Origin of the sequence: Solibacillus silvestris, assembly GCF_051967575.1 — a bacterium.
Classification (GTDB): Bacteria; Bacillota; Bacilli; order Bacillales_A; family Planococcaceae; genus Solibacillus; species Solibacillus silvestris_B.
Window position 1 is genome coordinate 1 of the sequence record NZ_JBQCJW010000012.1, and the last position, 57,671, is coordinate 57,671.

Annotated in this window: 57 protein-coding genes (1 of these 57 running past the window's edge); 11 read left to right on the forward strand and 46 right to left on the reverse strand. The window is 40.6% G+C overall.

Features of this window, described 5'->3' with window-relative positions:
• Window positions 1-61: 61 nt before the first annotated feature.
• The 4 genes from ACTHOQ_RS09650 to ACTHOQ_RS09665 form a co-directional block, all read right to left on the reverse strand.
• The gene (locus ACTHOQ_RS09650) at window positions 62-2,812 is read right to left on the reverse strand and encodes an S-layer homology domain-containing protein (protein ID WP_440495786.1); all 2,751 of its coding nucleotides are present in this window, start codon (window positions 2,810-2,812) and stop codon (window positions 62-64) included.
• 802 nt (window positions 2,813-3,614) lie between these two features.
• Entirely contained in the window at window positions 3,615-4,337 is a 723-nt protein-coding gene (locus ACTHOQ_RS09655; RefSeq protein ID WP_440495787.1) for a WecB/TagA/CpsF family glycosyltransferase, read from the reverse strand.
• A 90-nt stretch (window positions 4,338-4,427) separates the two neighbouring features.
• Window positions 4,428-5,696 (reverse strand): nucleotide sugar dehydrogenase, encoded by a 1,269-nt coding sequence (locus ACTHOQ_RS09660; protein ID WP_440495788.1) that lies wholly within the window; start codon window positions 5,694-5,696, stop codon window positions 4,428-4,430.
• Window positions 5,697-6,362: 666 nt separating this feature from the next.
• Window positions 6,363-6,842, reverse strand: coding sequence for an IDEAL domain-containing protein (locus ACTHOQ_RS09665; RefSeq protein WP_440495789.1), 480 nt, complete (start codon window positions 6,840-6,842; stop codon window positions 6,363-6,365).
• 366 nt (window positions 6,843-7,208) lie between these two features.
• Here ACTHOQ_RS09665 and ACTHOQ_RS09670 point away from each other — a divergent pair, with 366 nt between their 5' ends.
• Window positions 7,209-8,783, forward strand: a complete 1,575-nt coding sequence (locus ACTHOQ_RS09670; RefSeq protein ID WP_440495790.1) for an SWIM zinc finger family protein — start codon at window positions 7,209-7,211, stop codon at window positions 8,781-8,783.
• A gap of 120 nt (window positions 8,784-8,903) precedes the next feature.
• Entirely contained in the window at window positions 8,904-11,657 is a 2,754-nt protein-coding gene (locus ACTHOQ_RS09675; RefSeq protein ID WP_440495922.1) for a DEAD/DEAH box helicase, read from the forward strand.
• 170 nt (window positions 11,658-11,827) lie between these two features.
• On the opposite strand, the gene ACTHOQ_RS09680 is transcribed toward ACTHOQ_RS09675, so the two are convergent.
• The gene (locus ACTHOQ_RS09680) at window positions 11,828-12,238 is read right to left on the reverse strand and encodes a single-stranded DNA-binding protein (protein ID WP_440495791.1); all 411 of its coding nucleotides are present in this window, start codon (window positions 12,236-12,238) and stop codon (window positions 11,828-11,830) included.
• Between the two features lie 258 nt (window positions 12,239-12,496).
• Here ACTHOQ_RS09680 and ACTHOQ_RS09685 point away from each other — a divergent pair, with 258 nt between their 5' ends.
• Window positions 12,497-12,925: a YwpF family protein gene (locus ACTHOQ_RS09685; protein WP_440495793.1), complete on the forward strand. Its 429-nt coding sequence runs from the start codon at window positions 12,497-12,499 to the stop codon at window positions 12,923-12,925.
• A 1,000-nt stretch (window positions 12,926-13,925) separates the two neighbouring features.
• Here the strand turns inward: ACTHOQ_RS09685 and ACTHOQ_RS09690 are convergent.
• From ACTHOQ_RS09690 to glsA, 32 genes are all read right to left on the reverse strand, one after another.
• Complete coding sequence (locus tag ACTHOQ_RS09690) at window positions 13,926-14,303, reverse strand: hypothetical protein (protein WP_440495794.1); 378 nt, start codon at window positions 14,301-14,303, stop codon at window positions 13,926-13,928.
• Between the two features lie 103 nt (window positions 14,304-14,406).
• The gene (locus ACTHOQ_RS09695; RefSeq protein ID WP_440495796.1) at window positions 14,407-14,790 is read right to left on the reverse strand and encodes a hypothetical protein; all 384 of its coding nucleotides are present in this window, start codon (window positions 14,788-14,790) and stop codon (window positions 14,407-14,409) included.
• A gap of 241 nt (window positions 14,791-15,031) precedes the next feature.
• Complete coding sequence (gene fabZ / locus ACTHOQ_RS09700; RefSeq protein ID WP_440495797.1) at window positions 15,032-15,469, reverse strand: 3-hydroxyacyl-ACP dehydratase FabZ; 438 nt, start codon at window positions 15,467-15,469, stop codon at window positions 15,032-15,034.
• A 199-nt stretch (window positions 15,470-15,668) separates the two neighbouring features.
• Window positions 15,669-15,959: a DNA-directed RNA polymerase subunit beta gene (locus ACTHOQ_RS09705; RefSeq protein ID WP_440495798.1), complete on the reverse strand. Its 291-nt coding sequence runs from the start codon at window positions 15,957-15,959 to the stop codon at window positions 15,669-15,671.
• A gap of 25 nt (window positions 15,960-15,984) precedes the next feature.
• Window positions 15,985-16,824: a flagellar hook-basal body protein gene (locus ACTHOQ_RS09710; RefSeq protein ID WP_440495799.1), complete on the reverse strand. Its 840-nt coding sequence runs from the start codon at window positions 16,822-16,824 to the stop codon at window positions 15,985-15,987.
• A 64-nt stretch (window positions 16,825-16,888) separates the two neighbouring features.
• Complete coding sequence (locus ACTHOQ_RS09715) at window positions 16,889-17,731, reverse strand: flagellar hook-basal body protein (RefSeq protein ID WP_440495800.1); 843 nt, start codon at window positions 17,729-17,731, stop codon at window positions 16,889-16,891.
• 70 nt (window positions 17,732-17,801) lie between these two features.
• Window positions 17,802-18,794: a rod shape-determining protein gene (locus tag ACTHOQ_RS09720; RefSeq protein WP_440495801.1), complete on the reverse strand. Its 993-nt coding sequence runs from the start codon at window positions 18,792-18,794 to the stop codon at window positions 17,802-17,804.
• Window positions 18,795-18,986: 192 nt separating this feature from the next.
• Window positions 18,987-19,253 (reverse strand): sporulation transcriptional regulator SpoIIID, encoded by a 267-nt coding sequence (locus ACTHOQ_RS09725; RefSeq protein ID WP_440495802.1) that lies wholly within the window; start codon window positions 19,251-19,253, stop codon window positions 18,987-18,989.
• 283 nt (window positions 19,254-19,536) lie between these two features.
• Window positions 19,537-20,187: a peptidoglycan DD-metalloendopeptidase family protein gene (locus ACTHOQ_RS09730; protein WP_440495803.1), complete on the reverse strand. Its 651-nt coding sequence runs from the start codon at window positions 20,185-20,187 to the stop codon at window positions 19,537-19,539.
• 49 nt (window positions 20,188-20,236) lie between these two features.
• Window positions 20,237-21,082, reverse strand: a complete 846-nt coding sequence (gene spoIID, locus ACTHOQ_RS09735) for a stage II sporulation protein D (protein ID WP_440495804.1) — start codon at window positions 21,080-21,082, stop codon at window positions 20,237-20,239.
• An 828-nt stretch (window positions 21,083-21,910) separates the two neighbouring features.
• A complete protein-coding gene (locus ACTHOQ_RS09740) occupies window positions 21,911-22,054 on the reverse strand; it encodes a hypothetical protein (protein ID WP_440495805.1) in 144 nt (47 codons plus the stop codon).
• Between the two features lie 76 nt (window positions 22,055-22,130).
• A complete protein-coding gene (gene murA, locus ACTHOQ_RS09745; protein ID WP_440495806.1) occupies window positions 22,131-23,432 on the reverse strand; it encodes a UDP-N-acetylglucosamine 1-carboxyvinyltransferase in 1,302 nt (433 codons plus the stop codon).
• A 520-nt stretch (window positions 23,433-23,952) separates the two neighbouring features.
• The gene (locus ACTHOQ_RS09750) at window positions 23,953-24,195 is read right to left on the reverse strand and encodes a DUF1146 family protein (protein WP_440495807.1); all 243 of its coding nucleotides are present in this window, start codon (window positions 24,193-24,195) and stop codon (window positions 23,953-23,955) included.
• A 143-nt stretch (window positions 24,196-24,338) separates the two neighbouring features.
• Window positions 24,339-24,746, reverse strand: coding sequence for a F0F1 ATP synthase subunit epsilon (locus ACTHOQ_RS09755; RefSeq protein WP_440495808.1), 408 nt, complete (start codon window positions 24,744-24,746; stop codon window positions 24,339-24,341).
• Between the two features lie 23 nt (window positions 24,747-24,769).
• A complete protein-coding gene (gene atpD / locus ACTHOQ_RS09760; protein ID WP_440495809.1) occupies window positions 24,770-26,185 on the reverse strand; it encodes a F0F1 ATP synthase subunit beta in 1,416 nt (471 codons plus the stop codon).
• A gap of 49 nt (window positions 26,186-26,234) precedes the next feature.
• Complete coding sequence (gene atpG, locus ACTHOQ_RS09765) at window positions 26,235-27,092, reverse strand: ATP synthase F1 subunit gamma (RefSeq protein WP_440495811.1); 858 nt, start codon at window positions 27,090-27,092, stop codon at window positions 26,235-26,237.
• A gap of 103 nt (window positions 27,093-27,195) precedes the next feature.
• Window positions 27,196-28,704 (reverse strand): F0F1 ATP synthase subunit alpha, encoded by a 1,509-nt coding sequence (gene atpA / locus ACTHOQ_RS09770; protein ID WP_440495812.1) that lies wholly within the window; start codon window positions 28,702-28,704, stop codon window positions 27,196-27,198.
• A gap of 29 nt (window positions 28,705-28,733) precedes the next feature.
• Window positions 28,734-29,270, reverse strand: coding sequence for a F0F1 ATP synthase subunit delta (locus ACTHOQ_RS09775; RefSeq protein WP_440495813.1), 537 nt, complete (start codon window positions 29,268-29,270; stop codon window positions 28,734-28,736).
• Window positions 29,267-29,788: a F0F1 ATP synthase subunit B gene (gene atpF, locus ACTHOQ_RS09780; protein WP_440495815.1), complete on the reverse strand. Its 522-nt coding sequence runs from the start codon at window positions 29,786-29,788 to the stop codon at window positions 29,267-29,269. Before atpF ends, ACTHOQ_RS09775 begins: the two co-directional genes overlap by 4 nt.
• Before the next feature lie 167 nt (window positions 29,789-29,955).
• Window positions 29,956-30,180: a F0F1 ATP synthase subunit C gene (gene atpE, locus ACTHOQ_RS09785; RefSeq protein WP_440495816.1), complete on the reverse strand. Its 225-nt coding sequence runs from the start codon at window positions 30,178-30,180 to the stop codon at window positions 29,956-29,958.
• 78 nt (window positions 30,181-30,258) lie between these two features.
• Window positions 30,259-30,999: a F0F1 ATP synthase subunit A gene (gene atpB, locus ACTHOQ_RS09790; RefSeq protein ID WP_440495817.1), complete on the reverse strand. Its 741-nt coding sequence runs from the start codon at window positions 30,997-30,999 to the stop codon at window positions 30,259-30,261.
• A 37-nt stretch (window positions 31,000-31,036) separates the two neighbouring features.
• Window positions 31,037-31,402 carry an ATP synthase subunit I gene (locus ACTHOQ_RS09795; RefSeq protein ID WP_440495819.1) on the reverse strand — a complete coding sequence of 122 codons (366 nt, stop codon included), beginning with the start codon at window positions 31,400-31,402 and terminating at the stop codon, window positions 31,037-31,039.
• Between the two features lie 702 nt (window positions 31,403-32,104).
• On the reverse strand, window positions 32,105-33,259 hold the full coding sequence (gene wecB, locus ACTHOQ_RS09800) for a non-hydrolyzing UDP-N-acetylglucosamine 2-epimerase (RefSeq protein ID WP_440495820.1): 1,155 nt from the start codon (window positions 33,257-33,259) through the stop codon (window positions 32,105-32,107).
• A gap of 99 nt (window positions 33,260-33,358) precedes the next feature.
• Window positions 33,359-33,988: a uracil phosphoribosyltransferase gene (upp, locus tag ACTHOQ_RS09805; protein ID WP_440495822.1), complete on the reverse strand. Its 630-nt coding sequence runs from the start codon at window positions 33,986-33,988 to the stop codon at window positions 33,359-33,361.
• 157 nt (window positions 33,989-34,145) lie between these two features.
• Window positions 34,146-35,969 (reverse strand): putative bifunctional diguanylate cyclase/phosphodiesterase, encoded by a 1,824-nt coding sequence (locus tag ACTHOQ_RS09810; protein WP_440495824.1) that lies wholly within the window; start codon window positions 35,967-35,969, stop codon window positions 34,146-34,148.
• Window positions 35,970-36,145: 176 nt separating this feature from the next.
• Window positions 36,146-37,390 carry a serine hydroxymethyltransferase gene (glyA, locus tag ACTHOQ_RS09815; RefSeq protein ID WP_440495825.1) on the reverse strand — a complete coding sequence of 415 codons (1,245 nt, stop codon included), beginning with the start codon at window positions 37,388-37,390 and terminating at the stop codon, window positions 36,146-36,148.
• Window positions 37,391-37,460: 70 nt separating this feature from the next.
• Complete coding sequence (locus ACTHOQ_RS09820) at window positions 37,461-38,015, reverse strand: TIGR01440 family protein (RefSeq protein WP_440495827.1); 555 nt, start codon at window positions 38,013-38,015, stop codon at window positions 37,461-37,463.
• A gap of 14 nt (window positions 38,016-38,029) precedes the next feature.
• Window positions 38,030-38,470: a ribose 5-phosphate isomerase B gene (gene rpiB / locus ACTHOQ_RS09825; protein WP_440495828.1), complete on the reverse strand. Its 441-nt coding sequence runs from the start codon at window positions 38,468-38,470 to the stop codon at window positions 38,030-38,032.
• A gap of 321 nt (window positions 38,471-38,791) precedes the next feature.
• Window positions 38,792-39,130, reverse strand: coding sequence for a c-type cytochrome (locus tag ACTHOQ_RS09830; RefSeq protein WP_440495830.1), 339 nt, complete (start codon window positions 39,128-39,130; stop codon window positions 38,792-38,794).
• Window positions 39,131-39,358: 228 nt separating this feature from the next.
• Window positions 39,359-40,210, reverse strand: coding sequence for an alpha/beta fold hydrolase (locus tag ACTHOQ_RS09835; protein WP_440495832.1), 852 nt, complete (start codon window positions 40,208-40,210; stop codon window positions 39,359-39,361).
• Between the two features lie 41 nt (window positions 40,211-40,251).
• Complete coding sequence (locus tag ACTHOQ_RS09840; RefSeq protein WP_440495833.1) at window positions 40,252-40,773, reverse strand: GNAT family N-acetyltransferase; 522 nt, start codon at window positions 40,771-40,773, stop codon at window positions 40,252-40,254.
• Between the two features lie 561 nt (window positions 40,774-41,334).
• Window positions 41,335-42,255 (reverse strand): glutaminase A, encoded by a 921-nt coding sequence (gene glsA, locus ACTHOQ_RS09845; protein ID WP_440495835.1) that lies wholly within the window; start codon window positions 42,253-42,255, stop codon window positions 41,335-41,337.
• 217 nt (window positions 42,256-42,472) lie between these two features.
• On the opposite strand from glsA, the gene ACTHOQ_RS09850 reads away from it, so the two are divergent.
• The 4 genes from ACTHOQ_RS09850 (at window position 42,473) to ACTHOQ_RS09865 (ending at window position 45,744) form a co-directional block, all read left to right on the forward strand.
• Window positions 42,473-42,940 (forward strand): NUDIX domain-containing protein, encoded by a 468-nt coding sequence (locus ACTHOQ_RS09850; RefSeq protein WP_440495836.1) that lies wholly within the window; start codon window positions 42,473-42,475, stop codon window positions 42,938-42,940.
• 276 nt (window positions 42,941-43,216) lie between these two features.
• Window positions 43,217-44,206 (forward strand): S66 family peptidase, encoded by a 990-nt coding sequence (locus ACTHOQ_RS09855; protein ID WP_440495838.1) that lies wholly within the window; start codon window positions 43,217-43,219, stop codon window positions 44,204-44,206.
• Window positions 44,207-44,278: 72 nt separating this feature from the next.
• A complete protein-coding gene (locus ACTHOQ_RS09860; protein WP_440495839.1) occupies window positions 44,279-44,731 on the forward strand; it encodes an NUDIX hydrolase in 453 nt (150 codons plus the stop codon).
• Window positions 44,732-45,057: 326 nt separating this feature from the next.
• Complete coding sequence (locus ACTHOQ_RS09865) at window positions 45,058-45,744, forward strand: response regulator transcription factor (protein ID WP_440495840.1); 687 nt, start codon at window positions 45,058-45,060, stop codon at window positions 45,742-45,744.
• 44 nt (window positions 45,745-45,788) lie between these two features.
• Here the strand turns inward: ACTHOQ_RS09865 and ACTHOQ_RS09870 are convergent, their stop codons facing one another.
• Window positions 45,789-46,733, reverse strand: a complete 945-nt coding sequence (locus tag ACTHOQ_RS09870) for a c-type cytochrome (RefSeq protein WP_440495842.1) — start codon at window positions 46,731-46,733, stop codon at window positions 45,789-45,791.
• A gap of 268 nt (window positions 46,734-47,001) precedes the next feature.
• On the opposite strand from ACTHOQ_RS09870, the gene ACTHOQ_RS09875 reads away from it, so the two are divergent.
• The 3 genes from ACTHOQ_RS09875 to ACTHOQ_RS09885 are packed head-to-tail and all read left to right on the forward strand — an operon-like array spanning window position 47,002 to window position 48,477.
• Entirely contained in the window at window positions 47,002-47,499 is a 498-nt protein-coding gene (locus ACTHOQ_RS09875; protein WP_440495844.1) for an RNA polymerase sigma factor, read from the forward strand.
• Window positions 47,500-47,513: 14 nt separating this feature from the next.
• Complete coding sequence (locus ACTHOQ_RS09880) at window positions 47,514-48,200, forward strand: hypothetical protein (protein ID WP_440495845.1); 687 nt, start codon at window positions 47,514-47,516, stop codon at window positions 48,198-48,200.
• Complete coding sequence (locus ACTHOQ_RS09885; RefSeq protein WP_440495847.1) at window positions 48,190-48,477, forward strand: hypothetical protein; 288 nt, start codon at window positions 48,190-48,192, stop codon at window positions 48,475-48,477. Before ACTHOQ_RS09880 ends, ACTHOQ_RS09885 begins: the two co-directional genes overlap by 11 nt.
• Before the next feature lie 123 nt (window positions 48,478-48,600).
• On the opposite strand, the gene ACTHOQ_RS09890 is transcribed toward ACTHOQ_RS09885, so the two are convergent.
• Both ACTHOQ_RS09890 and ACTHOQ_RS09895 read right to left on the reverse strand, forming a co-directional pair.
• Complete coding sequence (locus tag ACTHOQ_RS09890) at window positions 48,601-49,575, reverse strand: GAF domain-containing protein (protein ID WP_440495924.1); 975 nt, start codon at window positions 49,573-49,575, stop codon at window positions 48,601-48,603.
• A gap of 667 nt (window positions 49,576-50,242) precedes the next feature.
• Window positions 50,243-50,908, reverse strand: a complete 666-nt coding sequence (locus ACTHOQ_RS09895; protein WP_440495848.1) for a DNA-binding response regulator — start codon at window positions 50,906-50,908, stop codon at window positions 50,243-50,245.
• Window positions 50,909-51,588: 680 nt separating this feature from the next.
• On the opposite strand from ACTHOQ_RS09895, the gene ACTHOQ_RS09900 reads away from it, so the two are divergent.
• On the forward strand, window positions 51,589-51,939 hold the full coding sequence (locus ACTHOQ_RS09900) for a VOC family protein (protein ID WP_440495850.1): 351 nt from the start codon (window positions 51,589-51,591) through the stop codon (window positions 51,937-51,939).
• 281 nt (window positions 51,940-52,220) lie between these two features.
• Here the strand turns inward: ACTHOQ_RS09900 and ACTHOQ_RS09905 are convergent, their stop codons facing one another.
• The 6 genes from ACTHOQ_RS09905 to ACTHOQ_RS09930 all read right to left on the reverse strand — a co-directional run.
• Window positions 52,221-52,877, reverse strand: a complete 657-nt coding sequence (locus tag ACTHOQ_RS09905; RefSeq protein WP_440495852.1) for an SMI1/KNR4 family protein — start codon at window positions 52,875-52,877, stop codon at window positions 52,221-52,223.
• Between the two features lie 227 nt (window positions 52,878-53,104).
• Window positions 53,105-53,320 carry a DUF402 domain-containing protein gene (locus tag ACTHOQ_RS09910; protein ID WP_440495853.1) on the reverse strand — a complete coding sequence of 72 codons (216 nt, stop codon included), beginning with the start codon at window positions 53,318-53,320 and terminating at the stop codon, window positions 53,105-53,107.
• A gap of 79 nt (window positions 53,321-53,399) precedes the next feature.
• Entirely contained in the window at window positions 53,400-54,557 is a 1,158-nt protein-coding gene (locus ACTHOQ_RS09915) for an ROK family transcriptional regulator (protein WP_440495855.1), read from the reverse strand.
• Window positions 54,558-54,733: 176 nt separating this feature from the next.
• Complete coding sequence (locus ACTHOQ_RS09920) at window positions 54,734-55,810, reverse strand: Gfo/Idh/MocA family protein (RefSeq protein ID WP_440495857.1); 1,077 nt, start codon at window positions 55,808-55,810, stop codon at window positions 54,734-54,736.
• Window positions 55,807-56,703 (reverse strand): sugar phosphate isomerase/epimerase family protein, encoded by an 897-nt coding sequence (locus ACTHOQ_RS09925; protein WP_440495858.1) that lies wholly within the window; start codon window positions 56,701-56,703, stop codon window positions 55,807-55,809. The genes ACTHOQ_RS09920 and ACTHOQ_RS09925 overlap by 4 nt, the downstream gene beginning before the upstream one ends.
• Before the next feature lie 26 nt (window positions 56,704-56,729).
• Window positions 56,730-57,671, reverse strand: partial view of an ABC transporter ATP-binding protein gene (locus ACTHOQ_RS09930; protein WP_440495860.1) — the 3' portion only. The gene runs 51 nt beyond the window's last position; only the last 942 of its 993 coding nucleotides appear in the window; its start codon lies beyond the right edge, outside the window; the stop codon is at window positions 56,730-56,732.

Here is a 57,671-nt window from a genome sequence, read left to right on the forward strand (position 1 = left end):
TCGTCTCGACCTCCGTGTATTTTACTTAATCATATCACGTTAGCTCGGTACGACATCTATCCTAACAGAGGGGGTTAACAACGTTAGTGAAACGTTCTTGAACTACTACACGACCATAGTACGTTGCAGGTGATGACAATTTGAATTTGTTAGCTGTAGCAGTTTTATCTACTACTTCATAACCAATCACTTCACCAGTTACAGTTCCTGTAGCTAATGTTGAAGCAATATATTGTGCTTCTTTTGCATCGTTTGTATAAGTGTTGTTGTTATTACGAGTATCTTGAGTAACTGTTTTACGTACAGTTGTTGTATATGAAGATACTGAAATTTTACCAGCTTGATTTGGCGCTACAACTTCTAATAACGCATCGTTTGTATTTGAGTATTCAGCCACAGTTGAAGTTGCTGCTACTAAACCAGGTGCATTACCGTGAATTGTTACAGTTGTGCCTGGCTCTAATCGTACTGATGAACCATTTACAAAACCTTGAGTTTGAGTTTGACCAGCATACGTGATTGTTAAACCAGTATAGTTAGTTCCTGCTGCATCCACTAAACGCGGGTTAATTGTTTGAATTGAGTTAGATGTATTCGTAATTGTGTACGTCGCATTTTTGATACCGGCTGTTTCAGAAGCATTACCACTTTGGTTTGTTAATGTTGCGTTCCAAACCATTGTGTCGCCTTGAATAAATGATCCAGCAGTTGGTGTGTTTAATTTGTAATTAGGACCTACTACTACTGATTTTAAGAATGTTACTGTTGGTGCTACTGCATTTGGTTCGCCATCTTCTAGCTTGTCATTACCAACTGCTGCATTGTTACCAGCTGTGTTTAAATCAATCCATGCTACAGGAGTAGCTTTAGTATTGTCTACAGCTGATTTTAAATAAACAGTTGCTTCACCATTAGCATTAGTTACTAATGAAACTACACCATTTGTAGTGTATGAACCGTCTGAAGAAGTAGCGATTTGTGCAGGTGTATTATTAGATAAAGAAGCATCTTGGTTTTGTTGAATTGCTACTTTAATAGTTGCACCAGCATATGGAATTGGTTCACCCTTGTCATTTTTCTTATCAGTTACAACTTTTACTTTGTAAGCGATTGGGTTTTGTTGACCATATTCTTCACTCATAGCAGCTACGAAGTCCGCTGTACGATCAAATGTAATAGTGTAAGGAGATTGTACCCCTTGGAATTTAGCTGCACCAGCAACTGCTTGTAATTCTGTTGCACCGTAACGGTTGTTTGCATCTGCATCAGCGAATACGATTGGTGTAGCAGTTGTGTTTTTACCAGTTACTACGAATGTAGCTTGACCTACAGAATTTGTAACTACTGTGAATGTTTCTTCACGGTGTGAACCTGCTGTAGCAGCTGAATCTTGGTATGGTGTTACATATAAACCGTCGATTTTACGAATAGAAGCTGTAGTATCGTTAGTTTTTGATCCATCAATATCATTTAAGTTTTCTTTAAAAGTAACATTTAAAGTTTTGCCTGATAATGGTTGACCAGAAGTTGGATCTTTGTAAGTTACTGTATAAGTACGGTTAGCTCCATTGTCAATTGTTTTCTCATCTGTATCTACAGTTAAGATAGTATCTTGACCCCAGTAAACTTTAGCATAACCTAATAAGCTTGGAGCACCTGTTGGATATACTGTTACATTATCTACACCAGCAACACCGTATTGAGTGTAAGTGTAAGTAGCAACACCATCAGTACCAGCAGTTACTTCATATTTTTTATTTTCATTTAAGCTGTTACCAGTAGCTTGTACGTTGAAAGTCACTGCAGCACCTGGAGTTGTAGTAGCTTTTAAAGTTACTTGTTGACCAACTTTAGATTGGATAGAAGTAGTTTCAACTTTGATTTCAGTTGGAATTACAGCTGCGATACCAGTGAATTTACCGATTTCAGTGCCATCAACTGATACAGTGTACTCTTTACCGCCTTCTTGTGCTTCAGTAGTTAATACTGCAACATTTTTAGCAGTTTGTTTAACGATAGCATTAGTTACTTTTAAGCCATCAATAGTGAACGTCAAGTCTTTAATGTCTTCGATATCAGAAGCGAAAGCAACTTCAACAGTTGTATTGTTAATTGCTTTAACAGCGCCTGATGAAGCAGAAGCACCAGTGAAGTCAGCATTGATTACGTTGTTTAAGAATGTAGCGAATTGACCACGAGTTACTGTGTTCTTTGGTAAGAAGTTAGTCACAGTAGTGATATCGTAGAAGTCTAATACATCGATTGCTGTGCGAGCTTCTGCTTTAGCAGCGTTGATGTCTTTTACTTCACGAGTGAAGTCTTGAGAAGCAATATACTCTTCAAGGCTTACATCTTTTAATGTGTTTACCATACGTACAAGTACGATAGCCATGTTTTCACGAGTGATCGCGTCGCCAGCTAATAATTTGCCGTTTGAACCAGCGAAAACGCCGGCGTCAGCAACTACTGCTGCATACTCTAATAACTCTTTGTTAGATTTAGAAGATAAATCTGAGAAACGTGGATTTGAAGTCGCATCAGCTGGTACTGAGTGACCTTGAGACACTAAGTATTTACCTAATAATTTAACTACGTCAGAACGAGTTAATTCTTTGTTAGGTTTGAAAGTGCCATCTGGATATCCAGAGATTACTTTTGCATCAACTAAAGCGTTGATTGCGCCCTCGTGTGTGTTACCAGAGATGTCAGATAATGATGCAGCAGATGCAACTGGTACGATTGCAGATGCTACTAATGTAGCTGTCGCAGCTGTTGCTACGAACTTTTTGTATTTCTTTGGTTGGTTAGCCATTGAAAAATTTCCTCCTCATAAGTCAAAATAATATTTTTAGTTACCCACACGAAAAATGTGCAGAAAAACTAACTACACATAAATTCTAGTAGTATACATTTACTATGTCAATCTTTTTTTCCCAACAAAACCACAATTAACCTGTTTTATTGATTTGAAGATATGATCCGGCAAATATATTCAGATAACTTAAAATTTCTTTAATTATGCCATACATCCACTACCAAAAACAACATTTTCTTTACCACATTATCTCAAATTTTATATTAATATAACATTTTACCATGGTAATAATCATATTATATTTCATAATGATGGATATTTACTGGTTATATAATGCAACAGTACCAATGCTTTTAGCCGTTTTATAAATATTACTAATATTACTATCATATTACTTTTATAAAATAATAATTATTTATGTGAACATATTTTTTACTACTTTGCTATTGTATTAATGCTGCTGATTTATAGAACTGATTCGCTAAAATTCGACAAAATAAAAGATTAAAAGGTTGTCTATTTTAGTCACATATATCGTTGCGAAGATATATATATAATTTGTGACCGGGTTTTGAAAAGCGCACCAGAAAGATTATTTAGGCACAAAAAAAAAAGAAAAAGGCCTTAGCATATAGATGCTAAAGCCTTTTTCTCGGGCTACCAACCGATTTTCCTTGCAGGGAAAAGTTTAAAATTCTATTGTATATCGTAGAGGAAATCTTACTACTGACTACAGTGTAACACTATCGTTACAAATAAACAACCAAATATTACAAAGATTACATTATTTTTTTTGAAATTATTTATCGACTTTCGATTTGCGCGCTACTTCCAATAAGAATAAAGGCAAGGCGATTTGGCGTTTAATGCGGTGCGGTTCCTTCATTAAACGGTAAAACCATTCCATCCCCACTTTTTGGAAAGCTTCTGGAGCACGCTTCACATTTCCTGCGAGCACATCAAACGAGCCTCCCACTCCTTGGTAAATGGTCGGGTGCAGCTGGTCGCGGTTTGAGTTGATCCAGTTTTCCTGCTTTGGCGAGCCCATCGCCACGAATAATAGATCGGGCTTTGCTTCATTGATCTTATCAAGCACTTTTTGGTTGTCCTTCTCATAGCCGTCTTGCGTGCCTGCGATTTCGATGGCCGGGTAAAGCTCCTTCAATTTTTCGGCTGCTTTGTCGGCAATGCCGGGCTTCCCGCCATATAAAAAGATCGCCTTCTTGCGTTTTGCCGCTTCTTCACAAAGGCGGAGCATCATATCGACACCTGTTACGCGTGATGTAATTTGGCCTTTTTGAATTTTCGAAGCTAAAATGACGCCGATGCCATCCGGAATTTGAAACTCTGCATTATTCAGCAATGTCCTCAAAGCCGGGTCTTCTTTTGCCTTAATGATTTTTTCAGGATTGATGGCGACAATTAAAGACTTCTGCTGCTTTTCGATTTGGTCGAATACTAATGGCAGCAGCTCATCATAGCTTTCGGTATTTACTTGTATGCCGAGCACCGTTTCCTTCATATACGCTCTTCCCTTCTGAATATTGCTCCATATATTGCTTCATAAAAAGAACAGGCAGTACGCATCATACGCACTGCCCACATTGCATTATTAGTTCTTCGCGTCTCCAAGCAAGTGGAACTGGAAGCCTGCTTTTTCCCATGCTTCGCGGTTCAGGCAATTTTTCGTATCAAACACGATTTTGCTTTTCGCGTTCAATGTTGCCGGGTCAAGCTCTCTGAATTCTTTATGGTCTGTCAAGAATACTAAAATATCCGCTTGTTCCAATGCTTCTTGCATGCTCTGTGTTTGTGTCTCGTGTTTATTTTGCTTAATATGCGGGTCATGCGATACAACCGTCAAGCCCAGTTTTTGCAATTCATCGATTACGATTGTCGATGGGCTTTCGCGCATATCATCTACATTTCCTTTGAATGCTAAACCTAGAGCGGCAACTGTTGCACCGGCAATCCCGTTTTTATTTAAAATGGCTTGTGTTTTTTGCGCTGTAAAGCTTGGCATTGAATCATTCGTATTACGGGACAGGTGAATGATCTGTGCCTGCTCGCCGCCCAGCTCCACTAAAAACCATGGATCTACCGCGATACAATGGCCGCCTACACCTGGACCAGGGAAATGCACATTTACACGTGGGTGATAGTTCGCAAATTTAATCGCTTCCCAAATGTTCACATCCAATTTCTCCGCCATTTTCGCAAGCTCGTTTGCAAAGGCAATGTTCACATCACGATAAGTGTTTTCCATTACTTTTACAAGTTCAGCCGTCGTCGCATCTGTTAAATGGATTGCACCTTTTACAAATGTTTCGTACAGTTCTTTTGTAAGCTCGGCCGATTTTCGGGAAATCCCCCCTACAATGCGGTCATTGTTTACAAGCTCCTCGAAAATGCGTCCCGGAATAACACGCTCTGGAGAATGGGCTACAAATAGCTCTGTGCCAATTTCAAGACCCGACTTCACTAATTCTGGCAGCATCACATTTTCCACAGTTTTTGGTGGAACTGTTGATTCTAAAATAACTAAATCGCCCTTTTTCACGAAAGGCACGATTGAAGCCGTTGCTTGACGCACATATTCTAAATTCGCTGTATTGTCCGGATTGATCGGTGACGGCACTGCAACAATGAACACATCCGAAGCGACCGGTGTTGTGGATGCTGTTAAAAAGCCTTCATCCACCGCTTTATCCAAACGTTCCTGCAAGCCATTTTCCTCGATATGTAATTGTTTTTCCTGAATACTTTTCACAGCTGCCGGGTTCACATCAACACCGTGCACCTTTACACCGTGATTTGCAAACATTACCGCCGTTGGTAAACCGATATACCCTAACCCAACGACACAGATTGATTTTGTCATGATCCTTTCTCCCTTTCACTTTCAAAAACGCCTATATCTCATTGTTTTATTATAATATAATTTATTCCGCATCTAATTGCCGAAATGATCGGGATCACTTCATACGGTTCCAAAATCCCGCTCTTCTATGTAACGAAAGATCGGGACGAATGGTTGCACAATAAATGCTTGAAAAAAATAGTCCTGCAGTACAGTATACAACTTTCTAATCGCTGTGTGAAATAGTTTTTCTTTTTTGCAGTGCAATGAAGAGCGAATATGCTGAATTTGTGAAAAGAGTGCTGCGTCTCTTTTTACGAATTTGCGGCTTGTTTTAGACGCTTCAGATTGATAGTTACCCTTCAATTAAGTTTTTCCCTTTGTCGGGGTTGTTATACTTATTAATGGTGAAAGTGTTCGGTTAGTGGGGTAAAAGGAAAGTTTTCTCGGTTGATGATGGGTGCTATCGATAAGTTGAGGGGAGCGATTGCGTGGAAGAATGGGGATGTCTTCATTAATTTAGTCCTCAAATTCCGAAAAATATCCCCCCTTCATATTTAGTTGCACAATAAATTGTTCACGAATGGATATGACTTTTCACTTTTATGCATTTCCATATACATAATCAACAGAAAAAACCCCGTCAGCCATCATTCGCTAACAGGGTTTAATGTGGGTTTTGGACTATCACGATGCGTAGCCTCCAGTTAATTTCGCCTTTTCTGCCATCAAGTCGTGGAATAATGCTTCGTCGCGGGATTCGAGCGCATCGTCGATCAGGCGGGATAAATTGTTTTCCTCTAGAGTACGCACAATACTTTCAACTTCCTCGGTGAACTTATACAGTTTTTCGTTTTTGGCCGGCTTTACCTGAGTGGATACGCTTTCGATAATCGGCATTAAATATTCGTGTACATTGGAGACGAGCAATAGCTGATAAAGCGGAAGACGCACAAAGCGGTTGCCGCGCTGGAAAACGAATACTTCGGATAAATTTTCCACCTGCATTGAATTTAAATCGACGATCATTTCTTTTCCTTCAATCGGGATGAAGTGAAAAATTTCCTCATCTTTTGTGATTGAAAAATATTGATATGCAAAGACTAAGCGTAATTTTGTGCCCGTCATTTTTGTATAGAATGGCTTCATGAACTGTACCTGAATCATTTGAATTCCTCCTTCACTAAATTTCTTTTCAATCCTCTGTTCATTTATTCGAGTCAAAAGGCCTACTGTTTTTTTATGATATGGATTGGATCACTAAAAAGTTCGCGATAATTTAATCGATTTCTATTTGCTTATAGTTTCCCCATACTTTTAACGTTTCAAACTTCCAAAACGTTCCACCCTTCATGAAAAAGCGGATTTTCCGTCAAAACGAATCCAAAGTACCATTCCAATAAGTGGATATTTAAAAAAACTATACTTCCCTATCCATAAAGTATTTATTCGCATCTTTCTCATTACCGCTTTGCTGCGATTCGTATTATAATGGAAGGAACGACTTTTTTTGATTAGGAGGGGAAATCCGTTTTGAGTTTATCATTTTCTGAAATTGCTCATGCCCATAAAGACTTTATCGAACATACATTGCAATCCTATGAAGAGGAACTCCACCCTTCCGCCAATGAAGATGCAGAGCTGGTGACGCGCGCGATGTTCTCCGTGCGCAATCAGGCGATACGACCGCCGCATTATTCTCCATACAGCCAAATTTTGTCTTGCCAGCTCCAAGATGTAAGCACAGCGGAAGTGACGATTAATTTCGCGGAAAAGCGCATTACATGCAGCTGTCCTAAAAAGCAAGTATGCCGACATAAGCTTGCCGTTATTTTAAAGCTATCTCAGTATTTTATTTCACTGCAGCAATGGCTTTCAATATGGCGCTCCAAAAGAACGATTCCGCTAAAATCGCTGGCCGCCGAGCGCAGTCCTGAAAACTGGCAGCAAATGGCCGACGACGTGCTCAATTACACGCTTAAAGATTCGCAGCCGATTGACCCTTATATGATTTCCAATTTTCATGAAAGCATCCGCTCCAAAATCCATCGCCACCGCCCATATGAGCAAGAGTGGCAGGAGCTTTTTCACTTATTTATGGAAGTCGCCATTATGAAACATTTTCTTTTGCATGCAGTCAGGACGAAAATGGATATGGGGCACCATTACTTCCAATTCTTTTTGGAAAATACATTAAGCCACATTCAACGCTCGATCGATGCATTGAGCAAGACGACGCAATTATTTGCGACCGAGCCGTTTTTCGATTCGCTGCAGCAAAATGTCCGCGATATATTATTTATCGAAAAAGGGGCTTCGTCGTTCCGCTTAACCCTTTATTTGCAATTTTGGACGAAGCTATTTACCGAGAAAAAACGTTTCACTTATGAATTATCGATTCTCGAACAAAGCGGGGGCGTTCAAACGGATATTGATCTGGATGTGGTGAAGTCGATTTTTTATATTTTACTGGACACGACATCACCGTTAGAGCGTGCAGTGGAAACGATGCATGAGAAAAATGTGGAAAGTTTTATCGAAGTTGCGCATTATGCACTTCGAAAAGGCTTTGTTGATGAGGCGACACTTATTTTAAAAAAGGCGCTTCCCTTTTTACAGACATATGTGCAAGAAGATTTGCTTCCGATCAGGCGCCAAAAATTTACGCGCAAGCTTGATTATTTGTATGAACAAATTGCATTGTCGGAAGAGGAAGAGCTTGCGTTATATGCTTCATTCGGGCGTTACGGCATTGAATCATTTTCCAATTATTTATTGCGCCATAGCCGATTTGATCAATGGATCGCGCTGCATCAGCTCTATCCATCATCGATTCCTTATTTGGATCAATGCGGTCTAAAGGAAGTGGTTGCACAAGCTCCCGAAACCGCGCTCCCACTTTATCATTACTATGCGATGGAGGAAATTCAGCAAAAATCGCGCCAAAATTATAAGCAGGCAGTCCGAATCTGGCGGGCGATGAAAAATGCCTCGAAAAAGGCCGGCAAACTCGATTATTTCACGTCATATATCGAGGCCATACAGCAACAATACAAGCGTTTGCGTGCTCTGCAGGAAGAGATAAACAAAAGCAACTTGCTCGTATAAATCAGCTTGTGGCTGCACTCCCGCTTCTACCGCGGAGTGCCGATTGCCTCAATGGAATGAGGTTTCACATATATATTCAGCCATTAGGAGGTGACATTGCGTTTTAAGCGCAACAATACAATGCATTATTTATTCAATACAAAGCTTCCCTTTCTGAAAGTTATTCGCATTCAGCTTTCTGAGTTGCGTCCCGGTTATTTCCGCGCTACTGCGTACAATAAAAACGATTTGATTTTACCGACAGCAAACTGGGTCCCGACGTTATTTTTCAAGTTCGAGCAAAATTTTTTCGGTTTGAACACATCATTGGAAGAACGCGATTTAATCATATCCGCTTCCAATTTGCTTGATATTTTATCACCTGCATATCGTCACCCTTTTTTGGATTTTGAGGCATATGACAATCACACTGCCGAGGTCTTTCAGGCAGTGCAGGCAACATTGCCGCTTTGGACCGATTCGGCGCTTTGGCAGCAGGCGACCGTAACCGAAGAAGGCTTTGCATTCGAAAACAGCTTACTGCAGTATGCAGTCGAACAAAAGCTGATGGATGCCGGGCTAACAAAGGAAGATACGCTGGCGCTTATACCGTTTTTCCAAAATGGCGGCTGGCCGATGCAAACTTCCCATATTTTTGATGGTGTGAAAATGGCTTTGCGTCTGAGCGAGCCCGAAGAGAACGAGGAAAACTGGCTTTTGGAAACAGTGCTCATTAGTCCTAACTCCGCAAAACATTGGACGCCTGCCTCTTCAAAACGAAAGCTTCCGATTATTGAAGCATTGCCGAAAAAATGGAGTACGATCGCAAATAATGTTGAGGAGCTGCAAAAGCAAATAGTTGAGTTAATTCAATTAAATGCGGAAAGCTCGAACTTTATTCATGCACAATTAAATGATCAGGAAGTTCGCGATTTTTTGCGGCATGAGCTCACTAAATTACAGGCATTGGGCTTTGAGGTGATTCTTCCCGCATGGCTTAAGGAACTAAGACAATCAAAAATGCGTGTACGAGTTAGTGCAAACAGCCAATCTGTCCGCAGTGTCGCAGGACTTGACGATATTTTAACGTTCAAATGGCAGTTTTCGATGAATGGCGAGGAAATCTCGGCAGAAGCATTCAAAAAGCTCGTCGATGAGAAACGTGAATTTGTTCGTGTCGGCACAGAATGGTTCCGCATCGATGCCGAGTGGCTTAACGAAATGCGCGAGCTAATGGAACAGGCAAAAGAGGAAAATTGGACGGTGCGCGATTTACTATTCCGCGAGCTGCCCGAAAGCTTAACCGCGCCATTGGAAGATGATTCGGAGGAGGATGCCGAGCGCGATGATCCGCTTTTTGCTTTTGAAATGCAGCAATCGCTCCAGGCGTATATTGAGCAGCTCCAAAATAAAAAGGGCTTGCCTAAAGTCGATGTGCCAGCAAAGCTCCATGCCGAGTTGCGCCCATACCAGCAGGAAGGCTTTGAATGGCTTGTCTTTATGCGCGACCAAAAATTCGGCGCCTGTTTAGCGGACGATATGGGGCTCGGTAAAACAGTGCAGCTCATTACGTACATGCTGCATACCGTATCCGTACTGCAAGTTGACAAGCCTACATTAATCGTCTGTCCAACTTCGGTTGTGGGCAACTGGCAAAAGGAGCTGACGCGTTTTGCGCCTGATTTGGACGTGTATACACATTATGGTCCCCGCCGTTTAAAAGGGGAAGACTTAACAAGCTATGTGGCGACACAGCGTCCGCACGTCATTCTTTCCACATATGGCACGGTTACCCAGGATGCGGATGACCTGCAGCTGATTGACTGGTCGGCTGTCGCTTTGGATGAGGCGCAAAACATCAAAAATATGCAAACATTGCAATCCCGCGCCATCCGTAAATTAAAGGGCGACCATCATATTGCATTGACAGGGACACCCGTTGAAAACCGGCTTTCAGAGCTATGGGCCATTTTTGATTTTATCCATAAAGGGTATTTAGGCAGCTACACGAAGTTTGCGGAGAGCTTTATAACACCGATCGAACGCGATGTATCGGAATCGCATAAGCGTGTATTGCGCATGAAAATCCGCCCGTTTTTGCTGCGGCGCTCGAAACGCGATCCAGAGCTTCAGCTGAATTTGCCGGACAAGCAGGAATCTCTTGAATTTTGTGCGCTTACACCCGAGCAGGCAGCGCTTTATGAAGGCTATATTCAAGATACGCTCGCAACGCTCGAACAGCTGACAGGGTTTGAGAAAAAAGGGCGTATTTTGAAAATGCTGAATAAATTGAAGCAGCTATGTAATCACCCTGCCCTTTATTTAAAGGAACCATTTGAGGAAGCGCGCATCATGGTCAATCGATCAGTGAAGCTGAAGCGGATTATTGAAATGACGAAAGAAATTATCGATAATGGCGAGCAATGTTTAATCTTTACACAATATATCGGGATGGGCAATTTAATCCAGCATTGTTTGACAGAGCTTTATAATGTCGATGTGCCGTTTTTGACGGGGAGCATGCCGAAACAGCAGCGTGACCGTTTAGTCGAGCAATTCCAGGCGGGCGAGTTCCCTATCTTTCTGCTATCGCTCAAAGCCGGTGGTACGGGGCTTAACTTAACAGCCGCGACACATGTGCTGCATGCCGATCGCTGGTGGAATCCTGCAGTGGAAAATCAGGCGACCGACCGGGCATATCGAATCGGGCAAACCCGTTTTGTGCAAGTGCATAAATTTGTGACGATAGGAACGATTGAGGAAAAAATCGATAAAATGATTGCGATGAAATCTGCTCTATCCGAGGAATTGATTCAATCGAGCAAATGGCTGACCGAGCTTGATGATTCCGAATTAATGGATCTGCTCGTCCTTGATACGAGCAATTTGAAATAATGGGAAGAGTCTACTTTTACGCCATGAAGTAGACTCTTTTTATGCTTACTTCACTACTTTATTTAGTTGTTATAGGATTGTGAGAAAGAATGGTACTACTGCGCGGTCAAACAATAGATTTGGGCTGTTCACCTCCTGCATGGATTTATGGTGATCGGGGAAATTAATCGTTAAGGCTGTTCCACGAGTTCGCTTTCGTGCTCGGGCAGTACGAAATCTTCGGAAATTGGAGGCGGTGCTGTCGTTGCGTCTGTTTCACCAGGGGTTTTTAAAGCATAAAATCGGACATCCTCAGCATTCACTTCCATCGTATATACTTTTTGATTTTCGCGATTCAAGTATGTCCTCGATTGCAGGCGTCCTTTTACACCGATGAGCGAGCCCTTTCCACAATATTTCACAATAGCTTCAGCCGTTTTTCCCCATGCGACACAGGATATGAAATCCGCATCCACCATCCCTTCACTATTTTTATAGGTGCGATTGATTGCCAATACAAAATTAGTTTGAACACGCCCTTCCGACAGGTGCCTGATCATTGCATCTTTCGTCGTCCGCCCTACAAGCCCAACATGATTCATTCATTAACCTCCCTTCTTTCGGAAATTAGCTTTAGCATAATCGATACAGCGCCTTTTTTGCAAAACGGAAAAATGGACATTTCTGTTGAAATGGAGCTTCAAAATTCATTTTTGCCATGTCGGGCTGCAGGGGGAATTTTGAACAAACTTTGACTTATTAACGTTGTCTGCCATATTTTCGGTTTGCTGAATTTGACAGTTTCGCAATTGATATATGTTATACTTTTACAAAAGACTATCGAGGGGAGGAATGTATATTTGAAGACTTTTAAAATGCTCGCTTTCGATTTATTGCTTGACGATGAAATTAAAAAAATCCCTTTAATTGATGGCATTATTATTAATCAGGAAAATAGCCATCAGCTTTGGATTTTAGAGCTCTTTACATCAAATACGTATCATGACTTTTTTCAACATTTCATCACATCCGGCGAAGTTTTGGATGCACGCGCCATCATTTCGCTTCCAGATAATGAACCTGCGCCTTTTTCCGTTGTTGTCCATTCCATTACGACTTTAGATGATAAAATTTCCGTGCTTATAAAAGGACGTTTGAAAGCACAGCGCAAAAAATATGCCGAGCAATTATTGGGACAGCTGCTCGAAGAAGGCTTGCGCAATGATGAGCTTCTTGCCGCATTTGAACAAGGTATGCGCAACCGTCCGTCATTGAAGCAACAAAAATAAAAAGCATGGCGCTCGATCTTGAATTTCGAATGCCATGTTTTTTTATGAAATTAGTTTTATTCCATATTGAATGAAATGAAATCGGCATTTTGCTTAAATGAATTGTGTGAAACCGCAATTTCGGCAGCATTTGCCAAGTTTCCCTGCACATTGTATAGTCAAGGCGAAGGTGAAGTTAGTGCAAAAATCAAGGCATTATCTTTATACAGAAGTGTTGTCTGAAAGAATTTTGCTCCAGGATATGGAAGCAAGCGCAATCCAGCAAGCGTTTCACCGATTGGAGGGTGGGCTATCAGGAGAAGTGAAGCTAAAGCAAACCCCTTCCGATTACTTTTTTAACACAAATCATCGACTACTCTGCAATTTTGAATGTGTAAATGAAAATGGCTTTTCTCATCAGATGGACGCTATATTAGTAAGGACACTGAAATTCTGTCCTCTTAATTAGGAACTTCAATTTCGAATGTACAGTTTTTTTATTTGCTGGCTGAAATGAAAATCCCCGGAGAAATCCAGAAGTATTTTAAGCAAAGCGGCAAGACGGTATAAAGAGGCGGATTCCCGCAGCAGAGATGAAGTGACCCGCTATACCGGTTCGGAAATCATTTTAAGTATCCTCTCTAATAAAATAGACGGAAAAATTCCCCTTATTCAGAAAATACAATGAAAAAATGCCTCAATAGACGGAGAAATTCCGCCTATTGACCTGAAAAACATGAAAAAAGAGGATTTTTCTTTGCATAACCGGAAAATCTCCCCTTATTTCCCCTGAAACGAGCCATCTTGGGCAAATAAGCGGAAAATCTCCGCTTAATTTTATCGATTTTTAAATAAGTTGAAGATTAAACTTTTTCTTCCTCACACACAAATGAATTTTCACTGAAATTGAGGATTATGTTAACAAGTTCTACTTCTTTTTATATGTTGCACACCCCGAATAATACTCCCGCACCCAAAAAAAGAAACCAGCATCCTAAATGAACGCTGATTTCCTTTTTCTTTAATGGTTATCTACTTTGTCTTTATCATTTCGGTCTTCTTTGTCCTCGATTATATCTTCTTGGTTGACGGATGGTGCGCCTGGTGCTGTTACGCCGTTGTCACCATTAGGACCGCTTGAGCCGTCTGGTACGTTCGTGTTCGTATTATTGTCGATAGTGCTTTCATTCGTTTGGCCTTGACCATTTTGTCTGTTTGGATCGACAGTGTCTACAGTATCATCGATGGCATCACGCGTATCATCCATTACATCATTGACACCATTTTCGACATCCTGCACCGGTGTATCATCATTTCGGGCGTTGTCGTTGTCGTTTCTGTTACAGCCTACTAGAAGCAGCATCGAACAAAGCATGACAAACAGTGCTGATTTTCGCATAAAAAATCCCTCCTTTCCCATATGCAATCAATGATCAATCACATCAAGTGATCGTACATAGATTGCCCGGGAAAAGAAGGATCTATCCTACAAAAAAACACGGTTATTTTAATTTATCTTTCAAAAGCTGTTCAACATAAGCGGCTTCTGCTTTACAGTCAAATTTGTAATTCGTACCTAATTGTTTCTGTAATTGCGCAATTTCCTTCTTTTGCTTTTCTGTTGGCTCTTCATTTAAAATTTTTGAAATGACTTCATCCATTTTCTTGGCGATCTCTTCATGAAACTCCGTGCTCAGTAAAACGTCTGCCGGCACTTTTTCAATCCAAGCAGCATTTTCCTTAAAGTAGTTTTGCCAGCTCGCCATATAGTCTTCCATGGAAAATTTATCTTCATCCCAGCCAATGCTTGCTAAATATGCTTCAAACGACGTCGAAATTGATCGAGTAATACTAATCTTTACGCCTGAAGACAGTTGTTTATACATCTATTTTAAAACCTCCTACGTTTAAAGCCAAAGTTCGCTCGTTGTTTATAGTTCATATATTTCGACGAAACGAGTATCTTGATCCAGCTTTGCGCTTTCACAAAGAATTCTCTTTTCGAATTGCTTAACTTGCCAGAAGCTTCTCTCTTATAGCAAGATTAGGTGGCTTCTGATGAAAGATGTTAAAGAATTTCTTCAACCTTTATATTTTATAATCTTTGTGCTATAAATGCAAATCGCGTCATTTCGGCTGTTCTGGCCCGATTGCAAATAAAATTTCGCATTCGCATGCAAGCTCGCCGTCCACTGTTGCAATACCGCGGCCTTTCCCCATTTGACCGCGCAATTTTAAAAATTCGACTTCCAGCTTCAATTGATCGCCCGGCACAACTTGGCGCTTGAAACGGCAATTGTCAATACCTGTCAAAAATACGAGACGACCTTTAAATTGTGGTGCCTTTAAAAGGGCAACACCGCCTACTTGTGCCAATGCCTCTACGATCAATACACCCGGCATTACCGGATAGCCAGGGAAATGTCCGTTGAAAAACTCTTCATTAATCGAAACATTTTTTAAGCCAAGTGCACGCTTTCCTTCTTCAATTTCCAGAATGCGATCGACTAATAAAAATGGATAGCGGTGCGGTAATATATTTTGAATTTGCTCTGCGTTCAACAAAAAAATCCCCCTCATTCACTCTGTAATATTATGTATATAATATTTCACTTTTATGTATTAACTTATAGAACAACACAATATGGAGAAAAAGTACACTATTTTGCGGCTTTTGCTCCCTATTCATTTCAAAAGGCGAAATGAGATTTTACTTTTTTCGTTGCAAAGGGATTGCTCGGAAATGACCTTCCCGACAATCCCTCTACTCTTTCCCATTCATAATATCGAGAAGATGCTGCCATGTGTCCCATTTAAGAACATCGGACGCTGCACCGTCTCCAATAATACTATAGCCGACATGGAGACCTGAATATGCCGCAGCTACAAATATAAGGAGCACAAGTATAATTCGCAGCCAAATGGGAATTAGACGAAGCTGGACCCAGCGAACAGGCTGATCCGTATTTTGCTCGGAAACTTCCCTTAAGCTACGTCTAGTCTTTTTTGCTGTAGGCTCTTGTTGCTCAACTCGTCTATCTAACTCATTTGTCATAAAATTTCTCCCTCGGAAATACCGCTTAGCGAATACCGTTGATCAACCCAAGCATTTGGTCCGCAATCGTTATCGCACGTGTATTGAATTGATACGAGCGCTGTGCCTGAATTAAATTTGTCAGCTCTTTTGATACATCTACGTTCGACATCTCAAGCGCACCTTTTTGAATGCCCACTTGACGATTTGCGCCCTGTAAATTTGTTAAAACCTGCTGCTCTGTATAGCCTAGCTCATCCAGGTTTTCCGGTAAGCCGATATATGTGCCGCCTTGCAGCTTTTCCATTACTTGCGGCTTTTGCAAAGATGTAATTCCCAATTGGAACTTTAATGTTGTGCCATTTTCATAGCTTGCCACTAAAGAGCCGTCCGAATCCATCGTAAACCGTGATACATCGTCCGGGAATGTAATCGGCTGGCCATTTGCATCTGCCACTTGATATCCATCACCATTGACCAATGTGACGATTCCAGGTTCAGTCGGTGTTACGTAGAAGCTGCCGTTACGTGTGTAAGCTGTTTGCACTTCACCTTCATCATTTTGCATCAACACATTAAAATATTGGTTTTTCGTCGTTAAGGCAAAGTCCAGATCACGGTTTGTTGTTTGGATTGAGCCTTGAGTCTGGTTTGATTGGATGGAGCCGATTTGTGCCCCGACACCATACCGGATGCCTACAGGTGTATCGCGCACAGTGCGGTCATATTCATCGTTATTAAACTGCTGATAAAGCATTTCCGTAAAATTCGCTTGCTGTGCTTTATATCCATGTGTATTGCTGTTTGCGATATTTGTGCTTATTGTATCTAACTGATGCTGAATTTGTGACAATGTATTTGTCGCTGTATTCATTGTGCGTAACATTTGTTGTACCTCCCTATTATACGAAAATTCGACGGCTAATGAAAATAATTCACCATTTCCTTATTTAGTTAACGCGTCCAATTTCGTTTACGGCTTTATCCATGCTTTTATCGTATGCCTGCAATACTTTTTGGTTTGCTTCAAATGCGCGATATGCTGTCAAAAGGTCTGTCATTGCTTTGGATGCGTCGACATTCGAACCTTCCAAATACTGCTGCTGCATCGAGAACTGAACATTTGCCTGTCCGTAGGCTGAAGGTAAATCGGCACCGTCCAACGTATTGAATAAACCATTATCACGCTTTACAAGCACATCAGGATTTTCGGAAAATGCGACACCTAATGTTCCGACCTGCACATTGTTTTCGTCAAAAATCGCACCGTCCGAACTAATGCGAATATTGTCATTTTCAAATTGTAAACGCTCGCCGTTCGCATCTAATACGAATAGTCCTTGAGGGTTTACTAAATTGCCTTGCCCGTCCATCGTGAAATTCCCGTTGCGTGTATAGCTTTCTGTCCCTGTTTCATTTTCAAGACGGAAGAAAATTTGCCCGGAGTTGCCTGAAGCCGCGTCGATTGGCAAAGAGCTATTAATCAATGCCACATCTGTCGTCAAGCCAGTCGAATAAATCTGGCCTTGTGTTTGATTCGGCATCGTCTCCTGCAAATACACACCGGCATTAAGCGCGCCCACTGGGTTCAGCTTTTTTAATGAAAAGCCCTTTTCGGTAGGTATTGTCGTTGAACTTACAGCGGACATTAACATATCCGGGAACGAGCGAATTGTCGTTTGCTCTGATTTGAAGCCAGGCGTGTATGCATTGGCCATATTATTTGTTAAAATTTCTGTTTTGCGTTGTTGTGCCACCATTCCTGTAGCTACTGTATAAAAACCTTTAAACACCCGCTTCACCTCTAATTACGTCGTATTTATAGTTTATCGGCAAAAATAGAATAATCATTAGTATTTACGCTTATTTATTAACGGCGCGGTCAATATTGTCCAGCATGATGCCTGTGCCGACCGCTACACAGTTCATCGGATTTTCCGCGATGAATACCGGCACTTTCAGCTCCTCAATCAGCAATGTGTCAATTCCATGCAATAATGCGCCGCCGCCTGTTAAAATAACGCCTCTGTCAATAATGTCGGCCGATAATTCAGGCGGCGTCTTTTCCAATACATTTTTCGCTGCCTGCACAATCATGCCTACAGACTCGCGCAATGCATGCTCTATCTCTTCTGAATGAATTTCGATTGTGCGAGGCAATCCTGTTACCATATCACGGCCGCGGATTTCCATTGAATCTTTGCGTCCGCCCGGGAATACTGTGCCGATCGTTGTTTTAATATCTTCCGCTGTACGTTCACCGATCAACAGCTTGTATTCTTTCTTTATGTATTGCAAGATGTCATTGTCGAATACATCCCCTGCGATTTTAATCGATTCGCTCGTTACGATATCCCCCATCGATAACACTGCTACATCCGTTGTACCTCCACCGATATCAACGACCATATTACCGCTTGGCTGGAAAATATCCATTCCTGCTCCGATTGCCGCCACTTTAGGCTCTTCTTCTAAATATACCTTTTTGCCGCCTGACTTTTCGGCCGCTTCACGAATTGCTTTTTGCTCTACCGATGTAATGTTTGTCGGACAGCAAATTAAAATGCGCGGCTTCGACAGAAAACCTTTTAAGTCCAATTTATTAATAAAATGCTTTAACATTGCTTCTGTTACATCAAAGTCTGCGATCACTCCATCTTTTAATGGGCGAATCGCTATAATATTCCCTGGTGTACGTCCCACCATTTGACGCGCCTCTTCACCGACTGCCAATACTTTGCTTGTCTTTTTATCAATTGCTACTACAGCTGGCTCATTTAATACGATTCCTTTGCCTTTTAAATGAATGAGCACATTTGCAGTGCCTAAATCAATCCCAATATCTTTAGAAAACATGTTTCTTAATTCTCCTTCCACCGATTCCAACATGTATACGATTCTTTTATATCTCTATCTTAGTTATTTTATCATATACAGTACTGAATTACATCTATATTATGGGAAGGATTTTCCTTTCTTTTGGGTTTTTATGGCAGTTATTTTTATTTCCATTCACTCGAAAAAGCATTTAGTTGCTATAAAAACAAACTAAATGCTTTTTTCATATTGCCTTGTCATCCACTTTTTACGTGTTGCTTCACCACCGCGTAAATGGCGAATCGATTTGTTGTAAGATAATACCTGTTGTACTTGTAGCGCAAGTGGTTCATTCACTTGTTTTAGCCGCTCTGTCAAATCTTTGTGTACAGTACTTTTTGAAAATCCCGTCATTTTCGCGAGGGCACGCACGGTTTCCCCTGTCTCTATCAACAGTTCACCTAATCGAACGCAGCGTTGCCGAATATGTTCGTGCACGTCCTCTCCCTCTCTACCTCGAATATCAATTACGCCTCTGCGTAATTGTGTCCAGATTTTTTTTAGTCCACTCAAAAAGTTTCCTTTGAAAAATCCGTGACAACTGCCAGAGGCCTATCTTCATCCATCAGGCGTCACAGACAACTGTTGGATGAAGATTAAGAGCCTTGCTTTCTTAATATTTCACCTTATGTGAGTAGGCTCATATTTATTCGAGTTAGAATGGAAGAATCGATCATATCCTGCTAAAAAGTGTATCCGAATTTCTCCTAACCGCTATGGATTAAAAGGCTAAGTATTTTGTCGGATTCACTAATACGCCATCTTCCAGTACTTCAAAGTGTAAATGGATGCCTACAGTTGGATTCCATTCGTTTTCCTGTGATGTAGCAATTTGTTCACCTTGGGAAACCTGATCCCCTTGTTTAACAAGAATGTCCGCTACTGAGCTATAACGTGTTTGCATGCCGTTTGGATGCGTGAGCGTAATTGTATTGCCCGTAAATGTGTCCATTTTCACTTCTGTTACTTCCCCGCTCATCGCTGCTACTACTTCAAAGGGTTCGCTATTAATCCCGATAGATAGCCCTGTAGATGCCGTATAAATTTGGTTGAATACGAGCAGCGCATTTTCGCGTGTTGCTTCATCTTTCGTGACATCATAAAACTCCTGCAATATCGACACTTCATTTAAGTATTGTTCTTTGAATGGATACTTCAATGTTTCCAGAGTGGTTGATGTCGGAACAATCGTTTGCTCTCCTGGCGCGGATACTTCCTCCAACAGCTCTTGCTCCTGCTGACTTTCGTATAATGCATTAAAACTTAAAATAACTGCTACAATCATTAAAGCCATACTGCTGTACACGACCGGCCAAAACCACGGTCTTTGCATAAATGGTTTTTGAGAAGGCTTTCGTTTAACTTCTCTCATGTTCATCACCTCAAATGAAAGTGTGTACAGGAGAACAAAAAGTTAAACATCATTTTTTACAATAATTTATTGGCTGTAATATTGTGGATGGATAATAATGCGCAAGTATTTGTTCAGCGGTCGATCCGTTTTGCGCCATCGTGTTTGCCCCGTATTGACTCATTCCTACCCCATGCCCGTATCCATAAGTCGTAATCGTAATACCGGTTGCTGTGTGCTGCCATGTAAAATACGTGGAGCGCAAGTTAAGAAGTGTGCGGAAGTCCCGTCCAGACCATCTTTTCTTATGGATGGTAATTTGCTCGACACGGCTTGAGTCGTTATGATGGAGTTTAGCATTTTGAAGTTGGGCCTTCGTGAATTTTTGCTGCAGTTTTTTATTTAGCTGCTCGTATGTATAGTGTGTTTGTTCACTATTTAACTGTTCGGGCGAAGATGTCGCGATGAGATAAGGAATCGGATTGCCGCTATAGTTTTCGGCGGATTCTGTTTGTTGAAAGGATGCCGCATGGAACATCGCAGTGATGAGCTGGTCGTTATAGGTGAGTATTTGATTTGCTGTTTGCTGGACGGCTTCTGTGAGTTTTTGTTCGTTTTCCGCAAAAGCGGTCTGCCACTTTTGTTCGCGCAAATTTTTGTCATTATATACTTGATGTGCGGTCGTTGTGAGAATCGGTTTCTTGCCGAAGTTTGTTTGCTTTAATACGTAAGTACGGGCAGCGATTGCTTGTGCTTTTAATGCTTCCACATGAAAACTTGCAGGCATCTCTCCCGCGAGCACGCCGATTAGATAGTCATCGATAGGCACAGTCGTATTGTTCGTTTTAATAAGTAATTGACACGAATTCGTTTGCGAAGGTTCTGTTAAAGTAATGACAGGTTTTTTGGATTTCAAGGTGAGCGGGACTAAAAACAATAAAACACAGATGATAAATATAATCGTGAATTTTTTCATGTGACAGTATATGAGCGACTTGATGGAATATGAGTTGGAATATTTGAATATTATAGTTATTGAATAGGGCTGCTTGCTGGTCAATGATATGTGGAGAGACTGTTTTCGGGGAAGGAGATTCTATTTTTGGCGGGGAAGAGTGGCTCTGCTTTCGACGCGTGATTGTCTGATTTAGGGGGGAGTTCTACTTTCGCGGTGGAGAGGTTCTACTTTAAGAGTGGCGTTCTACTTTTCTTGGGAGTTGTTCTACTTCCGGACGGGAAAGTTCTACTTTTGCCCGGTGATTTTCTACTTTCGCGGTGGAGTTTTCTACTTTGAGGCTGGCGTTCTACTTTCGGGCGGAGGGGTTCTACTTTCTCCGGCATTTGTTCTACTTCCGGGCTAAAACTTTCTACTTTTGCCCGGTGATTTTCTACTTTCGCGGTGGAGTTTTCTACTTTATGGCTGGCGTTCTACTTTCGGGCGGAGAAGTTCTACTTTTGCCCGGTGATGTTCTACTTTCGCGGCGGAGTTTTCTACTTTAAGGCTGGCGTTCTACTTTCGGGCGGAGAAGTTCTACTTTCCCCGGCAGTTGTTCTACTTTAGGGCCGGAACTTTCTACTTTCTCCCGGTCACCTTCTACATTCGCGGGCGAGTTTTCTACTTTACGGCCGGCGTTCTACTTTCGGGCGGAGAAGTTCTATTTTCCCCGGCAGTTGTTCTACTTTAGGGCAGGAACCTTCTACTTTCTCCTGGTGATGTTCTACATTCGCGGCAGAGTTTTCTACTTTACGGCTGGCGTTCTACTTTCGGGCGGAGAAATTCTACTTTCACCGGCATTTGTTCTACTTTCGGGTGAAAACGTTCTACTTCCGGGCGAAAACTTTCTACTTCTATCCGGTCATGTTCTACTTTAAGCCCTAAGCTTTCCACTTTACCGCGCCCAGAGACGAAAAAAGCATTCAGAAAGCCGGTTCAACCGACTCTCCAAATGCACTAGCTCTATCAATTATACTGTAACAATCGTTTCTTGCAGGATTTCCTCTTCTGTATCGATACGTTCAATATGTGCACCTAATGAAGCTAATTTTTTGTGGAAATCCACATAGCCGCGGTCTAAATGATGCAATTTTGTTACGCGTGTTACGCCTTCGGAAACTAGGCCTGTTAAAATAAGTGCTGCAGCTGCGCGTAAATCCGTAGCTGAAACTTCGGCGCCTTGGAGGTTTTTGCCACCTTCTATAAATACAGAACGCCCTTCGATCTTTGCGTCTGCATTCATACGACGGAATTCTTCAACATGCATAAAACGATTTTCGAAAACTGTTTCCGTGATGATGCTCGTTCCGTTGGCTGTCAGCATTAATGCCATCATTTGTGATTGCATATCCGTCGGGAAACCTGGGTGTGGCATTGTTTTAATATCCACCGCTTTTAGTGGATCATTGGCACGTACACGTATGCCCTCATCTTCTTCTGTCACTTCAACGCCCATTTCACGCATTTTTGCAATTAATGCCGTCATATGCTCCGGCACCGCATTTTCGATTAATACATCGCCGCGCGTAATCGCTGCTGCTACCATAAAAGTACCTGCTTCGATACGGTCTGGAATAATATAATGCTCGCAACCTTTTAATTCTTTCACACCTTCAATGCGAATCGTATCAGTTCCTGCACCTATTACACGACCGCCCATCGCATTAATGAAGTTTGCCAAATCCACTATTTCAGGCTCTTTTGCAGCATTTTCAATAATTGTCGTACCTTTTGCAAGTGCTGCCGCCGTCATTATATTTTCTGTAGCTCCGACACTTGGGAAGTCCAAATAAATTTCTGCGCCTTGCAGTTCATCCTTTACCTTGGCTTCCACAAAACCGTGGCCAAAAGAAATCTCGGCGCCCATCGCTTCAAAGCCTTTTAAATGAAGTTCGATTGGACGGGAGCCGATTGCACACCCGCCTGGCAATGCTACACGTGCATAGCCATTGCGTGCCAATAGTGAACCCATCACTAAAATGGAAGCTCGCATTTTACTTACAAACTCAAATTGCGCTTCGCTTGATAGCTTCATAGAGGCATCGATGATCATTTCATTCTTTTCGACATTGAATTCTACAATGGCATTTAAACTTTTTAAAACTTCTCCGATTGTACCTACATCCGCTAAGTTCGGTACATCTTTAATCATATTTTTATTTTTAGAAGCTAATAGAGAAGCAGCTAAAATCGGCAATACAGCATTTTTTGCGCCTTCCACGCGTACTGTACCTTTTAGCGTCTGACCCCCAGTAACAATAATTCTCTCCACAATTCGTCCCTCCGAATTCAATTCTCATATAATAAATGAATAAGTTCAATTAACTTCTTTTAGTAGAATTCCCCCATCTCTTTAGATGACGGGAAAAATGCAAGTGTTCACCTTTTTCTGTCGGTGTCCAAGCACTTATACTAAAGGAGTTAAAGCCCCGGCGGATATCCCGAATTCGGATATAATTACGCTGGGGCGCAATTAACTTCAAATTATTTTAAACTTCATTTGACTTCAATTTTACACACAAAAATATACTACATGTATTGGTGCTGCAATTCAAGCACCCAAATCACTATTTTAAGCTAATTTTCCGGAAATGGCTATTAAATTATAATACGCAGTGCCGCTATTTAATGTGAATAGACAGTTTTTCACATTAAAGATCATCTTTAAATAACTACCCAAAACATGTAATATTGCAAACGTTTACTATTTCCTAGGAAATTTTTATTTCTTGGAGCGAAAAATAAGCTGTTATTCCCCCCTACAAGAAATAAAACTGCTTTTATTTCCTGTTCTAGTTGAAAATATAGGGAATTGTTTGTGACCAATTTAAGAAATCCAGAAAAAAATCGGCAACGGTTGAGCCGATCACGATGCTCATAAATATATAAAAGAGCTGTATTTGAAAAGTCTTTCCTTTTTTAAATAATTGTTCAATCCGCAGTCCCTGCAATGCATATAATGAAATTCCTATAAATATAATATATGCCAATACATTGACAAGCGCTTGCTGACCCGCTTCTGCATATAAATCCATTTTTCCGCTCCTTTTTTAACAGATCGAACATATTTCATGCAATATGACAGTAAATTTTATGTTCTATATGTCCAGTTCCTCGGAAGCTTGCCACACCCATGAAAAAAAGCGAGCAGATATACTCTGCCCGCTCGTCATCAAATTTAGATGTTACCCTCATGAACGTTGATACGATTCACCGCACGTTTTAATGCTAAATCGGCGCGTTTGAAATCGATGTCATCTTGTTTCTTTTGAAGGCGACCTTCAGCACGAGCTAAAGCTTCTTTAGCGCGTGCAATATCGATAGAAGAAGCAACTTCTGCAGAAGGAGCTAAAATCGAAATTTTATCAGGACGAACTTCAATGAAACCACCGCTAATCGCTGCAACTTCAGTAGTGCCATCTGCTTTTTTAAGCTTCACTGCACCGATTGCAAGTGGAGCAACCATAGGAATATGGCCAGCTAAGACACCAATTTCACCTGAAGTCGTTTTAGCGATTACCATCGTTACTTCTGAATCGTATACTGGGCCGTCGGGAGTGACAATATTGACTGTAACTGTCTTCATATTTTTTCCTCCTCGTCAGCTAATTAAACTTGTACGCCCATTTCTTTAGCTTTCGCTACTACTTCATCAATTGAACCAACTAAACGGAATGCATCTTCTGGTAAGTGATCCCATTTGCCATCAAGAATTTCCTTGAATGAACGAACAGTTTCTTTAACCGGTACATAAGAACCTTTTTGACCAGTGAATTGCTCCGCTACGTGGAAGTTTTGAGATAAGAAGAACTGAATGCGGCGTGCGCGTTCCACTGTTTGTTTATCTTCGTCAGATAACTCATCCATACCTAAAATAGCGATGATATCTTGCAATTCACGGTAACGTTGGATTGTACGTTGAACACCAGTAGCGATTGCATAGTGTTCTGGTCCAACGATTTCTGGTGATAATGCACGAGAAGTCGAAGCTAATGGGTCTACTGCTGGGTAGATACCCATTTCAGATAATTTACGCTCAAGGTTTGTAGTTGCATCTAAGTGGGCGAAAGTTGTAGCCGGAGCCGGGTCAGTATAGTCATCGGCTGGTACGTAAATCGCTTGAATAGAAGTTACAGAACCTTTTGTAGTAGATGTGATACGTTCTTGTAATTTACCCATTTCAGTAGCAAGAGTTGGCTGGTAACCTACCGCTGATGGCATACGGCCTAATAGGGCAGAAACCTCAGAACCTGCTTGTGTGAAACGGAAAATGTTGTCGATGAATAAAAGCACGTCTGCACCTTGCTCATCACGGAAGAATTCAGCCATAGTCAAGCCAGTTAAAGCTACACGCATACGTGCACCAGGTGGCTCATTCATTTGACCGAATACCATCGCAGTTTGTTTGATTACGCCTGAATCTGTCATCTCGAAGAATAAGTCGTTCCCTTCACGAGTACGCTCACCTACACCCGCGAATACAGAAATACCTGCGTGCTCTTGTGCGATGTTGTTGATTAGTTCTTGGATTAATACTGTTTTACCTACGCCGGCACCACCGAATAGACCGATTTTACCACCTTTGATGTATGGTGCTAATAAGTCTACTACTTTGATGCCTGTTTCAAGGATTTCTACAGTAGTTGATAATTCATCGAATGTTGGTGCTTCGCGGTGAATTGAATCACGACGAACTTCAGCAGGAATCTCTTCACCTAAGTCGATTACTTCACCAAGTACGTTAAATACGCGACCTAATGTAGCTTCACCAACTGGTACTGAGATTGGTGCTCCTGAGTTTGTTACTTCTGCTCCACGTTGTAAACCGTCAGTAGATGACATGGCAATCGTACGAACAGAATCGTCACCTAAGTGAAGCGCTACTTCTAATGCAAGAGTAGTTGGAGCTTCGTTAGGACGTTCGATTGTAACTGTTAATGCGTTATAAATATCTGGTAATTGACCATTAGCAAACTTTACGTCTACTACTGGACCCATTACTTGAAGAACGTGTCCTTTGTTCATTACTTTGTACCCTCCTATCGTATTCTTATACGACATTGGGGAGTGCGCCCTATTCTAAGGCAGCAGCTCCACCAACGATTTCTGTAATTTCTTGTGTAATCGCCGCTTGACGTGCACGGTTATATTGCAGAGAAAGGTCTGCGATAAGATCGTTTGCGTTGTCTGTAGCGTTTTTCATTGCTGTCATACGCGCTGAATGTTCACTCGCTTTTCCGTCTAATAAAGCGCCGTAAATTAAGCTTTCCGCATATTGTGGAAGTAATACTTCTAAAATCGCTTCGCCTGATGGCTCAAATTCATAAGAAGCATTGCTTGATGAAGGTGCAATATCAGTTAAAGGAAGAACTTTTTTCACAGTCACTTCGTTTTGAATTGCAGATACGAAGTGATTGTAGTACATATAAAGTTCATCATATGTACCGTCAATGAACATACCAACAGCATTACGAGCGATTTCTTTAATATCGGCAAATGATGGTTGGTCTGGTAGAGCAACTACATCTGCGATAACATTGTGTCCACGCTTTACAAAGTAATCACGAACAACACGACCTACTGCCAATACTACGTACTCATCTTTAGATTTGTGACGTTCATTGATTGTGCTTTGAATTTCACGTAGGATGCTTGAGTTGTAAGCACCCGCTAAACCACGGTCAGAACCGATGACTAAGTAAGCTGTTTTCTTAACAGGACGAGAAGTTAACATTGGATGCCCGCTGTCTTTTGTACCTGATGCGATTGCGCCTACTACGTCCTGGATTTTTTCCATGTATGGAACGTAAGACTTGGCATTTTGCTCTGCACGACGTAACTTGGAAGAAGAAACCATCTGCATCGCTTTTGTAATTTGTTTCGTTGACTTTGTAGAGTTAATACGACCTTTAATTTCGCGTAAGTTTACCACTGGTATTTCACCACCTTTTGATTTTTATCGAGTTCTTAACATAAAGCGTTGTTCAGTTATTCACGCGACGTACGAAACGTGCACGTGAAAAACCGGTCAATTCTTACTCAGATTTAGCGAAAGACTTTTTAAACTCGTTAAGAGCTTCAACGTACTCAGCATCTGGAGCAAGTTCTTTAGTTGTGCGAACATGATCTAAAACATTTGTGTGGTTTGTATCTAACCAGCTTAAGAATTCGTTTTCGAAACGAACGATATCTTGTACTGGAATATCATCTAAATGACCTTTAGTTAATGCATAAAGGATAGCAACTTGTTTTTCAACTTTAAGAGGTTTGTTTAAGTCTTGTTTTAAAACTTCAACTGTACGTTTACCGCGCTCTAATTTAGAAAGCGTGATTGCGTCCAAGTCAGATCCGAACTGAGCGAATGACTCTAACTCACGGAAAGCCGCTAAGTCAAGACGTAATGTACCCGCTACTTTTTTCATCGCTTTGATTTGAGCAGAACCACCTACACGTGATACTGATAAACCAGCGTTGATCGCAGGACGTACACCTGAGTTGAATAAATCAGATTGTAAGAAGATCTGACCATCTGTAATTGAGATTACGTTTGTTGGGATATATGCAGAGATATCGCCCGCTTGCGTTTCTACGAATGGAAGCGCTGTAATCGAACCGTTTTTGTATGTTTCATTTAACTTCGCAGCACGCTCTAAAAGGCGGCTGTGTAAGTAGAATACGTCACCAGGGTAAGCTTCACGACCTGGAGGACGGCGTAGAAGAAGTGAAAGTTCACGGTATGCTGATGCTTGTTTTGATAAGTCATCATACACGATTAATACGTGTTTGCCATCTAACATGAATTCTTCTGCCATAGATACACCTGCAAATGGAGCAAGGTATAGAAGTGGTGCTGGTTGTGATGCAGACGCTGTTACAACGATTGTGTATTCTAATGCGCCATGCTTACGGAAAGTTTCAACTACATTACGTACAGTTGATTCTTTTTGTCCGATTGCTACATAGATACAAATCATATCTTCGCCTTGTTGGTTTAAAATTGTATCGATTGCTACAGAAGTTTTACCAACTTGACGGTCACCGATGATCAGCTCACGTTGACCACGACCGATTGGCACTAAAGCGTCGATCGCTTTAATACCTGTTTGTAATGGCTCATGTACTGATTTACGTGCCATTACGCCGAAAGCCGGACTTTCGATTGGACGAGATTTTGTTGTGTTGATTGGACCTAATCCATCCACTGGCATACCAAGTGGGTTTACAACACGACCAATTAGTGCTTCACCAACTGGTACTTCCATAATACGACCTGTACGACGAACCTCATCGCCTTCTTTGATGCCTAGGTAGTCACCTAAAATTACGATACCAACGTTACCTTCTTCTAGGTTTTGTGCCATACCCATAACACCGTTTGAGAACTCTAAAAGCTCTCCAGCCATGGCGTTGTCGAGGCCATGAGCACGAGCGATACCGTCACCAACAGTGATAACTGTACCTACTTCGCTTACTTTTAATTCCGATTGATAACCTTCAATCTGCTGTTTAATCAGACTGCTGATTTCTTCAGCTTTGATGCCCATGTATGTTCACCTCTCACATTTCTTAAGATTTAGCTAACTAATACTCGTTTCAAGTCCTCTAGCTTAGACGCTACAGTGCTGTCGAAAATGTAGTTGCCGATTTGAACGCGTACGCCACCAATTAATGACGCATCGATAATGTTTGTAATATTAAGTTGCCCTTTGCCGACTAACTTGCCGAAAGCAGCAGAAATTTCCGCACGCTCCTCCGCTGTCAATTCACGCGTCGAGAAAACTTTTGCATCCGCAGAGCCTTGAGCAGCTGCCGCTAATGCTTGATACTGTTCTGCTACAGCCGGTAATTCGTTTAAACGTTTCTTTTCAATTAAGAATTGAATCATGTTTACTACAATTGGCTGTGCCCCAGTTAAAATTTGAGCGATAAGCTCTTTCTTGCGGTCTGTAGAGATTTTTGGAGCAGTAAGCAATGCCATAAACTCATCGTTTGAAGCTAATACTGTTTTGATCTCACGCAAATCCGCACCTACTTCAGCAAGTAGATTTTGCTTTAACGCTAATTCGAAAATTGCTTGTGCATAGCGATTTGCTACAGTCGATTGACTCATTTCGCCTCGCCTGCCTTCGCAATCGTTTCTTTAATTAATGCGCTATTGTCCGCTTCGGAAATTTCTTTCCCAAGAACTTTAGACGCAGCAAGCACTGATAATGAAACGACTTCTTCACGTACAGCAGCGATTGCTTTTTCTTTCTCTGCTTCGATATCGCGAACAGCAGATTCTTTTAGACGGTTTGCTTCAGCGCGTGCAGTCACAACGATTTCCTCGCGTGTTGCTTCGCCTTGCTTTTTAGCGTTCTCAATAATTGATTGCGCTTCTGTGCGAGCTTCTTTAAGAAGGCTCTTTTGTTCTTCTAATAGTGCCTGTGTTTCTTTTTTAGCTTTGTCGGCTGCATCGATTCCGCTTGCAACCAACTCTTCACGCTCACGCATGATACCCATTAAAGGACCCCAAGCGAACTTTTTAAGAAGTACCATTAATCCGATGAAGATAACTAATGTTGCTACAATATCCCCTAAGTTAATGGTATTAGCACCTGCACCTAGCACTAGATAGTCTAAAAACACGATTGTTTCACTCCCTTCAAGAGTTTGAATAGAAATCTATATTTTGTCATACTTTTTGTTCAGATTTAATATTTAATAAAAAAGGGTATACCTTTTTTATACAAAACTAATGGCGAAGGGTTTCAAAAGAATTCTACTTCGCCACTGGTAATAATCTTTTGTTCAGATTATTGATTCATTACGATGAATGCTACTACTACTGCGATGATCGGTAATGCTTCTACTAACGCAACCCCGATGAACATAACTGTTTGAAGTGCGCCGCGTGCTTCTGGTTGACGAGCGATACCTTCTACTGTTTTTGAAACGATAAGACCGTTACCAATACCTGCACCTAGTGCTGCTAAACCGATTGCGATTGCCGCTGCTAATAAACCTAATGAACCTGTCATGATTAAATATCCTCCTTGGATTATGTTGTTTTTTTTTGATTCAAATTGCCGCACTGCATTGAATGCGGAAATTTATAATTAATGGTCTGTACTCACTTTGTGAGCCATATATACCATTGTTAACATTGTGAAAATGAAAGCTTGGATAAACCCGATGAAAATCGAGAATCCCATCCAGGCCATCATCGGTACAATTGCACCTACGAAGCCAAATATAGTTGCGCCTGCTAAACCTCCTAGTAAACCTAGCAAGATTTCGCCGGCATAGATGTTACCGTAAAGACGTAGGCCAAGAGTTAGCGTATTGGCGAACTCCTCGATAACTTTTAGCGGGAACATAAATGACATTGGCTGGAAGAATGTTTTAGCATAACCGCCTGTACCTTGCATTTTCACACCATAGTACTGAGTTAAAACTAGAACCATCGACGCTAATGTCATTGTAACTACTGGATCGGCTGTTGGTGATTTCCACCATAAGTATTCATGCCCATCTCCCGAAAAGTACAGGATACCGCCCAATGGCAAGCCAAGTAAATTGGAAACCGCTATGAACATGATTAATGTAATACCTAGAATGTGGAAGCGACCGCCTGTTTTCCAGTCCATGTTGCTCTTAATAATATTTTTCACGAAATCCATAACCCATTCCATGAAGTTTTGCATGCCAGTCGGTTTTAACGCTAGTCTGCGAGTTGAAACAAAGGCGATTAAAAATACGATGGCTGCTGCTACTAAAAGAGTAAACACTGTAGATAAGTTGAAAGTAAGCGTCATAAAGCCTAAATCCACGTCTAGCTCTGGAGCTGTATGATTCATTTCTGCATTCACCTCTCTTTCAAATGCACTTTAATGGCTATTTTTTATGATGTACGAGTCTTTCTACTACTAAAAAGATGTACGGAATCATCAGCCCAATGACCGTGCTTATTAAGTGAAAATATTGTGGCAACGATATTGCGATTGCGACTGCGGCAACACCTGATCCAAAGCGAAGCGCTGTACCGATAGATGCTACTTTTGTCCCTTCACTAATGGAACGGTCAAATTTTTCCATACGTCGAACTAATATCCAAAAGTTATACGTACCAAAGAACGCACCTAGGGCTATACCAGCAAATATAGAATCATATGGCGAAAATCCCCAGCCTAACGCACAAACAGCAAGCAAAAAAAAGAACGCTTTCTTCTGCATTGCGAAAATGTGATGCAAATTTAGCATTGGCAATTAATCTCCTGAAACTTTTTTCGAGTAAAGAAAGTGTTCATCGACCATTAAATGAATTTAAAGTGTAGTGAATGCACTACAAAATCAGAGGCCGTTACAAGTAATAAATAATTTTTACTATAGACAAATTCCATAGCGTCCATTCATTTCATACTTCTAAATGTCTCTTAATTTTCATGGACTATTATCCAGACGCATAAAAACGTTGCAAATTGACGAGTTCCGTTTCAACTGTCAATCTAGTAGAAACTTGATATAACAAGTGTTTCAACGTCTTCAGACTAGACGAAACCCTTATCATTCTTACCCTTTGTAAGCATACAATAGGGGGTTTTTGATGTCAATTAGTAATGGTGAAAAACTTCACACAGTTACATTCCTTGTCAAATTGTTGACAAATTTGTGTATAGTTATGCATTATTATTTTGTGCATTTTTTCACAAAAGCTGAAATTCGCTATTTCAAGCCAATTTTCCATTGCCCTTTATATTGAATATAAAAGAAAAATTTTTTTATAGAAATTGTTGCTAATTTAGCTGTTGACAACAAAAAAGTGAGTCTATCCTCTATTACACCGTTCCAAAATTAGTGAATTTTAGTAGTTGTCCGGCATATCCCACATTATATAAAAACGCGATTGGCGGAGACTAACAATCAGCGGGGATATATAAATTCCCCACCGATTGAAGTTTCGTTTTATCTTGTTTCCGCTTTTTCGATAATTTCTTCCACTAGTTGCTTTTGGGCGAATTTCAATAATGCTTCCACAATGCGTTCCGATGCAAGTCCGTCTCCATAAGGGTTTGATGCATGGGCCATTGCTTCATAAGTCGCTTCGTTTGTTAAAAGCTCTTTCGCCATTGAATAAATTACTTCCTCATCTGTCCCTGCAAGCTTTAACGTTCCTGCTGCAATACCTTCCGGACGCTCGGTTGTATCGCGAAGTACTAATACAGGCTTCCCTAATGATGGCGCTTCTTCTTGCACGCCACCTGAGTCCGTCAAAATCATAAATGAACGGGCCGCGAAATTATGGAAATCGAACACTTCCAACGGCTCGATTAAATGGACGCGCGGATTATCACCTAAAATTTCGCTTGCGATTTCGCGAACGGCTGGATTCATATGCACCGGGTAGACAACTTGGATATCGTCATGCTCTTTTAACAGGCGCATAATCGCACGGAACATATTGCGCATCGGCTCCCCAAGGTTTTCGCGACGGTGGGCAGTCAATAATATCATGCGGTCTGTCCCCATTTTTTCGATCACCGGGTGTGTATAATGTTCAATGACCGTTGTTTTTAATGCATCGATCGCTGTATTTCCCGTTACAAAAATCGCTTCTGCCGGCTTATTTTCCTTTAATAAGTTAGCGCGGGATTGTTCTGTTGGCGCAAAATGCAAATCTGCCATTACGCCTGTTAATTGGCGGTTCATCTCTTCTGGATAAGGAGAATATTTTTGGCCTGTGCGCAATCCTGCTTCCACATGCGCAATCGCAATTTGGTTGTAAAATGCAGCCAAGCTTCCGATAAATGTTGTCGCTGTGTCTCCATGCACTAATACGATATCTGGTTTTGCCTCTTTCATTACACGATCCAGACCGATTAGCGCATTTGTTGCCACATCCACTAAAGTTTGTCGATCTTTCATAATGTTCAGGTCATAATTTGGTGTAATGTTGAATGTTTCCAATACTTGATCGAGCATTTGTCTATGCTGAGCCGTCACTGTCACAATCGATTCAATTTCTTCCGGATGCTTTTCCAGCTCCAACACAAGCGGGGCCATTTTAATTGCTTCTGGACGCGTTCCAAAAATAGTCATAACTTTAAACTTTTTCGTCATCATTCTTCTCCTTGTCTAATCTATAGTAGCGACTGTTCAATACTGCCGCTGTATAAGATAAAACGCCCGCAACTAGCGTACGGACGTCTCGTTTATTTATTATTTTGTCCCGAATAAACGATCTCCGGCATCACCTAAGCCTGGTACGATATAGCCGTGGTCATCCAATTTTTCGTCTAAAGATGCAATGTAAATATCTACATCAGGGTGCAATTTTTGAATTTCTTCCACACCTTCTGGAGCTGCGATAAGGCACATGAATTTAATGCTTTTAGCACCGCGTTTTTTCAGTGAGTTGATCGCTTCAACAGCTGAACCACCCGTTGCCAGCATCGGGTCGACAATAATGAAGTCGCGCTCTTCAACATCAGCAGGAAGTTTTGCGTAATATTCTACCGGCTTTAATGTTTCCGGGTCACGGTAAAGTCCGATATGCCCTACTTTCGCTGCTGGGATTAGTTTTAATACGCCATCGACCATTCCGATACCCGCGCGCAAAATTGGCACGATTGCAATTTTCTTGCCTGATAGCACTTTTGCCTTTGCCTTCGTAACAGGTGTTTCCACTTCGATTTCTTCCAATGGCAATTCACGTGTAATTTCAAAAGCCATTAATGTTGCGACTTCATCAACTAACTCGCGGAATTCTTTCGTCCCTGTTTCTTTATCTCGAATATAAGTTAACTTATGTTGAATTAATGGGTGGTCAAATACGTATACTTTACTCACATTGACATCTCCTAACTGTTGTTTATCTAAAATAGTATAACAGAAAATAAAGTCAACGAAAACTCTCACAGCAATGTTTTAAAAAACGTCTTATTTTAGGCAAAAAGTGAAAAAGGACATATATCTCACTAGGATTAGCGAGTATATGCCCATCTATTCATTTTGTTCTTTTATTTTCCATGCGCAGCCGATCATATAGCTCGGTCGCTTCTTTAATCGGCAATGGCTTTGAAAAATAATATCCTTGTAAAACGTCACATCGGAGCTTTTTCAATATATCGGCTTGCTCCTGTGTCTCTACCCCCTCGGCTACAACAACCATATCCAGCATATGCGCAATCCGGATAATGGATTTAACGATTGTTTGTGTAGCGAGCTCTTCAATCTTTTGTGAAAAGCTCTGGTCTATTTTCAGCTCGCAAAACGAAAACTTCTGTAAGTAGCTGAGTGACGAATAGCCTGTTCCAAAATCATCGACACTTGTGGTCATCCCCATTTCCCGAAGTTCTGTTAAAATCTTTTTAGCATAGTCAAAATCAACCAATCCCATATTTTCTGTAATCTCGATAATTAAAAAACCCGGATCCGCATAGTATTTGCTGATCAACTGCTTAAGTTCCTTTATGAATAACGGATGATAGAAATGATCAGGCGATATATTGATTGCGACTGGGACAATGCGTTTCCCTTCAAATTGTCGCTGCTGCTGCCATTGCAGCACTTGCTCAAAAATTTGAAGCTCCAGCTCGCGGATCAAACCTGAACTTTCCGCTATTGGTATAAACTCTGCAGGTGAAACGAAGCCCAACTCAGGCGAAATCCACCTTGCCAGAGCTTCCATGCTCACAATCCGTCCTCGATGCAGCTCAAACTTCGGCTGGAAATACGCCTTGATCTCGTTGCGTTGGATCGCGGTTTTTAAATAATTCAATAAATTTAGTTCCCGTTCTAAATGCTGATTTGCTTGACCGATATAATAATTTGTATATGTACCGGACACTAATTTCGATTTCGTCAAAGCACTCTCGGCAAAACGGATCACATCATGATAAGAGCTCGAATGGTCAAATGGGGCGATACCGATTTTCAATGTAATGTAAATTTGTTTCCCGTCAATATAAAATGGATCATTGACAGCTTCAATAATAGATACTTTATATTTTGTATTTAATGGGTCGAACTTATCGGGTTTAAATATAATGAGCGACGAACTCGTAAAGCGCGCGATTTCACTGTTTTTGCTTGCGGGTAAACGTTTTATGCGCGCACCCAATTCTTTTAATAATTTTTCCCCGGCTGGACGTCCATACAATTCCACGATTTTCGAAAACTCCCCAGGCTCTACAATTTTTATTATGCCTGAATCATTTCGTTTTGTGTGCTCATCTATTAGCTTCAAAAATTGTGTGTAGCTGGGCAAATTCGTATGAGGGTCAATTAATGTAAGCCGTTCAATTTGATTTTGGGAAAGCTCAAGCTTATGTATAGTTTGAATGATTTTTTCGATTCTTTGCTCGAAACCACTTATGTTTATATGTTCGACCCTGTTCGATTGATAGTATATGACCAAAAAGCCGATCGCCTCTTTTTGCATTGTGTAGACAGGGATATAATAGCAGGCATCACACCCATTTTCGATTGCTTCCATATAAAAATTTTGATGAAGCTTCAATGATTTCATTTCGCTAAAACATAGCGTTTTCTTTTGATTTAGGAGTTCTTCGTAAAAGCATCGTTCCTCATCAGATAAGAAATCTTTGTTATTAGCTGGATTATGTACGTAACTGGAAGACAAAATGAGAGGTATTTGATTTTCTTTTATATACGTAAATGTGGAATACGTCGCATAAACAATATCAATTTCCCCGCATAAGCGCTTTACTTTTTCCGCGAAATTATTGTCTTCAACTATAATTTCATTAATATTTTCAAAAAATTGAAGCATTTTCTCAATTTGCCCGCTCTTCTTCATACCCTCCATTCGCAAAACACCTTTCTACTATTACTTTTTTACCCATATATCACTAGAATTATCATAATCTACTATATCGCATAAATTCAATATATAAATATGAATATTTCGATATTTCGCCTTATAAAGTCCTAGTAAAAAGCCTTTCCATCTATAAAAATATAGACAAAAAGGCTTGAAATTGTTTAAGCGTATAAAGGATATTTTGCTGTTAAAGCTTCGACGCGTTTACGGGCTTCTTCTTTCACCGCTGTATCTTCGTGGTTTTTAAGAACAAGCGCCATGATTTTTCCTACTTCAATAACATCCTCTTCCTTGAAACCACGGGAAGTTACCGCAGCTGTACCTACACGGATTCCTGATGTTACGAATGGAGATTCTGTATCGAATGGAATTGTGTTTTTGTTCGTTGTAATCGCCACTTCATCCAGTACATGCTCAGCAACTTTCCCTGTTAAGCCTAAAGACTTTACATTTAATAGAAGTAAATGGTTGTCTGTACCGCCTGATACGATTTCAACGCCTTCCTCCATTAGCGATTTTGCTAATGCAGCAGCATTTGCTTTAATTTGTTTTGCATAGTCTTTGAACTCCGGTTGCAGAGCTTCGCCAAATGACACTGCTTTTGCAGCGATGACATGCATTAATGGCCCGCCTTGAATACCCGGGAATACAGATTTATTTAATTCTTTTTCCCATTTTTCATCATTTGTCAAAATCATGCCGCCACGAGGACCGCGCAATGTTTTATGTGTTGTTGTCGTAACAAAATCCGCATATGGCACTGGGTTTTGGTGTTCGCCAGCAGCTACAAGGCCGGCGATATGCGCCATATCCACCATAAAGTATGCCCCTACTTCATCCGCGATTTCACGGAACTTTGCGAAGTCGATCGCGCGCGGGTAGGCAGATGCGCCTGCAACGATTAATTTTGGTTTTGAATCCAATGCTTTTTGACGAACATCTTCATAGTCAATCAAATTTGTATCTTCTGTCACACCGTACTCTACAAAGTTATAAAGAATACCAGAGAAGTTAACCGGTGAACCGTGTGTTAAGTGACCGCCGTGTGATAAGTTCATGCCAAGCACTGTATCGCCCGGTTTTAAAATTGTATGGTAAACCGCCATATTTGCTTGTGCGCCTGAGTGAGGCTGTACATTGACATAAGCTGCACCGAATAACTCTTTAGCACGGTCGCGCGCGATATTTTCCACTACGTCTACATGTTCACAGCCGCCATAGTAGCGTTTGCCTGGATAACCTTCAGCATATTTATTTGTAAGGTATGAGCCTTGCGCTTCCATTACAGCTTCTGATACGAAGTTTTCCGATGCGATCAGTTCGATGTTTGTATTTTGACGTTTTTTCTCCAATAGAATTGCGTCCAGGATTGCCTTGTCTTGTCCTGCTAACTTTTCAAATGCCATTTTTATAATCCTCCTAAATTTTGTTCCGGATATTGCCGGAGTTTCCAATTCAAAATGATGTTATGTAACGTTAAGGCGTTACTATATATTGTGCACGTTCGCCGCCGATAAGCTTTGGACGTGTTGTTGCCAATGTGATGACTGCATCGCCTAAATGTTTCACAGATGTTCGAACAGGGACTGCTACAGCTTTTAAATGCATGCCGATTAACGTTTGGCCGATATCGATGCCGAAATGTGCCTGGATTGCTTCAATAACTACCGGCTCGTTCATTTGCGAAAAAGCGTATGCGGACATGGAACCGCCTGCAGTACGAACCGGAACGACCGAAACAGGTTCTAATTGGTACTTTTTAGCGGCAGCAGACTCAAGCGTTAATGCTCGATTAATATGCTCGCAACCTTGGAAAACTAAATAAATATTATGCCTTTGTGCAAATTTTGAGAATTCTTCATATAGAATTTGCGCGACATCGAGGGCCCCGGCTGTCCCGATTTTTTCGCCCATAACTTCCGACGTGGAACAGCCGACCACAAATAACTGATCTTCGCTAAACTTCACTTGCTGCTCAAATTCATATAATGCCTGTGCTAAATCATTTCGCAAATCGTGCAAGTTTGTCATCAGATCACCCTTTGTCACCCTTCTTCAATTTCGGTAATTTTTTCAACACGGCGAATATGACGTCCGCCTTCGAATTCTGTATTTAGCCAAGTTGCAACGATTTCCCGCGCTAAACCGGGTCCTATTACACGCTCACCCATCGCCAAAATATTGGAGTCATTATGGCAACGTGTCGCTTTTGCCGAAAATACATCATGTACAAGTGCACAACGAATCCCTTTAAACTTATTCGCAGCGATCGAAATCCCGATGCCTGTGCCGCAAATTAATATACCTCGATCAAATTCGCCTGCTGCCACACGTTCTGCAACGGGACGGGCATAATCTGGATAATCGACTGAATCGTCTGTTTGCGGGCCAAAATCTTCATAGCTTATCGCCAGTTCATCTAATAGTGACATAATTTCTTTACGTAAATTATTTCCGCCATGGTCGGAAGAAATCGCAATTTTCATGAAGGTCCCTCCTTGCCTTTTCTATTTTCATTTATATTCATCAACAGTGTACCATTTATTGCATCAGAATGACACGTATTTTCCGTAGAAGTTTTAAAAATTATATGTTAAACACGAATATTAAACTGGATAAGCTATATATCGTTAGTTTTTTATAGCTATTTTATTGTTTTTTAAAAGTTATTGTACGGAATTCCCCCTTTTTCTAAATCCGCCTATTTTCTGCTGTAATACTGCCTAAACAACACTTTATTAAAAAATCCGGATAACAAAAAGGGGTGTGCTAAAGATCAAAAGCCTTTAGCACACCCTCTTAAATATTTATTGTAGTGATAAAATATAGTCGGCTACTACTTCTTCTTCGCCTTTTGCAGTACCTGGTGGCATTGTACCCTTACCATTGACTAATACATCAATAATCTCTTCTCTTGATAACGAAAGTTTTGTTAAGTCAGGTCCCATTGCGCCTGTCAAATCTCCTCCATGACAATTAATACAGCTGGAATTTACTACTTTTTCCCCTTCTGAAACATCTGTCGTTCCAGCAGAGTCTGTTGATTCAGCAGGTGTTGAACTTGTTGTGCCGGTATCCGCTTCCTCAGCATCTCCACATGCTGCCAATCCTGCTACAATTACACCCATTAATAACCAATACTTCATTTTTTTCAAAATGGATCCCCCCATGATTAATTAATATACGGCAATATAGTTCCATACCCTACTAACTTCAACATGAAACGACATAAACCTTCAAATATTTGTAAATGAAGGAGTTTCCGCTTATTTAACATGTTTTCTAGTATTAAGCGACGGAATATTGACCACATCAATTAAACACGGAGTGCGATTTGGCTACTAATATGTCAAATATATATAATCCGCCCCCCATTATTTTTTAATATGCTGCCCTGCTGTCTCGTTCACAAATGCCCCAAAGTTTTCAAGCTCCTCAATATACGGATTGTGATTGGACTTTTCAAATACCGTTAAATGCGCATGAGGGATCAGTTTTGCAATTTCATATGTAAATTCAATCGGACATTGCGCATCAAAGCGTCCGCCGAATACAAAGGTCGGAATTGTAATGTTTGCCAATGCCGCACGAACATCATAGTTTTTCACTTCCACTTTTCTGAAATAATCAAGCGCTTTGCCATTTGTTTTCCCGCTATTCGGCAATGTCAGCGCAAGCTTTAATTTTTCCTCATCATAATATGACATCAATGCCCATTCATACGATAGCTTTTGGCGCTCTTCCACTGTTGTAGCTGAGTTATTCAACAATTCCATAATTTCTATGATGCGCGCAAAATTTGCATTGTCCACACAGTACATACTTTCAGGATGACTCGCATAATCCTTACTCGCCGCAGTGCAGCCCGCGATCACCTTCGTTAAGGAATGGGGCGTTAAAACAGCGTATTGCAATGCAAGCATACCACCTGTGGAATGCCCTCCAAATGCCCATTTTTCAAAGCCCAGCGCCTCTCGAATTGCCTCCAGATCTAGAATGATTTCCGAAAAGGCCATTTGTTCATCCGTTGCAACTGGCGAAGAATCCCCTGCGCCCCGCACATTGATTAAAAACACCTCATAATGCTCAGTAAACGGATTTGCGAACAGATTGCCACGCGCATCAAATTGTAAAAAATAGTGCGTGATCGCTAGCGGTGCGCCTTGCCCTTTCGAAAAGAATTCAAATGTTCCGCGCTTTGTTTCAATAATATGCTGTTTCCACATACGTTCGCCCTCTTTTCATAAAATATTATGCCACGACAATACTAAAGCTTTTCCAGTACAGCATCCACGCTGTTCCACACATATATTTCTTCATCAACCGTCACCCCATCAAACTTTATGTGAATTGTTTTAACATATTGGGCACCGTAGTATTTGTAAAATTCACGTGCTTTATTGTCTGCCAGTACATCGACATACACTTTGTGGAAGCCCTGTTCTTTAAATGTTTGCATCATTTGCTTTAACAGAAGCTTGCCAACACCTTTACCTTGCCATTGTTCCAATAAATAAATGGCCGATAAATCCGTTGCGCCCTGTTCTGTATTCGTGTCGCGTTTTTCCCCTACAACAAACCCGATTATTTTATTTTCATCTGTTTCCGCGACATAAACCGTTCCCGCCGGATTCGCCATATTATTTTCCCAAAGTGTTGTCCGCTGTTCGTAACTAAGCTTGTCCAAAAAGTTTTGCGGAATAATTCCTTTATACGTTGTCCGCCAGCTGTCGACATGGACTTTGGCGATATTTTCTGCATCTTCCATTTCCGCTTTTCGAATAATCATGTTCACATCCCTCCCCTTTCCGCTATTATCTCATTATTCTGAAACTATTGCATATAGGATTAATTCAGTTTGCGGATAAAAATTGCGCGATTTCCGTTCGATTTGAACAGTAAGTGCCTTGTTTCAATATTTTCTCAGTCAGCCGGCTTGAGAAAATATAATCCTCGATAAGAGGCAGGTAATCCTCGCTATGCACAGGATAATCGCCAATCGTGTTCTTTTAATCTTCACTTGGTAGAATATAATTCTTAGTTGCGGCCATATAATACTCAGTTTCAGATTATAATCGCCAATCAGGAAAAATTTGGATCTCTGATTTTACAGAGTATCCCATATCATATTTAGTTGCACAATCAATGACTCAGCAATGGATATGAGACTTTTCATTTTTATACAATTATAGAATGCATAAGCGGAATTTCTCCGTCTATTCATCAAATAGGGCGCTTACTATAATCTCACAACGGTAATGGGTGGAATTCTCCTAAAATGGCGTGTTTATAAATTGCTCAGCAAGCACAAAAGCCTGCTCATTCCCCTTGAGCAGGCTGAAGTTCTCTGTTATAGACAAAATAATTCGTATTGCTTTGATAACTGTGTTAAAAATTCGATGCCTGCTACACTGTTGCCGACTTTATCAATCGCCGGACCATATAAGCCGATGCCGATCGGACCTTGCAGATGCTCGATTTCACCTTGTTTAACAATGGCAATGATCGCACCAGAGACCCCGCTTTTTGCAGGTAAACCGACAAATGCAGCGAACTTGCCTGAGAAATTATACATACCGCATGTAAGCATGAGCGCTTTGGCAATGTTAATGACCTCTATGCTGCAATGTGCTTCGCTGTTTTTGCCATTTGTTGCAAAATAAAAAGCGATTTTCGCTAAATCGGATACATTCACAGAAATCGAGCAAAGCTGTAAATACACTTGCAATGCTTCTTCCACATCTGATTTCAAGAAGCCGTTCGCCTGTAAAATATACGAAATCGCACGGTTATAGTCAGCTGAATGATACTCCGAAAAATACACTTCATTATTAATGTGGACTTGCTTCCCTAAAATTTGCTCCAAAAACAATGTCACCGATTTCACTTTGTCGTACATCGTTCTTCCTGGCAATAATGAGGCAATCGTAATGGCGCCCGCATTTATCATTGGGTTGAACGGTTTATTGTTGTTGCTCTCCAAACGCACAATTGAATTAAACGAATCCCCTGTCGGCTCGACATCCACATAGTGCATAATTTCCTCAATGCCGTGATGATTCGTTGCCACCATAAAGCTAATGACTTTCACGACACTTTGCAGCGTAAACATCGTTGCGCATTCCCCTAGCTCGATACTGTCTTCGGCAGACATCATGCTCACCGCAAAAGCGTTTGGATCATTCACCGCCAGCGCCGGAATATACGTTGCTACCTGACCTTTGTATGTCATTTGTGCTGCTTGTTTATATATTTGCTGTAAATTTTCCATCTATAGCTAATCGTAAAGACTAGCTCCACACCTCTCAATTCTTACGTAATTGAAACTTCATTGTAATTGGCAATTGTCTTTTATGTCAATAAAACCATGAGTTACGTCGACTTTCTATAAATAGTGAAGATTAGGTGAAACGAGCCAGTTTATGTTTTATTGTCATTTCCCCCCTTTTCCTGATGATGTATTGTATAATTTTAGCAATTAGCTTCAGGTGAGTCAGAAAGTTGGTGAAAATATGATACAGGGCCACAACTATGTGTTTATTGAATTTCTTAAGATTACTGAGCTACAAATGAATAAATACTTTAACATCTCTGGTTCATATGCAGTCATAAAATGTAAGGGTAAATTTCTAGTTTGCTATAACAATTGGCGCAATCAATGGGAACTTCCTGCCGGTAAAAGAGAAATGAATGAATCGCCTAAACAATGCGCGATACGCGAGCTGTACGAGGAGACAGGCCAAATCGTAAATGACTTGGCGTTCAAAGGCTTGCTAATGTCAAAAAACATAGCAACTGGCACTATAAAATATAACCCTGTATATGCCACAGAAATTCAAGTATTACAGCCATTTATAGAGAATAATGAAATTTCCAAAATAAAACTTTGGGACTTAAAGAAGGATATTGGTTGTTTTGATGAGCTAGATAGAGAAATTTTCAAATACATTATTTAGAATTTGCTTAAACGGATTTCAATTTATCCTCCAGCATAAAACTATAATAAAGTAATGACCATTACCGACTCAATCGCTTTTTTTATCGAAAACTCTTTACAAAATCAATATCTTGGCTCACAAATCATACGCCTAATTGAAGTTGAATTTCTTGTTGCTCGTTCTTTGTCGCTCGATACTCCATTTAAATATGCGAAATCAATCTTTTTACGAAGAATTAGGCTATGTCAAAACAATACAATAACCAACAAACTCCAAGAAGGATAGGTGAACATTATGCTTGAACGATTACAAAGAGGCGATAAAATAGGGATTTTCTCCCCCTCGGATCCAGCAACAGCCACTGCCAAAAAGCGCTATATTCGCGGCAAGGAATTTCTGCAATCAAAGGGTTTCCTAATTGTGGAGGGGAGCCTTACCGGCAAACAGGACGGCTATCGATCCGGGACTCCGAAAGAACGTGCAGACGAGCTGAATGAATTGCTGCGCGACCCGACGATTAAAATAGTCATGTCATCAATCGGCGGAACGAATTCGAATAGCTTGCTACCTTATATTGACTATGAAGCATTTAAAAATAACCCTAAAATCGTCATTGGCTATTCCGATACAACGGCTGTTTTGCTCGCACTCTATGCAAAAACGCATATTCCTACTTTTTATGGTCCGGCACTCATCCCCTCTTTTGGTGAGTTTGAGCCGCTTGTGAACGATACATACGATTACTTTGAACGTTATTTTTGCCAATTCGAAGCGCCGTACACGATAGCAAAACCCGAAGCTTGGTCTGATGAAATGATGAACTGGCTGGATTATTCAAAACCAAAAACGCTTTTTAAAAATGAGTGGATCGGCATACAGGAGGCTGTAATTGAGGGCAGATTAATCGGCGGCAATAATAATACAATGTACGGCTTTATCGGCACACCGTATTTCCCTGAAATTAAGGATGGCGATATATTGCTTATCGAGGATTCATTGAAGGATGCTGCAACTGTGGAAAAAAATTTCGCGATGCTGAAATTACATGGGGTATTCGATAAAGCAGGAGGGATTTTACTCGGAAAACATGAACTCTTTGATGATGAGGGCACAGGGAAAAAGCCAATTGATATGCTGCTGGAGCAATTGGACGGCAAAAAAATTCCGATTCTAGCCGATATTGACTGTGCCCATACACACCCTATGTTTCCTTTAGCAATCGGGAAAAAAATTCGCATGAATACTGTGGAAAAATCGATCACATGCATTGAAAAATGGCTTTAAGCAAGGTTGGAACGGGAACCCTTTTTCATATTCAACGTTTATTGTAAAAAACAACCAAAAGGGGTTATCTCTATGAGCTATATACTGAATTTGCGCAAAAAAGTCGGCACGGAGCCTATTATTATGGTCGGAGCATGTGTCCTTATTATAAATGAACACAATCAATTGCTCATGCAGCTAAGAAGGGACAATGGCTGCTGGGGACTTGCTGGCGGCTCAATGGAATTGGGCGAGACGCTGGAAGAAGCGGCAATACGCGAGATGCACGAAGAAACCGGTCTTACGGCTAATCGACTGCAGCTGTTCGGCATTTTCTCCGGCAAGGAATTTTACTACAAATACCCACATGGCGATGAAGTGTATATCGTTGCCACAACTTATATTTGCAAAGACTACTGCGGCTCGTTACGTTTCGACCCGGATGAGGCAACAGATTTACAGTTCTTTCCTTTGAATGACCTGCCCGATAAAATAAGCCCGCCTGATCGACTGGTGATTGAAAAGTATTTAGGTAGCGAAAATTAATATCGGCGTGGACCATTTCTTGCTTCAAAAAATAATGCATATTAAAAAGAGGTGTACTGATTATGCTAGCGCTTGCTTTATTTTTACCATCGCTTTTTGGGGTGTTTTTATTCTTGTCCCTTGCAACCCTCATTCAGAAAATGCTTGATAAAAAAAATACAAGAGATCAAAAACGTCTGTGCGCTATTTTGACATTTCTATTCCTTTTTGTTTTAATGTACAGCATTTTAATAATGCACGGTTAATGCATTTTCCTAAATCGCTATTTTAGAAAATCCTCCCAAATGGTACACTATCCATAACGCACTTATTTAATGAGGGATTTTATGGAACAACAAGTTTTGATTGTCGACCCTGATATCGCTTGGGCATGCATATTAAAAGATTTTCTGAACGAACATGGATTCGTGGTTACGACGGCACTAACTGCCGAGCAAGCGATGGATATATTTCACCGAACGTATCCATGCATGGTCATTTTGGAATTGAATTTGCCGAATGGTTCCGGCGAGATGCTTTGTGAGTGGATTCGCGCAAATCAAACGGCGGATTTGTCGATTATTATGGTTACCGAAAAAAGCCATGTAGAAGATAAAATCAACGGGCTTACGATTGGCGCGGACGATTATTTAACAAAACCGGTCCATTTGGAAGAGTTGCTTGCGCATATGAATGCGGTGCTTCGCCGTACCGGATTATTTTGCCAAAAAATTATTCATAACGGTCTATGTATGAAGCCGCGCAAAGGGGAGGTGCTTTTAAATGGCTCCCCCGTTCAGTTGACAAAGCATGAATTTATGCTGCTGTATTATTTGATGGACCATCCAAATCAAATTATTTCACGCGAAGCATTAGTCGAACAACTATATCCGAATGTTGAAAAGGATATTCTCGACCGCACTATCGATGCACATATCAAAAAGCTGCGCGCAAAAATCGAATCGGACCGAAGAAATCCAAGGCGCATTGTCACTGTCCGCGGCGAAGGCTACAAATTCATTCCGGATGCATAAAAAGGACTGTACTAAACTTCAGAATTTAGTACAGTCCTTTCCTATTATTGATAATCCTTCAATACTTCTGTCCAATCAAGTGTGCCGTTTTGTGCCTGCTCACGGCGCTCTTTTGTCATAATATCGGATGGTTTGTCCCCTTTTGGCCAGTCCGTATCATGTTTTCCCCATTCAGGGCGGTCCTGCGTTAAAATATATGCCGCTAAATCCGCTGCCTCCTGATCGGATAATGTCTGCTCTTGGCCAATCGGCATATACGCCTGAATAAAGCCTGCCATTTTCGATATGCGTGCCAATCCTGCTCCATCATTAAATGATGTATCGCCCCATAACGCTGGGCCTGTGTTTGCGCCATTTCCTGAACCGTCCGCAGCATGGCAGGCAATGCAGGATTTATTGTACAACTGCTCGCCAGTCTGAACATTCGGCGTTGGCACTTGCTTCATATCAACAGATTTCGCCCATGGTCTTTCCTGGCCTTTTTCAACATCTTTCGAAATATAATCAAAGTACGCAATCATCGCATCCAATTCCTTTGAATCAGCTGCAAATGTTTCACCGTTCATACTGCGGATCATACAGCCATTAATACGCTGCTCAATCGAAACAATATCCCCCGCACGCGCGATATACTTCGGATAATCCGCCGTCACCCCTACCAATGATGCTACTGTATCCTTTAAGCCTGCTCCCGCATGACAGCTTGTGCATGAAAGATTCGCACCGACTTTATCTTCCGCATAAATATGCGTTTCATTCACTAAATTGAAGCCGTAAATGATATCTTCAAATTGTTCATGATCTTTCGGAATGTCTTCCATATTGATTTCCGGAAATTCCGGTTCCCCTGCCTGTGCAAGCTCCGTCTCGTTTTCTGTTGCCATTTCCGATTTTTCGGACGACTCCTCACTGACAAATACGTTATAAATCCCTACTCCAATACTAATTGATACAATAATTCCAATGAATGCTGCAATCGCTTTTTGCATTGTACTCACTCCTTTATCCGTAGTTTACGAAACAATGTAAAGGAATTGGGTCCATTACGAAAGACGTCAAAATGCTTTCAACAGTGTTTTACAATAAAGCATCTATTTTGAAATTTTCATCATATTTTCACATTGGACCTCTACAATGTTTAGCTTTTCGCAATGTCCTTTCTTTTTATGCATGAGCTAATAATGAACCATTTTTTTGAATAAATGTCACATTCCGCATTTCCTGATTGTCTTATATAGTTAAAGGGGGGTGAATATAATGCAGCATAAAATCATGACATTAACTGGAATGAACACACAGACAGAAGAAATTGAAACAATGATTTTAAGCCATTACGACAAATTATACAAATACTGCTATAGCATTTTGAGAAATGTGGAAGACGCAGAGGATGCGGTGCAGGATGTATTTTTAAAGGTTATTAAAAGCGGGAACCTTTCAGCGATCGACAATTTGAATGCCTGGCTTTATAAAATCGCATATTTTCACTGCATAAATAAACTGAAACGAAGAAGAATTCTGTCATTTGTCCCCTTCATTGAATCCGAAAATCCAATGGTCAAGGCAGAGAATGCGATGGACGAACAGCTACAAAATATACTAAGCCAATTAAAGCCGGAAGAACGCGCACTCATTGTATTGCGTATTATTGAAAATTATAGTTTTGAGGAAATTGCCGCCATCATGGACAAGACAGCACCAACAATTCGCAAACGCTATGAACGTTTAAAAGGGAAAATCAAAAAATTGTTCTAGAATGGAGGTTTAATATGAAAAAGATGAAGGATTTTCACGACTTTGAAGAACGTTTGAAAACTGATTATGAGGGCATGAATTTAGAAAATAAACAGCACATCATCCAAAATATCATTCGTCCAACTAAGCAGAAGCATAAAGCAAAAAAATTATCTATCGGCCTTATTGCAAGTTTATGTTTGCTGCTTGCTGTCGCAACGGCCGGCGCTATGGAATACACAAGTTTAACGTTTTTTAAAGGGAGCGGTAATACGGTAATCGAAGTGACAAATATTAAAGAGGAGGATATGGAACCACATACAAATGCCGACGAAATTAGCCGTAAAAACGAAAAATTGATGGAGGAACTAAAAAAGACGACTCCAGAGGGAAAATTTCTTTACTTTATGGATACCGAAGCCTATGAGCAAAGCGGCATATTCAACTTATTTTATCTTTCAAATCCAGATAGCACTGCCATCAAAAAAGTTGAGGAGCTACCGTCTTCCATTACCCAGTATATTCATTTGGAAAATACGCTGCTGGAAAACTATCATCTAAAAAGAGGCATGTTTTTATACGATTTACCGGATACTGATCACGACCAAATGATGAAACTAATAGAAAAGCTCCAAAGACAGGCAATGGAACAAAACCGGCATTACGGCATTATGCAAGGCGATCTGCTGGATGAAGTACGCTCTGTGACACTTGCGCTATGAAACGGATAACTTTCCGGATTGGGAAGCGTTTGATCTAGAAATTGATGCCATTAATACACGTGTAGAAACAACAGAAAATTTATCAAATTATGCACCATTAAACAACGAACTCGGGATTGAAATGTACTACAGTGAAGAAGAGCGCACATTGCGTTTTGTTATGCAGACATCTGCCCAAAATTACTTGATCACAATCCGCAATCCAATCATTTCGGATGAAAATGTTGACGTGCAGCGCTTTATTGATGTTGCGGAATCTTTGATGGTTCAGCAGTAAGGGGAACCTCTTTGTAATCCGATCCTTTAATAAAGGCGGGGGTGAAAATGGATGAATTTATTATTTTAAAAAATCAATTACGCCTCGGCGTAATTGATTAAACATTTTTATATTAATAATCGCTCAAAAAATTTCATAGGTGTTCTTTCCAGCCGCTTTTGCACGGTATAAGGCGTTGTCCGCATTTTTAAGGAGCGCATCCAGTGCTGTTTCCCCATTGGCGGCATAAGGGACGACCCCTATACTTGCCGAAAGCTGGCGTTCGGTAGCCCATTTATTCAAATCCTCAAGAAGATGATTCGCGTATTTATCTATTTCTTTTTTGGAAGACATCCGAGGAAAAATTACAATGAATTCATCTCCGCCCAACCTAACCGCAAATGCTTCCTCCTGACTTTCTACACAATGCTGAATTCTCGAAGAAACCTCCCGCAATACTAAATCCCCTGCATCATGACCATACACATCATTTATATTTTTAAACCCATCCAAATCAAGAAAGAACAGCACTCCCCCAGTTTTTGAAAAGTCTTCAAAAAACTTAAAGAGATATTGCCTGTTATAAAGTCCTGTCAGTGAATCTTTATATGCCAAATTTTCCAAAACTAAATAATACGAGAACATTTTGGCTATTTTCTGAAGCATATTTATGCTCTTCGTGTCAAAATGCGCAGCTTTATGATCGGCCACGCATAAGGTCCCGAATTTCTCGCCATTCAAAAGAGAAATAGGAATGCCTACATATGCGTTAATATTCGCTTTTTCACTTATTCTTTTTAAATCATCCATACCAGCTATATTGCTAATATCTTCAAAGATTAATGGTTGATTCTTTTCGAAATCAATCCGATTGCACGCAGTCTGATCAAGGTTTATAGCCATTCCTTCCGTCAAAAGAATATTTGTATTGGCATCTGAAAGTTTAAGGATCACTTGCTCATTATCGGTGAAGGAGCTTAAATAAATCAATTTGCCAGGCAATATTTCCTTTGCCAAATCCAATACATCCTTGGCAAGCTCGTTGAAATCCCTGTACATCCGTAATTCCTGTAATGGTATCACCATACTAGTGCCTCCTTTATCCAATATTGTCTTCATGTTTTTATATAGAGAAGCAATTGTTATTTTAAATGAAATAATGTTCAAATTGTTAAGCATATAACTTATCTGTTCCCCTTCAAGCTTAACATATCCCGCTAGGTCTTTTTCAACGATGAGCTATCGCCCGCAAGCAAAATAATGAAATAGCGGGAATTGGAACTGAGTCCGGAATGTAAAACAAGGATAACCCCGTTTTGATGATGGACGGGGTTAATAGTCATCTTGTTTAATTTAAGGTGCTTTACTAGCGGGCCTTTCATTTTTGGTGAACAAATAGTATGTGATTGTATAGCACCAATTAATAGGAGTAAATTGAACAGCTAGTATTGGAAGCGAAACCTTCTTAATGCAAATGATGAATATTGTTTTTTTACCCTTTGGAAAATAAAATACTTGCAGCTAAGCGCCAGATTGCGGAATAATTCTATCAGATTTTATTTCTTTCTCAAAAATAAATTGACGAGTGAGCATAGGTAAAATAAGCGGAGTTTTTCCGGTTATTTACGGAATTCAGCACATTTCAGGCAAAATAATGGGAGTTTTTCCGCCTATTTAAAGAAAACTCTCCTATTTTCGCACTTTTTAGGTCGATAGGCGGAATTTCTCCGTCTATTTCGGCTGTTTTTTGTTTTATTTTTTAAATAAGGGGAATTTTTCCGGCTATTTACCGGATTGAGCGCTTAACTTGATCTCCGAGCCGATAAGAGCGGACTCTTTTCATACCAGAGGCGGGAATGAGCATCTTTTTATCGACGAGTTGAGACAGTAGTTTTTTTACCGTTTTGTCGCTTAGCTTTAAATATTCCCCGATTTCTTTAGGGGAAATTGATTCTCCTTTTCGAACCGCTAGCCGAAGTATTTCCTTTTCGATCATGGACAAAGATATCTGATCCAGTTCATCTCCCAGCCATTGTCCAATTACTTGTTGAATAATTTGTTGACATCGGCGAGGCTTCTCCTTTACTTGATCATAAGAAAAGCGGATCACGGTCCATCCGTCAATCACCAACTGATTTTGACGTTCCAGATTGTCGGAAAATTGCCATCTGCTTATGTTCTTTAGATGCGGACCATACCCGTCGATCTCAAAACATATGCGGATGCCGGGACGAATATAGGCGAAATCCAAATACCTTTTGCCATCCTTAAAATCATCAATTTCATATTCCGGATGAAGATACGTGAAGTGGAAAAATAACGGCCACCATACTTGCATCAAAAACAACATTTCAGCCTGATTGTGCCCTTCTTGTAAGCGCCGCAGCCTTTCACCGGTTCTTACCTGTAGATGAGCATTCAAAAAAGATTGATATCCTTCTTCAAATCCCATAATAGGATCCCTCCTGCTATCTGATGGTTATGTCCTCAATTTCCTCTACTATCAAATTTCACATAAATTCGATGCTGCTAATAAATCTTTTCTATGCTTTATTCATTTAAACTTTGGGCAGATCTTTAAATTTAATGACGCTATTGTGAGTGAAAATGAAAGGTTGAATGTGGCTTAAATTTTAGAAAACCAAAAAGGGGATGAAACAATAATAAGAGAATTTGAGGATAGAATTACTTTTAGTTTAATAAAATTCCTGCGTTTGTCAAACCGTTTTCTTTTTAGTATATATTTAATTGATAGGCGGAATTTCTCTGTCTATTGATCAGATTATTAGATTGATGGCTTAACTTGATTTTCCCGGCCTCTCTTAATATAAAAAGTATTCAGGCCTTCTTGTAATCATTCACCAGTTCCCGCATTCAAGAAGCTTGATATCCCTCTGCAAATTCCATTGAATTCTTCCTAGCTAATTGTCATGTTCCCGCCGCTTATATATTTTATAGACACCCTTAATTTCACCAATTTTTACATTACAAAACAAATCCCCCTTCAATTATTTCGCTCGCCTTACTGCATTAAAAGCTCTGCATAGAAATGAATAATCTCTCTCATAGGAAGGGAATCCGCTCCGTTTTGTTGAATATATTTTTGATGAATAGATAGGAGGGAGAGGCAAAATGAAAGATTTAGTAAAGAGAATCGATACTGTATTTGTAGAGGTGCGTGATTTGGATCATTCAATAAAATGGTATTCAGAAATATTGGGATTGACTATGAGATGGAATCAGCATGGGTATGCTGCCTTCACTGTAGGGGAAACTTCACTCACCCTTGTACAATCAGCAGATGTTAAACCCGCCAGACACTCCCCGTTCAACTTCTTTACAACAAATATAGAGGAAGTGCATAAGTTCCTTGCAGCAAACAGAGTGGACACAGAAAACATTGCCGATTATGGAAATATGAGGACATTCGATTTTAAAGATCCGGATGGCCATATTCTTGGCTTCTGTCAATTTGATGAATAAAAATTAAGTAGGGGATTCCCTGCTTTTTTTGTTCTGCATGGAATTATATGAATGTCCCTTCTTTGAACCATATGCCGAGGGGGGGTCATAGCTGATGCATTGTACTATACATGAAAAATCTGTCCATTCGCGGAGCGTGCTTGAGTTAACAATTCCCTTAATTTTTAAAATAAAGCATCTCCTTTATAGACAGCATTTCTTCCGTGGAATACTCTATTTTTGCATCGATAACATAAAAGGCAATTGCTCTAATTGAACAATAAAGCCAAAAGAGGTCTTCATTAAACTTTCTTGATATACTCATATACTTCTTTAGTTTGTATATTAAGCAGTTGCGAAATTTCCGTTAATTTCTTCCCTTCTTTTTTCATTTTCTGAATTTTTGTCTTTAATGATTCTTCGTATTCTTCGGCGATTTCAAATAATGGATTCAATAAAGATTCCCATATATCCAAATCAGCATATTCGTCTTTTTCAGAAAAATTATTTAGCAACGCTCTCAATTCCTTATTTTGTATAGTTCGTTTCCCATTCACTATTCCCTTTTCAGTAAGGAAACCAGCAATATCTTTTAAAATATAAAAAAAGGATTCCATTGAATTTGCAAGGAAACTGCCAGCACCCCAGCTGCCCATTCCATGCATCAGAATTGATACGGGACATCCATTTTCATTCAATTCAATAATAATCGGATCTCCACACATAGTTTCATATGCAATAACTATCCAATAATCATCCCAACTGTGCTTCTCATCGGTCACAAGAGAGTTTCCATCAGAATCAATGCTATATCCGATTTGATATTCAGCCAATTGTTCAAAAGGAAAAACTTCAAAATTTACGTAATTCTTAATTTTTTTATATTCTAGGTTGATGAATGCTAGATTTTTCTTAATTTCTGCTTTTTGATGATAAGAATAAAACTTTGTTAAGGACAAATTTTTTACACTCCCATTCTCACTTTATATTTGCCGTCATTTTTAAGGCAAAACTGTTATTAATAAACCGCAGCGAATGTCTAGGTTTATCCCCAAACGAAACGCCGTATATTATAGCACCTTTCTTATATAACAAATATTTGGATGAAGATGGTTTTAATCAATCTTTATTTCAATCTTTGAATTTAATTAAAAGACTGTCAGTATGCTTATTTTTTTCCATTTCTCTATAATAACGCGTTTCGATATCTTAAACTATTTTGCGGCAATGTAAATATTCCCTGCTCCAATTCATCCAGTACACGATAAAATGTTTCATATGCCAGCTCATACTGCTGTGGTGTAATCCAATTTTTTTCAAGCGCTTGCTGTAATTCGCCTTCATCCTTTTTAATCACTTCACCGGTCGGCAGCACTATAATATCTAAAAACAAATCCTCCATAAAATCATTTCAATACACCCTATATTAACCTCTGCATAGCTAAAAGGACGAAAATCCAAATCATTTTCGTCCTCTATTTTTATACTTCCATTTCAGCTTTTTGCACAAACATGGCCGCACCCTTTACTACACCGATTGTATTCAGCTCAGAAAATTTGATCTGTATGTCCGGTCCAATTTCACGCCAAATATGCTTTTCGCACTTTGCCAGAAGTATTTGCTGCATTGCCGGATTATTATCAAGCACTTCCCCTGATACAATGATTTCGTCCGGCTCATAAACACAAATCAAGTTGTTGATCGTAATCGATAAGTATGTGGCAACATGTTCAATAACTGTCATTGCCCAGGACTGATTTTCATGTATCCCTTCCACGATTTTTTCCAGCGTATTGTAAATTGGCTGTTCATGGACAGGAATGAGTGCACGTAATGCCGATTCGCGCAAATAAAGTGATAGGCATCCTCGATTTCCACAGCTGCAAGTCTCGCCAAACGGGGAAATCGTAAAATGATTAATTTCCCCTGCGTTGTTTTTGAGACCTCGGTAAATTTCCCCGTTCAGCATAATCGCGGCACCAGTACCACTCCCAACTCCGATTAAAATGCTGTTTTTTTGCACTGGATCTGCAAATGCAGCCGATTCCGCAACAATTTGCATTTTTAATTCATTGTCGATGACGATAGGACATTGGAAATGGTTCTCCAAATCTGCTTGAATCGGTCTATTTTTCCACTTCAATTGCTCTGAAATAAGAACAATGCCTTGCTGTTGATCGATTCGGCCAGGTATTCCAATCCCGATCCCCAGCAAATTGTCTGACTGTATTTCATTTTTCTGGATGAAATGACGAAGTTCAAACACAAGCATCTCCACTACACTTTCATAGTGTTCAATATGTTGAAGCGGAATTTCAATGAAATCAACGAGTTCGCAAATAAAGTTCAGAAGCCCCATGCGAAATTTCGTACGGTCAATTTCTATCCCGATTGAATAACGCGCTGCAGGGTTTAAATTAATTAATGTCGGTCGCCTTCCAATTGCGGTTTCTTCGCTCATTGCTTCTATTATAAAGTTTTCCTCAATAAGTTCCTGCACAATGCGCGTAATTGTTGTTGGACTCATTTTAGTGATTTTCGCTAATTGAATTCTGGAAATTGGTTCATGATTCCGTATCATATCAAGCACAACTTTCCGATTTTGCTTCTTCATTTGCACTTGATCTTGCTTTAACATGTTCGCGTCACCTCTTTATTTATACATCTGTATAAATTTTACTGTCTTTAAAATACCCTGTATAGGACATTTTTTGATTAAGTGTGAACGATTTTAAAATTGCTGCATAAGACTATGCGAGCTTTTGTATGTTAGTTGAACCATGTACACCATTTTCATCTCAATGCATGAACCGCTTATATTGTCGTTTCGAGCTCGTAATGCACTTCTTTGCCTGTTGCGGCAGATGTATATATGCCATCAAGTATTTTCATAATTTCCACTCCATCTTCAACCGGCGCTTCAGATGATTTGTTGTGAATGCATGCTTCAACAAAACTATCAATCTCGCTTTGGAATGCGGCATTGAAATCAAATGTCAAATGGTCGATTTGCGGATGCATATTTAAAATCGTATCGAATTCCTCCGTCACAATTTTCAGCTCTGGCTCAAGCTCGGCACCGCCCTTTGTTCCGAACAATTTCACGCTGATCTCATCTTTCGTTGCATGCAGGGTAAATGAGACATCGACCATTAACGATGCGCCATTTTCAAATGTAATAATGGCATTCGCCAAATCCTCCACTGTGTTTTGTGATGCATCATAGTCTGCAGCTTTATAAAATGACAAGTTTTTCACATTGCTGCGGTTGCCTAAATGATGGTACGTATTGCCCGAAACCTTCACGACTTTCGGTTTCCCCATCAAGTACCAGCAAATATCGATAATATGCACCCCAAGATCGATTAATGGCCCACCGCCTGAACGCTCCACATCTGCAAACCAGCCCCCCGGATTGCCCAGTCGACGTGTGCATGTAGCTTTCGCATAGTAAATATCCCCTAAACGCCCGGCTTCGATGAATTGCTTTAACACTTTTGTATTCGTCGCAAAACGTCTAACATAACCAACTTGAAACACTTTTTGTGCCATTTGCGCAGCTTGCTGGATATTTAAGCTTTGTTCATACGTAAGCGCAATCGGCTTTTCCACCAATACATGCTTGCCGCTTTGTAAAATTTTTATGGAAAAATCAGCATGGGTATTATTCCATGTACAAATGCTTACCGCATCAAGCTCGTTGTCGTTCAATAAATCATCGAGCGCAGCATACACTTTTTTTGCTCCAAACTGCTCTGCCTTTTCCTTGGCGCGCTCTATTGATAAATCATAGACGCCATATAGCTCTGCCTGCTCATTTTTTTCATAGGAGCCTAAGTGGAATTCTGAAATGGACCCTGTTCCAATAACGGCTACTTTCAATTTGCTCATACATTCACTTCCTCCGCAATTTCGCATTCATTCCATAAACGGCGTAAATTATCCATGCCTAATCTCGACCCTAATGTGCAGTCTTCCATCCCCTCGAATTCTACAATCAAATAGCCGTCATAGCCTGAACCTTTAACAATTTTAATGATTTCCCGCATATTGATGTCGCCGTGTCCGATAATGGCACCGCGAATATAGTTGTCCTGCACTGTTCTAAACCATTCGCCGCCGCCTGGGTTCTCATAGTATGGGCGAATGTAAAAGTCTTTGAAATGCACCCGTGCCGCATATGGAATATTCTTTTTCACGCCTACCAATGGTTCTTCATCGATACATAGGAAATTGCCGATATCCAGCGTCGTTTTGAAATTGTCGCGATTAACAGCATGGATGATTGACTGGACACGGTCACTTGATTGCACATTGAAGCCATGGTTTTCAATTGTCGTCGTGATGCCGAATTGCTTCGCATAATCTGCAAGCAGTTGACTGCCGCGCACCATTTTATCAAAATGCTCATTGTAATAATGAATGGTCATATCTTCTTTCGGAATCGTAAATAGTGTAACATCATGGCGCAATACTTTAATGCCCATGAAATGGATGACGTCGATATGTTTTTTCAGCCGCTCAACTTCCTCCAGCAGCGCCTCTTCCGTTTCTTGAACGAAATTCGCCGGCAATGAATAGCCCGATAACTCCAATCCGAGCTCTTCCGCAGTATCTTTAATTTTTTGTGCAAGCTCATAATTATCGACTACCGAAAATTCATACGGCACCAATTCCACATGCTCCCCGCCGTTTTCTTTCACCCAGTGCAATACATCGATGACATCCATTTCACCATCGCGCATTTTCTTCACCAAACTATACGTGCTTAATCCAATTTTCATATTTTCCATCTCCTTTTATGCAATGTTTATACTTGTGCCTGCTCTTTTATTCCATTCATTAAATGGCACGCAACTGCTTGTTTGCCGTTCACTTGCTCCATCACCGGAATGTCCTTTTTGCAAATATCCATCGCATACGGGCATCTCGTATGGAATGTACAGCCGCTTGGCGGATTTTTCGGATTCGGGATATCCCCTTTCAGAATAATCTTCTCGCGGCGAAGTGTCGGGTCGGCTATCGGCACAGAGGATAAAAGAGCCTGTGTATATGGATGCTGCGGGTTATTGAATATCGCATCCTTCTCGCCCTGCTCGACAATGGTGCCTAAATACATCACCCCGACCCGATGGCTAATATGTTCAACAACGCTTAAATCATGTGAAATAAACAAATACGATAAATTGAATTCCTGCTGCAATCTTTTCAATAAATTCAGTATTTGCGATTGGATCGATACATCGAGCGCCGATACTGGTTCATCAGCAATGATCAGTTTCGGTTTAGTGATCAATGCCCGGGCAATGCCAATCCGCTGACGCTGCCCTCCACTGAATTCATGGGCATAGCGGTTTGCCTGCTCGACATTCAGCCCTACTACTTCCAGCATTTCATAAACTAGTCTTTCGCGCTCCTGTTTCGAAAACTTCGTATGAATGACTAGGGGCTCCGCGATTAAATCCTTCACCTTCATCCTCGGATTCAACGATGCATAAGGGTCTTGGAAAATCATTTGAACCGTTTCACGTAATTCGGTCAGCTCGCCATACTTTGCGTTTGCCACATCTTGACCGTTTACTAGTATTTTTCCTGCCGTCGGATCGATAAGCCTTGTAATTAAACGTCCTGTCGTTGATTTTCCGCAGCCGCTTTCGCCAACGAGACTAAATGTTTCGCCTTGCTTAATGTCAAATGATACATCGACCACCGCATTGACGAATTCCTTTTTTTCGAATAAGCCACCCCCAAC

What these genes read in the sequence shown, in the direction of transcription:
- ACTHOQ_RS09810 (WP_440495824.1), bottom strand. Translation starts at nt 35,969, where the DNA reads ATGGAGGGTATGAAGAAGAGCGGGCAAATTGAGAAAATGCTTCAATTT.
- ACTHOQ_RS09920 (WP_440495857.1), bottom strand. Translation starts at nt 55,810, where the DNA reads ATGAGCAAATTGAAAGTAGCCGTTATTGGAACAGGGTCCATTTCAGAA.
- ACTHOQ_RS09660 (WP_440495788.1), bottom strand. Translation starts at nt 5,696, where the DNA reads ATGACAAAATCAATCTGTGTCGTTGGGTTAGGGTATATCGGTTTACCA.
- ACTHOQ_RS09675 (WP_440495922.1), top strand. Translation starts at nt 8,904, where the DNA reads ATGCATTATTTATTCAATACAAAGCTTCCCTTTCTGAAAGTTATTCGC.
- ACTHOQ_RS09665 (WP_440495789.1), bottom strand. Translation starts at nt 6,842, where the DNA reads ATGATTCAGGTACAGTTCATGAAGCCATTCTATACAAAAATGACGGGC.
- atpA (WP_440495812.1), bottom strand. Translation starts at nt 28,704, where the DNA reads ATGGGCATCAAAGCTGAAGAAATCAGCAGTCTGATTAAACAGCAGATT.
- ACTHOQ_RS09680 (WP_440495791.1), bottom strand. Translation starts at nt 12,238, where the DNA reads ATGAATCATGTTGGGCTTGTAGGGCGGACGACGAAAGATGCAATGATC.
- ACTHOQ_RS09655 (WP_440495787.1), bottom strand. Translation starts at nt 4,337, where the DNA reads ATGAAGGAAACGGTGCTCGGCATACAAGTAAATACCGAAAGCTATGAT.
- ACTHOQ_RS09795 (WP_440495819.1), bottom strand. Translation starts at nt 31,402, where the DNA reads ATGCTAAATTTGCATCACATTTTCGCAATGCAGAAGAAAGCGTTCTTT.
- ACTHOQ_RS09720 (WP_440495801.1), bottom strand. Translation starts at nt 18,794, where the DNA reads ATGTTTTCTAAAGATATTGGGATTGATTTAGGCACTGCAAATGTGCTC.
- ACTHOQ_RS09925 (WP_440495858.1), bottom strand. Translation starts at nt 56,703, where the DNA reads ATGAAAATTGGATTAAGCACGTATAGTTTGGTGAAGAAAATGCGCGAT.
- ACTHOQ_RS09690 (WP_440495794.1), bottom strand. Translation starts at nt 14,303, where the DNA reads ATGCGAAAATCAGCACTGTTTGTCATGCTTTGTTCGATGCTGCTTCTA.
- ACTHOQ_RS09865 (WP_440495840.1), top strand. Translation starts at nt 45,058, where the DNA reads ATGGAACAACAAGTTTTGATTGTCGACCCTGATATCGCTTGGGCATGC.
- ACTHOQ_RS09775 (WP_440495813.1), bottom strand. Translation starts at nt 29,270, where the DNA reads ATGAGTCAATCGACTGTAGCAAATCGCTATGCACAAGCAATTTTCGAA.
- glyA (WP_440495825.1), bottom strand. Translation starts at nt 37,390, where the DNA reads ATGGCATTTGAAAAGTTAGCAGGACAAGACAAGGCAATCCTGGACGCA.
- ACTHOQ_RS09870 (WP_440495842.1), bottom strand. Translation starts at nt 46,733, where the DNA reads ATGCAAAAAGCGATTGCAGCATTCATTGGAATTATTGTATCAATTAGT.
- atpD (WP_440495809.1), bottom strand. Translation starts at nt 26,185, where the DNA reads ATGAACAAAGGACACGTTCTTCAAGTAATGGGTCCAGTAGTAGACGTA.
- ACTHOQ_RS09840 (WP_440495833.1), bottom strand. Translation starts at nt 40,773, where the DNA reads ATGATTATTCGAAAAGCGGAAATGGAAGATGCAGAAAATATCGCCAAA.
- ACTHOQ_RS09705 (WP_440495798.1), bottom strand. Translation starts at nt 15,959, where the DNA reads ATGACAAATGAGTTAGATAGACGAGTTGAGCAACAAGAGCCTACAGCA.
- ACTHOQ_RS09895 (WP_440495848.1), bottom strand. Translation starts at nt 50,908, where the DNA reads ATGGGATTTGAAGAAGGATATCAATCTTTTTTGAATGCTCATCTACAG.
- glsA (WP_440495835.1), bottom strand. Translation starts at nt 42,255, where the DNA reads ATGGAAAATTTACAGCAAATATATAAACAAGCAGCACAAATGACATAC.
- ACTHOQ_RS09880 (WP_440495845.1), top strand. Translation starts at nt 47,514, where the DNA reads ATGAAAAAGATGAAGGATTTTCACGACTTTGAAGAACGTTTGAAAACT.
- ACTHOQ_RS09890 (WP_440495924.1), bottom strand. Translation starts at nt 49,575, where the DNA reads ATGAAGACAATATTGGATAAAGGAGGCACTAGTATGGTGATACCATTA.
- rpiB (WP_440495828.1), bottom strand. Translation starts at nt 38,470, where the DNA reads ATGAAAATTGCGATTTCTTCCGACCATGGCGGAAATAATTTACGTAAA.
- ACTHOQ_RS09835 (WP_440495832.1), bottom strand. Translation starts at nt 40,210, where the DNA reads ATGTGGAAACAGCATATTATTGAAACAAAGCGCGGAACATTTGAATTC.
- ACTHOQ_RS09755 (WP_440495808.1), bottom strand. Translation starts at nt 24,746, where the DNA reads ATGAAGACAGTTACAGTCAATATTGTCACTCCCGACGGCCCAGTATAC.
- ACTHOQ_RS09730 (WP_440495803.1), bottom strand. Translation starts at nt 20,187, where the DNA reads ATGAGAGAAGTTAAACGAAAGCCTTCTCAAAAACCATTTATGCAAAGA.
- ACTHOQ_RS09750 (WP_440495807.1), bottom strand. Translation starts at nt 24,195, where the DNA reads ATGGATTTATATGCAGAAGCGGGTCAGCAAGCGCTTGTCAATGTATTG.
- ACTHOQ_RS09695 (WP_440495796.1), bottom strand. Translation starts at nt 14,790, where the DNA reads ATGTATAAACAACTGTCTTCAGGCGTAAAGATTAGTATTACTCGATCA.
- wecB (WP_440495820.1), bottom strand. Translation starts at nt 33,259, where the DNA reads ATGACGAAAAAGTTTAAAGTTATGACTATTTTTGGAACGCGTCCAGAA.
- ACTHOQ_RS09830 (WP_440495830.1), bottom strand. Translation starts at nt 39,130, where the DNA reads ATGAAGTATTGGTTATTAATGGGTGTAATTGTAGCAGGATTGGCAGCA.
- ACTHOQ_RS09820 (WP_440495827.1), bottom strand. Translation starts at nt 38,015, where the DNA reads ATGACAAACTTGCACGATTTGCGAAATGATTTAGCACAGGCATTATAT.
- ACTHOQ_RS09915 (WP_440495855.1), bottom strand. Translation starts at nt 54,557, where the DNA reads ATGTTAAAGCAAGATCAAGTGCAAATGAAGAAGCAAAATCGGAAAGTT.
- ACTHOQ_RS09875 (WP_440495844.1), top strand. Translation starts at nt 47,002, where the DNA reads ATGCAGCATAAAATCATGACATTAACTGGAATGAACACACAGACAGAA.
- ACTHOQ_RS09710 (WP_440495799.1), bottom strand. Translation starts at nt 16,824, where the DNA reads ATGTTACGCACAATGAATACAGCGACAAATACATTGTCACAAATTCAG.
- ACTHOQ_RS09860 (WP_440495839.1), top strand. Translation starts at nt 44,279, where the DNA reads ATGAGCTATATACTGAATTTGCGCAAAAAAGTCGGCACGGAGCCTATT.
- ACTHOQ_RS09910 (WP_440495853.1), bottom strand. Translation starts at nt 53,320, where the DNA reads ATGGAGGATTTGTTTTTAGATATTATAGTGCTGCCGACCGGTGAAGTG.
- ACTHOQ_RS09900 (WP_440495850.1), top strand. Translation starts at nt 51,589, where the DNA reads ATGAAAGATTTAGTAAAGAGAATCGATACTGTATTTGTAGAGGTGCGT.
- atpE (WP_440495816.1), bottom strand. Translation starts at nt 30,180, where the DNA reads ATGACAGGTTCATTAGGTTTATTAGCAGCGGCAATCGCAATCGGTTTA.
- ACTHOQ_RS09855 (WP_440495838.1), top strand. Translation starts at nt 43,217, where the DNA reads ATGCTTGAACGATTACAAAGAGGCGATAAAATAGGGATTTTCTCCCCC.
- ACTHOQ_RS09650 (WP_440495786.1), bottom strand. Translation starts at nt 2,812, where the DNA reads ATGGCTAACCAACCAAAGAAATACAAAAAGTTCGTAGCAACAGCTGCG.
- atpB (WP_440495817.1), bottom strand. Translation starts at nt 30,999, where the DNA reads ATGAATCATACAGCTCCAGAGCTAGACGTGGATTTAGGCTTTATGACG.